A 55,728-nucleotide genomic window follows, 5' to 3' on the forward strand; every position below is an offset into this window, starting at 1 on the left:
GACCCGGTCCCGGACAACGTGCGGCGGGTCGTCGCGTACGTCACCGGCAGGAGCTGACCGCCGCCCGCCCCGCTGGACCGTGGGTGGTACGGCTCGCCCGACGCGGCGGCCAATTCGCTGGCGCCCGGGGATCGCGGCGGGGCACGATGCGGGGATGAGCGCAGCGCCCGAGGGGTTCAGCTATCGCGTGCGCAAGAGCGGCGACGTCGAGCTGCTGCACCACGGCCGTCCCGCGGGTGTGCTGCGCGGGGCGGCCGCGACCAGGTTCCTCGTCGACATCGACACCACCGACCCGCAGCAGCTGATGGCCCGCCTCACCGGCAACTACAAGCACGGCAACGAACGCACCGCCAGGCGCCACCCGCGCAATCGTTGAGCCGTCGGCACCCGGCCCGACTACGAGTTGCCGGTCAACACCTTGCCGGTCACCGGGTCGGCCCGGTGCCACTTCCCGGCGTCCGGGCCGCTGAGCATCATGGTGTTGATCCCGCCGATGTAGAGCACCTGAAACGGGCCGCCGCCGCCGGTGACCTTGAACGGCTGGCCCTTGTCGTCGACCTTCACGACCACGGGCTTGTCGCCGTCCTGGACGGTCATCTCGAGCGTGAACTGGCAGTACCGGGTGCTCGCCATGGCGGCGATGTCGAAGGTGAACTGCTCGCCGAGTTTCAGCGACACGGTGTGCGACCCGAAATAGTCCTCGCCTTCCTTGTCGTTCTCCACGTATTTCGGGGCGGTCTGCGGTTTCTCCAGGTCGAAGATGAGCTTTGTCGTGCTCTCGCCGCCGCTGCCGGAGGTGGTGAACAGGGTGCCGGACAGCGCGGCGCCGCACTGCACGACCGGTCTGATGTCGACGATGCGGACCTGCCCGTCGCGGCGGCCCACGACAATGAACTGGAATTCGGTCTTACCCGGGTCGACCGCGTGCCGGTCCGCGAACCACGCCTCGTATTCCGGTGAGCTGATCCTCCTGGAGTTCAGGTCGTCCAGCTCCGCCGGTGTCAGCACTTTGGCATCCGCGAACACGTGCCCGTCGCCGGCGGTATAGGCGTGAACGCGCCGGGCCGGCGTGATTTTCACGGGATCGCCGGATTCCGCGGCGGTCGCCCCGTTCTGGACCACGACGGTCGGCGTCGCGCCCTGACCGCCCTTGTCGGGCCCGTCGTCCTGCGGCGGCACCACCAGTGCGATGATCACGCCCAGCACACCCGCGATACTGCCGACCCCTCCCCACCACGGGGCGGAGTGCCACGAGACGACCCTGCGCATGAATGACGGGCCGACCGCCGTTTCGTCATCGGCCGGCGGCGCCGTTTCCTCATCAGCCGGTGGCACCGGCGGCGTTTCTTCATCGGTTGGTGGCGTGTGCTCGTCGCTGTCGGACACCGCGCCAGTCTCGCACGCGCCGAACGGGCCGAATAGTGCGCTCGGCGCGCGACGAGGCCATCAATTTCCGCCCGTTCAGTCATCGACGGCACCATTATGCTCTGGTCGGCGATTTCCGGGTGACGGCGACGGGGGTTGATAATGAACCGACGTAGACGAATCATGCTCATCATACAGGCGGTCGTCATTATCGCCTCGCTCGTCACAATTACCGCTGTCGTGCGCAACCGGACATCAGGACCGGATTCCAGGTCGGCCGCGCCCACCGCCACCGCGGCCGCCGCCGCGGCGCCGTCACCGTTCGCGCCCGCCACGTCGCCGGCGGGCGCCGTCGATCCGGCCGCCACCGCCGCGCCGCGGACCTACGGCACGATCACCATCACCGACCAGGTGCTGACCGGCGATCCGCGCCTGCACATCGCGGTGCACTACCCGGCGGTCTCAGGACTGCCCGACGCCGCGCGCCAGGACCGGGTCAACGCGCAGCTGCGCGCCCCCGCCGACCGCGCCCTGTCCGGCTTCGCCGCCGACTTCGGCCAGTACCCACCTGAGGCCGGTGACAACGGCTTCGCCACCGTCGCCAACCACGTCGCCGCCACCGGCAAGCTGCTGTCGGTCCGCTTCGACACCAGTATGCGGTTCCCCGGCGCCCGCTCCGTCAACGGCGGCGTCACCGCCGTCACCGTCCGCCTCGACACCGGCGACCCGATCCCGGCCTCCGCCATGTTCACCCCTGCCGCCAAGGACGACACCGGCGCGAAGGTCCTGGCGCTCGCCCTCAGGAACCACTTCATGACCGCCGGCTGCGCCGACAACCCGGGCTTCGGCGACAAGGCCGTCGCCGAGAACATCGCCGACGCCCTGCGGGACAAGCCCGGCGCCGCCGTGCTGGTGGTCCCGAACGGCCTGTGGTTCAGCTTCGGCCCCGGCTCGATCGCCGCCGACGTCTGCGGCATCATCACCGGTCTGCTGCTGTTCACCGACCTCACCCAGTTCGTCGACCCGGCCCTGGTCGCGCTCGCCGGCGCCTACTGACCGCCACCGTCCGCCGTCGCCCGGCTGAACCGCCTGAGCCGCGCCCGCAGCCCGGCCACGGACACGGCGGCCGGCGCGGCGAGCAGCCCCGCGGCCACCGCGCACAGCAGCCGGGTCCCGGTGGTGTGGCCCAGCGCCGCGCCCGGCAGGAACGGCACCACCGCCGCCGCGCCGCCGGTGACGACCGCGCCGACCGTCCAGAACAGCGCCGGGCGGCGCCGCACCACCGGCGGGTCGCCGTGCCACGCGCGCAGCAGCCGCCGCCGGCCGATGACCGTGACGGTGCCGAGCAGCCCCGCGAAGCCCAGCACGTGCATCACGTACACCGACGGCGGCACCACCGTCTCGAGCCGGTCCAGCGCCAGGTGACTGGCCGCGCCCAGCAACGCCGAGGTCAGCACGACGACGGGGTGCGGCCGGTGCCGTCCCAGCGCCCCGTAGTCGGTGAGCGCGAACGGCCCGCCGGCCGGCAGGTGCGCGGCCACCACCGGCGTCACCCGTCGCACCAGCCACGCCGCCGCCAGGGTCACCGGCAGGCACCACAGCACGAGTCCCGCGACCTGATGCGACAGCGGCCAGACCGGCAGCCCCGAGCCGTCCAGCGTGTACGCGAGGTCCGGCGCCATCGCCCCGATGACCAGCGCGATCTCGTCGAACCAGCGGGGCCGCCACAGCTTCAGCGGCAGCACGGCGGCAGGGTGGGTCGGAAACGTCAGCGGCACGTCCGTGACGGTAGTGACACCCTGTGCGCACCCCGTGCCGCTGTTGTGGAGATTCCGCGTCGGCCGGCGCAACCAGCGCACCCGCGACGTGCAGGACGCGCACGGGATCATGGCAGGCGGGGTGTCACATCCAGGGCGGTGGCGGTGCTCTGTAGGTGTGGAACAGGATGTCAAGCTCGCAGGGGACGTCGTGGCGGTGGTGCCGGCCGCCGGGTGGCGACGGGTGGCCGGGCGGGCCGAACGGAAGGACGCCGTGGCTGTGCGTGCCGACCTCGAAGCGGTGTTCCGCGCCGCGTACCCCCGGGTCGTGGCGGTCGCCGCGCGGGTGCTCGGTTCACGGGACCAGGCCGAGGACGTGGCGCAGGAGGTGTTCCTGACGTTCGGGCGGTCGTCGGTACCGGCGGAGGAGGCCACCGGCTGGTTGTCCGTGGCCGCGGCACACACGGCGCTGAACCAGCTGCGGTCGGGGCGGCGGCGGGTGGCCCGGGAGGAGGCGGTCGGCGGCGGCGAGGCGGTCAGCCCCGACGTGGCCGACGCCGTGGTCGCCCTCGACGAGCGGCGGCGGGTGCGGGCCGCGCTGGCCCGGCTGCCCCGCCGGCAGGCGGTCGCCCTGGTGCTGCGGCACAGCGGCCTGAGCTACGCGGAGGTCGCCGCGGCCCTCGAACTTTCCCCCGGCAGCGTCGGCACGGTCGTGCGGCGCGCCGAGTCAGCCCTACGCAAGGAGTTGCACCGTCATGCGTCATCCGACTGACGGCACGCTGCGCCGGCTCGTGGACGAGCCGGCGGGGGTCGCCGACACCGATCGTGAGCACGTCGCCGGCTGCCCGGTGTGCCTGACCGGGCTGGACGCCGCGCGCCAGGACGCGGCGGCCGCCGGGGCGGCGCTGTGGCTGGACGCCGGGGACGTCGACGTCGACGCGGCCTGGCGGCGCCTGTCCGCCGCCGACGGCGCGCCGCGGCGCACCGTGCAGGTCGCCCCGCGCCGGCGGTGGCGGGTCGCGCTGCGCAGCCCGGTGGTCGCCGCCGTGGCCGCCGTCGCGCTGCTGACCGGGGCGACCGCCGCGGCCGCTACGGACTGGCTGGAGATCTTCCGGACCGACCGGATCGCCCCCGTCACCGTCACGCAGGCCGATCTGGTCGCGATGCCCGATCTGTCCGCGTACGGGGACCTCACCGTGACCAACGGTCCCGCGGTGCGTACCGTGGCCGACGCCGCGGCGGCGCAGGAGGCCACCGGCCTGACGGTGCCGCGGGTCGGCAAGCTGCCGCGCGGCGTGCGCGGGGAACCGACCTACAAGGTCGGCAACCGGGCCGACGCCGTGTTCACGTTCTCCGCGCGCAAGGCGGCGCAGACCGCCGCCGCGGCCGGCAAGGCGCTGCCGCCACCGCCCGCGGGGCTGGACGGCAGCCAGTTCCGGCTCAGCGCCGGGCCGGGCCTGGCCGCCATGTGGCCCGGTGGCAGCGGCGCGCCGGTGATGGCGGTCGCCCGGGTCGTCGCCCCGACCGCGTACTCCAACGGCGTCGCGTTCGACACGGCCCGCGACTACCTGCTGTCGCTGCCGGGCCTGCCCGAGCCGGTCGCGGCGCAACTGCGGGCGTTCTCCGGCAACGGCATGACCCTGCCGATGATCGTGCGGTCCGGGCAGAAGACGGCGTCGGCCGACGTCGGCGGCAGGCCCGCCACGGTCCTCACCACCCGCGACGGTGTCATGTCGGGCGTGGTGTGGGTCGACGACGGCGTCGTCACCGCGGTCGCCGGTGCGCTGAGCGCCGAGGAGGTCCTCGGCGTCGCCCGCGGGCTGCGGTGGGACCGGTGAGCGCCGGGGCACTGAGCGGCGGCGCGCCGTCGCCGGCCGAGCTGCCCGAGTCACCCGCCGTGTGGTGCTCCGGCCTGCGGAAACGGTACCGGCGGCAGACGGCCGTCGACGACGTCTCCTTCACCGTGCGGCGGGGCGAGGTGCTGGGCCTGCTCGGGCCGAACGGCGCCGGCAAGACCAGCACGATCAAGATCCTGCTGGGGCTGGTCCGGGCCGACGCGGGGGAGGTCCTGCTGCTCGGCCGGCCGGCCCGGGACCCGCTCGCCCGCGCCCGGGTCGGGTACCTGCCGGAGCTGTTCCGGTACCAGCCGTGGCTCACCGCCGCCGAGGTGCTGGCCCTGCACGTACGGCTGGCCGGCGCCACGGTGCCGGACCCGCAACGGCGTGAGTGCCTGGCCACGGTCGGGCTCGCCGACCGCGCCGGCGACCGGGTCGGCGGCTTCTCCAAGGGCATGCAGCAGCGGCTCGGGCTGGCGGTCGCGCTGGTCGCCCGCCCCGAGCTGGTCGTGCTGGACGAGCCGACCAGCGCCCTGGACCCGCTCGGCCGCGCCGACGTGCGGGACCTGCTGCTCGGCCTGAAGGAGCGCAACGTCGCGGTGCTGCTCAACTCGCACCTCATCGGCGAGGTCGAGCGGGTCTGCGACCGCGTCGTCATCCTCGACAAAGGGCGGGTCGCCGCCGCCGGTACCCTCGGTGAACTGCTCGGCGGCCGGGAGCTGCGGCTGCGGCTGGGCGGGGTGGGCGAGGCGGCCACGGCACGGCTGGCGTCGGCCGGCACGCTGCACCGCAGCGGCGACACGTTCACCGTCACGCTGCCCGCCGACCACGACGCCGACCTGGTGCCGCGGCTGGTCGCCGATCTCGTCGCGGCAGGTGTACGGGTGCACGCCGTCGAACCCTCCCGGGTCAGCCTGGAGCAGCGGCTGCTGGACATCCTGCGGGCGTCCTCGGAAGGGGCGACCCGATGACCGTGCTCACCGTCGCCGCGCTCACGCTGCAGGAGGCGTCGCGCCGGAGGGTGCTGCGCGCGCTCGCCGTCATGACCGTCGTGCTGCTCGGGCTGAGCGCGTGGGGGTTCTCCCGCATCGACGCCACGTTCGGCGGCATGACCAGCGGCGAGTCGCGCATCGCCGCCGCGACCGTGCTCAACCTGGTCATGTTCGGGCTGAGCCTGATCTCCGCGCTCGGCAGCGCGTTCCTGGCCGGGCCGACCGTCGCCGGCGAGATCGAGTCCGGCATCGCCCTGGCGATCCTGACCCGCCCGGTGCGCCGCTCCTCGGTGCTCGTCGGCAAGTGGCTGGGCCTCGTCGGGTTCGGCACCGGCTTCGTCGCCGTCGCCGGGCTCGCCCAGCTGCTCATCGTGCGCGTCACCGTCGGGTACTGGCCGCCGCAGCCGGTGACCGGCCTGGCCCTGCTCGCGGCCCAGGCGGTCGCGCTGCTGACCCTCGGCCTGCTGCTGTCCACGGTGATCTCGCCGATGGCCTCGGGCATCGTGTCCGTCGGCCTCTTCGGCGCCACCTGGATCGCCGGTGTCGTCGGCGCGGTCGGGCAGGCCCTCGGCAACCCGAGCCTGACCCAGGTCGGCACCGTGTCCAGGATGCTGCTGCCGACGGACGGGCTGTGGCGTGGCGCCATGCACGCCTTCCAGGACCCGACGCTGATCACCCAGTTCAGTGAGGCGTTCGAGGGGCACCCGTTCCTGAGCCAGACGGGTCTGACCGCCGCGTACGTCGCGTGGGCGGGCGTGTGGGTCGCCGTCGTGCTCGGCCTGGCGGCGGCCGCGTTCCACCGCCGGGACGTGTGAGGTGGTCCCGGACGGCTCTGCCGCGTCAGCGGTCGTCCCGGACGGCTCTGCCGCGTCAGCGGTCGTCCCGGACGGCTCTGCCGCGTCAGCGGTCGTCCCGGCGCAGCCGCTGGATCAGCGGAAATTGTCAGACCCCTCCTTTACAGTGGCCCGGTGCATGTCGCAGACAGTCATGACCTGATCAAGGTCCACGGGGCCCGTGAGAACAATCTGAAGGACGTGAGCGTCGACATCCCGAAGCGGCGCCTGACGGTGTTCACCGGGGTGTCTGGATCCGGCAAGAGCTCGCTCGTGTTCGGCACCATCGCGGCCGAGTCGCAGCGGCTCATCAACGAGACGTATAGCGCGTTCGTGCAGGGGTTCATGCCGAGCCAGTCGCGGCCGGACGTCGACCTGCTGGAAGGGCTGACCACGGCGATCATCGTCGACCAGGAGCGGATGGGGGCCAACTCGCGCTCCACGGTCGGCACGGCGACCGACGCCAACGCGATGCTGCGCATCGTGTTCAGCCGGCTCGGGGTGCCCAGCGCCGGGCCGTCGTTCCACTACAGCTTCAACGTGCCGGCCGGTGCGTGCCCGAAGTGCGAGGGCATGGGCACCGCCAACGACATCGACCTCGACGAGCTGTTTGACCGGGACAAGTCGCTCGCCGAGGGCGCCATCACCATCCCGGGTTACAGCGTCGACGGCTGGCTGGTGCGGATCTTCGCCGCGTCCGGGTTCGTCGACGCCGACAAGCCGATCCGTGACTACACCGAGCAGGAGCTGCACGACTTCCTGTACAAGGAGCCGGTGAAGGTCAAGGTCGAGAACATCAACATGACCTATGAGGGGCTCGTCCCCCGCGTGCAGAAGTCGTTCCTGCAGAAGGACAAGGAGGCGCTGCAGCCGCACATCCGCGCGTTCGTCGACCGGGCGGTCACGTTCACCGCGTGCCCCGAGTGCGGCGGCACCCGGCTCAACAAGGCGGCTCTGGAGTCCCGCATCGACGGCGTCAACATCGCAGACGCGTGCGCGATGCAGATCAGCGACCTCGCCGACTGGGTGCGCGGCATCAAGGACCCGGCGGTGGCCCCGCTGCTGGCCACGCTGCAGCAGACGCTGGACTCGTTCGTCGAGATCGGCCTGGGGTATCTGTCGCTGGACCGCCCGTCGGGCACGCTGTCCGGCGGCGAGGCGCAGCGCACCAAGATGATCCGGCACCTCGGGTCGAGCCTGACCGACGTGTCGTACATCTTCGACGAGCCGACGGTCGGGCTGCACCCGCACGACATCCAGCGGATGAACGGGCTGCTGGTCCGGCTGCGCGACAAGGGCAACACGGTCCTCGTCGTCGAGCACAAGCCGGAGACGATCGCGATCGCCGACCACGTGGTGGACCTCGGCCCGGGCGCGGGCGGTGCCGGCGGCACCGTCTGCTTCGAGGGCACCGTCGAAGGGCTGCGGGCCAGCGGCACGCTGACCGGCCGCCACCTGGACTACCGGGCGTCGCTCAAGACCGACCCGCGCACGCCGACCGGCACCCTGCCGATCCGCAACGCGACCCGGCACAACCTGCGCGACGTCAGCGTCGACGTGCCGCTCGGCGTGCTGTGCGTGGTGACCGGTGTGGCGGGCTCGGGCAAGAGCTCGCTCATCCACGGTTCGGTGCCGAAGGGCGCCGGGGTCGTCTCCGTCGACCAGACCGCGATCCGCGGCTCGCGGCGCAGCAACCCGGCCACCTACACCGGCCTGCTGGACCCGATCCGCACCGCGTTCGCCAAGGCCAACGGCGTGAAGCCGGCGCTGTTCAGCGCCAACTCGGCCGGCGCCTGCCCCAACTGCAACGGCAACGGCGTCATCTACACCGACCTGGCGATGATGGCCGGCGTCGCCACCGTCTGCGAGGAGTGCGAGGGCAAGCGGTTCCAGGCCGCCGTGCTGGAGTACAAGCTCGGCGGCAAGGACATCAGCGAGGTGCTCGCGATGTCGGTGACCGAGGCGGAGGCGTTCTTCGCCGCGGGCCACGCCAAGTCGCCGGGCGCGCACGCCATCCTGCACCGCATGGCCGACGTGGGCCTCGGCTACCTGACGCTCGGCCAGCCGCTCACCACGCTGTCCGGCGGCGAGCGGCAGCGGCTGAAACTGGCGATCCACATGGCCGAGAAGGGCGGCGTCTACGTGCTGGACGAGCCGACGACCGGCCTGCACCTCGCCGACGTGGAGCAGCTGCTCAAGCTCCTCGACCGCCTCGTCGACTCGGGCAAGTCGGTCATCGTCATCGAGCACCACCTGGCCGTGATGGCCCGCGCCGACTGGATCATCGATCTCGGCCCGGGCGCCGGCCACGACGGCGGCCGGCTGGTCTTCGAGGGCACCCCGGCGGCCCTGGTCGCCGCCCGTTCGACCCTCACCGGCGAGCACCTCGCCAAGTACGTGGAGGCCTGACGGACGGCCCATCCGCACCAGTGTCCTGTTTCGCCGGTCACGGCCGGGCGCGGCCGACGATCCGTCGGCGGTCCGCCGTGGCCGGTGGGACCGGTGCGGACCGGCGGTGATCGACGGGGCGTCGGCGTCCCGCTGTCCCGTCGGGGTGTCCGTCGTAGCACGCGGAAGGGCTCCGGCGCCGAGCGGCCATGCCGGGTGCCAGCGGTGCCTGACCGAGGTTCCACCACCGATCGCCTCGCCCTGCTACAGATTGCGCAGCAGCTGATGTTCATCGACATCTACCTTTTCTCGCTGCCCTCCGACGTGGATCGGGACGACATCGAGGACGAGCTGCAGGCGACAGACGGATTCGACGTGGTCGGGGCCGGCACCGGAGCGGACTTCGTCAACCTTGACGTCGAGGTCGACGACGCTGTTCCGCGGGAGCGGGCCCTTGCCACGGTCGCCGGGATCCTCCGGAGGCTCGGTTCGCACGCCGGAGCGCACGTCAGGGTGTCGGACACCGGTGAGCGCATCGCGGTGGACGACATCACGGAGCTCACCCGTGGCGGCCACGGACCAGCCGTTGGTTCGCAGTGAACTTGATCCGGTTGCCGTCTGGAAGCAGCTGCGGATCAACTTGAGTGCGGCATGCTGGGCGGGTTCCATCTCGGTGGTTCTGATCTTTTCTCGGAGTCCGGTCGTGTCTTGGCTCGGTTGAGCGCGAAGTACGCGGTTCGGTCGGGTTCGGGTCCGTGTTCCTCCCACCAGTAGCCCGGCCGGAAGGGGATGCCGACCCAGCGGCAGAGGGGTGGCCTCGTTTGAGCAGTTCTCGGGGTGCTGGGTGGTCGAGGATGCGGGCGGCTTGCAGCAGGAAGTGCATGGGTGCGGTGATGATCGGCTTCGTAGGGATTTCGGCGGCGTCGTCCGGCCAGGTGAAGGTGCTGAGCAGGTCGGCCAGGGCGACGGTTTCGGGGTAGCGGACGATGGCGTCGGTGTCGGGCCGGTCGAGGCGTTCAGCACGGGCCCGCCAGCGCACGGTGATTGACTCGGGGTTGCTGCGGCGGGTGTCGGCGTAGGGTCGCCAGTCGCGGGTGAGCCGGGTCGCATGCCGCCTTCCCCCTCGCTCGGCTCAGCGGTGGCCCGGTGCGGTCGTGTCGTACAGGTCTCGGCAGAGCGTGTCGCCGACCCACCGCACCCATTCAGGTTCGGCCCAGCCCGCACTGATGACCAGGCTGCGATAACACTCGGGTCCGGTCAGGAAGAAGAGGAGGTCGGCCGCCCGGTCCCGGCGCACATCGGGCGCCAGCGGCGTCTTCTGGGACAGGGCGTCGACGAGTGCGGTCATGTCGGCGCGTCGGCGGGTCTCGGAGTTCTGGTAAACGGCGCCGGCCGGGTCCTGCGAGACGGCGTGGTAGACGGGGATCATCGGCGCCACCCGGGCCAGCATGGCCGCGACCCCGGCGACGATCTTGCGCAACGCCGAGGGGGCGTCCGGCTCCCGCATCGCGTCGATGTGCCATTGCTGCAGCGGCGGGGGAGTCGGGTCGTCGCCGAGGATCGTCCATTCGTGGACAGCCTGCAGCAGGTGGTCCTTGGTGCGGAAGTTGAAGTAGACCGTCTGCACGGCGACGCCGGCCCGCTCCGCGATGGTCTCCATGGTGGTGGCGCGGAGGCCGAACTCGCAGAACAGCGCGTAGGCGTGGCGGACGATGCGCGCGCGGGTCGCCTGACCTCTGGCGCTGCTTTTCGAGACCTGGCCCTTGACGGATGGCACGAACCAGACTCTACTTACCCTGACACTAGTGGTGACCACTAGTCATAACCACTAGCCAGGACCATTAGTGTTCACTACTGGCCATGCGAAGCTGCGCACGATAGGGGACGACGATGAAGTGGGCGAGCCGGGTAGCGGTCGCCGGTGCGGTTGTTCAGATCGTGTACGGGCTGCTGGCGTGCGTCTTCCGGTACCCGACGATCACCGACCGGCCGTTCGAGTTGCTCTGGGCGCTGGTGAACCTTGCGATGATCGCCAACATCGCGGTGTGGCTGGCGACGAGGGTGGCCTCGCCGGTTCTCGCCGCCATCGGCGGTGGGCTGGCCGTCGTCGGTCACCTTCTGCGCGCGGGCATCTCGCTGTTCCTGGCGTTCCAGCCGGACGCCGAGGTCGACACGCCGATCGTCGCCACCGTCATGCTCATGTTCCTCGGCATGGCCCTGATCGGCATCGCCACGGTGCGGGCCAAGCGGCTCACCGGCCGACCGGCGTGGGCGCCACTGCTCGTCCTGGCCGGCGGTATCGTCGCCGCGCCGTTCTACTCGTTCGACAAAGTGGTGCACTTCATCCTGCTCGGTCTGCTCTGGGGTAGCACCTGGCTGTACCTGGCAGCAGTCGGCCGGCGAAACCTCAACTCCCGTGGCCACCGGCAGGCGGCGGTCGGCGCTGCCGCTCCGGCGGCCTCGGAGGTGGGCTGAATGCGGCAGCGCACGATGGGCGTGCTGTTGCTGATGTCCGGGGTGAGTTTCATTGCCGGAGTCGTCAATCCGCCGTTGCTGCCGACGTGGGGCGCCCCGGTCCGCGAGGCCATCGGCGTGGCGTCGGCCCATCGCGTGGCATGGTTGACCTCGACCTGGCTGATCACGCTCGCGATCGTGGCGGCCGTCGCCGCGGTCGAACTCCTCGCCCGGGTCGTGGAGTGCGACGCTGCGCGGCTTGGCCGGTCGCTGTACCTGGTCGGCGCCGCCCTCGCCCTCGCCTCGACAAGCTTCGACCTGGCAGTCACCAGCACGCTGCTCGATGCGCGGGAACTTCCGGACTGGTACCTCGGCACCCAACAGTGGGCGGCCGGGCTCTCCACGGCCTACTTCGCGCTCCTGGCTCCGGCCGCGCTGGCCGCCTTCGGCGTCGCCGTTCTTCGTACCAGAATGTTGCCCGCCTGGAACGCGTGGGTGCTGCTCGTCGCGGCCGCGCTGCTGCTCGGCCAGTATGCGGCGTTCCGCGACGCCCTGCCGGCGCCGCAGTTCCTGGCCTTCATCGCCGTCGGGGGCGCGGCCGCGATCCGAGGTCCGCGCAGCGCGTCGCGCCGGCCGTCAGTGCAATGACTGGAGACGAGCGGCTCTTGCCCGCGACCTGCGGCCAGGTCAGGGGCAACTGCTGCCAGCTGTCACACACACACTCCGGACCGGTTCCCAGGCGGTCCACTGAGGACGGTGCGGGACCGCGCCGGGTCCGGTGGGCCGGGGTGCACAGGTCGGCGGTGACCGCCCGGCGCCCGGGACCAGGCCGCGAACCGGGCCGGCGGCCCGGCGTGCCGATCGGCCGGGTCGCCGGGCTCGTCGCGGGTGACGTCGTGCCCGTACGGGACGAGGACGTCACCGCCTCGGTCGCGCCGAGCCCATCCGGTGTGGCTGCCAAGGGCGGTATGGGGACGGTGACGTACGCGCCAGCAGGTCGTCCGGTGTGGTGGGCTGCGGCACGACGACCGCCGTGGCGGGGCAAGGCGCGGCCGTACGGGACCGCCGGGGCGCCGGTCACGCGCTCCAGCGGGACTCCGGGAGTGTGCGGCGAGCGGCGCACGGGTACAGACGCCGCATGATTCCGGATCGACGCACGGGAGTGTTGCGGGCACTGCCCTGGTCGCTGCGGTACGCCGCCGCGGCCGCCGGGTGTGCCCTGGTGATCGCCGCCGCGGTGTACCTGATGCTGCGCCTGGCGGTGCTGGTGGCGCCGCTGACGCTGGCGGTGGTCGTCGCGCTGCTGCTGACCGCGCTGCTGCAGCCGGTGACGGCGCTGGTGGGCCGGCTCGGCGCGCCGCGGGCGGTCGGGGCGCTCGCCGGCATTCTGGTGCTGCTGGTGGTGCTGATCGTGCCGGCGCTGCTGATGTGGCAGGCGGTCGCGCAGCAGGCCGGGGAGCTGCCCGACGAGCTGGGGCAGGGCTGGCAGCGCACCCGCGACTGGCTCGCCGGCGCGTTCGGGGTGAGCGAGCGCCGCCTCGACACGGCCGTCCAGCAGGGCGGCGAGCGGCTCCGCTCGGCGGTCGCGCCGAACGCGGCCGCGTACGCGATGAGCGCCGTCGAGGCGTTCGGCGCCGCGCTGCTGTCGCTGGTCCTGGTGTTCTTCCTGCTCAAGGACGGCCCGTCGATCGTCGGCTGGTCGCGGGGGCTGCTGCCGGAGCACAGCCGCGACCGGTGGAGCGAGGCCGCGGCCAACGGCTGGCGTGCACTGGCCCGCTACGCGCGTGGCACCGTCGCGGTCGCCGCCATCGACGCCGTCGGCATCGGCGCGGCGCTGCTGGTGATCGGGGTGCCGCTCGCGCTGCCGCTGACCGTGCTGACGTTCGTGGCGGCGTTCGTGCCGGTCCTCGGCGCGACCGTGGCCGGTGCCGTGGCGACGCTCGTCGCGCTCGCCGCCGGCGGGCCGGTCGACGCGCTGCTCGTGCTCGCCGCCGTCATCGTCGTGCAGCAGGTCGAGGGCAACGTCCTCGAGCCGCTCATCATGGGCCGGGCGCTGCGGCTGCACCCGGCGGTGGTGCTGGTCGCGGTGACCGCCGGCGCCCTCACCGGCGGCGTCGCGGGCGCCATGGTGTCCGTCCCGCTCACCGCCGTCGTGTACCAGGTGACCCGCACCGCGCTGCGCGACCGCGGCGAGCCGGCACCGGCCGCGGAGCCCGCACCGGCGGCGGAACCCGCGGGCTGAGGCGACGCGGTAGGGTGTCGGGCCGTGGGCGAAGGCTGGCTGGAGGACACCCGGATCTCCTACGACACGGTGGCGCTCAGCTACACCGAGCTGCTGCGCGACACGCTGGCCGGGCTGCCGTTCCTGCGGGCCGCCCTCGCCCTCTTCGCCGACCTGGTGGCCGGCGCGGGCGGCGGGCCGGTCGCGGACGTCGGGTGCGGGCCGGGGCATGTCACCGCGCACCTGCGCGGGCTCGGCGTCGACGTGTTCGGCATCGACCTGTCCCCGGGGATGGTCGACGTCGCGCGGCGGGAGCACCCCGGCATCCGCTTCGAGGTGGGCTCGATGACCGCCCTGGACCTGCCCGAGGCGTCGCTCGGCGGGCTGCTCGGCTTTTGGTCGCTGGTGCACGTGCCCGACGCCGACATCCCGGCGGTCCTGGAAGGGTTCCGTCGAGTGCTGCGGCCCGGCGCCCCGCTGCTGCTCGGTTTCCACGCCGGCGACGGGGTGAGGCTGAAGACCGAGGGCTACGGCGGGCATCTGATGCGGGTGCACGTGTACCGGCGCCCGCCGGAGCGGGTCGCGGCCTGGCTGCGCGACGCCGGGTGCGACGTCGACGCGCAACTGGTGCTCGACCCGGACGGCGACGCCCCCGGGGCGGTGCTGTTCGCCCGCCGCCCGGCGTGACGGCGGAGGTTCGGGCGGGTACGCGCGGCGCACCGGCGGGCGTGATCCGGCGGGATTCTTGCCCCGATCCGGTTTCCCGCGCCGCAGGTGAGGTAACCCGGTGGGTGTGGGTGACGGGTATTCGTTCGTGGTGGTGGCCAACCGGCTGCCGGTGGACCGCACGACCGGCGAGGACGGCGGGCAGCAGTGGACGCGCAGCCCCGGCGGGCTGGTGAGCGCTCTGGCGCCGATCGCCCGGACGTCCGGCGGGGCGTGGGTCGGCTGGACCGGCGCCGCCGACGACGACACCGGCCCGCAGGAGGTCGACGGGATCCAGCTGCGGCCGGTGCCGCTCAGCGCCCAGGACGTCGACCAGTACTACGAGGGCCAGTCGAACTCGACCATCTGGCCGCTGTTCCACGACCTCGTCGAGCAGCCGGTGCACCGGCGGGAGTGGCGGCAGGCGTACGAGGCCGTGAACCGCCGCTTCGCCGAGGCCACCGCCGAGGTCGCCGCCGACGGGGCCACTGTGTGGGTGCACGACTACCAGCTGCTGCTCGTCCCGGCGATGCTGCGGTCGCTGCGGCCGGACCTGCGCATCGGGTTCTTCCTGCACATCCCGTTCCCGCCGGTGGAGCTGTTCATGCAGCTGCCGCGGCGGGCGGAGCTGCTGCGCGGGCTGCTCGGCGCGGACCTGGTCGGGTTCCAGCGGCCGCTCGCCGCGCAGAACTTCCTGCAGCTCGCCGGTCGCCTGCTCGGCCTGCAGCCGCACGACGACCGGGTCTGCTACGAGGGCCGCACCGTCGTGGCCCGGGCCTTCCCGATCTCGATCGACGTCGGCGAGATCGACCGCCTCGCCGCCGACCCGGACGTGCAGCTGGAGTCGGAGCGGCTGCGCGCCGACCTCGGCGACAACCGGCGGCTCCTGCTCGGCGTCGACCGGCTCGACTACACCAAGGGCATCGAGCAGCGCGTGGAGGCGTTCGGCGAGCTGCTCGCCGAGGGTGCCGTGTCCAACGACGAGGTCGTCCTGGTGCAGGTCGCCACCCCGAGCCGCATGCGGGTCGCGCAGTACCAGCAGCTGCGCGAACGCGTCGAACGCGAGGTCGGCCGGATCAACGGCGAGTACGGCGCCGTGGGCCGGGTGCCGGTGCACTACCTGTTCCAGTCGCGCTCGCCGGAGGAGCTGGTCGCGCTGTATCTCGCCACCGACGTCATGCTGGTCACCCCGCTGCGCGACGGCATGAACCTGGTGGCGAAGGAGTTCGTCGCCGCCCGCCGCGACGAGCTGGGCGCGCTGGTGCTCAGCGAGTTCACCGGCGCCGCCGCCGAGCTGGACGACGCGTTCCTGGTCAACCCGCACGACGTCGAGGACCTCAAGCGCGGCATGGTCGCCGCCCTCGACGCGCCGCCGGACGAGCGCGCGGTGCGGATGCGGCGGATGCGCGCCCGCGTCCACGGCCACGACGTCGACCGCTGGGCACGGCAGTTCCTCGCCACCCTCGACGACCCGGACCGCGCCGAGACCTGACCCGCCCGCGCCGTGCGCCGCCGCGCGCCGAGACGTGACCTGCGCCGCGCCGAGACGTTTCCCGCCCGGCGCGGCCTGGCCGCTCGTCAGCCGTCCAGGGTGACGCGGTCGGGGCCGGTGTGGCGCAGCTCGGCGGACAGGTCGCTCAGGGTGGCGTTCGTCCAGCACACGGCGTTCAGGTACAGCGACGCCAGGGCCGCCGGGTCGGTCGCGGCGGGCGGCAGGGCGCGCGGGCCGGCCCCGCCCCCGGGTGCCGTGTACGCCCGGACCGCGGCGAGCACCGCGCCGAGCGGGCCGCCGCCGGTGAGGAGCGCTTCGGTGAGGGTCGCGTCCAGCGGTACCCCGGTGAGCACCCGGTCAGCGGGCTCGTCGAACAGGTCGGCGACGGCGGACAGCAGCCCGCCGATGTACGCCGGCTCGCCCGGCAGCCCGCCGGCCTCGGCCAGCAGCTGGCAGCAGCGGGCCCGGATCAGCAGGTCGCTGAGCTGTTCGGGGTCGGCCTCGGTGAGGTCCGCGACCAGCATCAGCGTCACCCACTGCCGCAGCCGGGTCAGGCCGAGCGCGACGATCGTGTCGCGGATCGACGACACCGTGCGGTTGAGGCCGAACGAGGCCGCGTTCGTGGCCCGCAGCAGCCGCATGCTCAGCCCCGCGTCCTGGCCGACGAGGCCGACCAGTTCGTCGAGGTCGACGTCCTCGGTGCTGAGCGCGGCCATGACCCGCAGGCGGGTGAGGCGGGACGGGGCCAGCGCGACCGTCGAGCTGACGTGCGGGCGGCCCAGGATGTGGCCCTGGAAGAACTCGAAGCCCAGCGACATCGCGAGGTCGAGGGCCTCGGGGGTCTCCAGGCGCTCCGCGATGAGCTGCAGGTGGGGGTGCAGCCGGCAGTTGACGACGGTGGCGCGGACGGCGGCCTCGTCGGCGTGCAGCATGTCGATCTTCACGTAGGTGGCGACCTCGAGCAGCCGCTCGTGGCTGCTGCCGAAGACGAAGTCGTCCAGGGCGATGGTGTAGCCCTGCTCGGCCAGCGCCCGTACGCCGGCGAGGACCTCCTCGTCGACGTCGGTGGTCTCCAGCACCTCGAGGACCGCCTGGCTGCAGTCGAACGGCAGCGGCAACCGGCCGGTGAGGAAGTCCCGGGTGAGGTTGATGAAGCACACCCGCCCGCCGCACACCTCCGCCAGCCCGAACTCGGTGAACGCGGCGACCAGCACCCGGGCGGTGGCGTGCGCGTCGCGGCGGGACGCGGTCGAGGCGGTCGCACCGGCCCGGAACAGCAGCTCGTGCGCGATCACCGCGCCGTCGCGGTCGTAGATCGGCTGGCGCCCGACGTGGACCACGTGATCGTCGTCAGGCCCTCCCGTTTCCTGGCTCACGTTGTCATGGTCGCCGAAAAGTCCCACGATTGCCGCAAAACGGTGGAATGCGGACTCCGGTGGGTCGCGCTCCTCCGGCGTGTCGCGGCCGGCGCGCGGCCGGGCGCGTCGCCGGGCTCGCTGGGCTCACCGGCCGGGCGCACGCCTTTCCGGTGGTCCTGAAAACCATTCGCCCCACGCTCCGGCGAATTCGTCGCCGCCCGCCGTCACAATGTGGCGCCGGGTCCCGTCAATGCAGTGAGGAATGCATTTCGGACCATCCGGCAGGACCACGGCACAGGCCCTGCCGCGACGACCCGGCCCTGCATGCGACGGCTGACCGGCACCGGTGTGACCGGTCGTTCCACCATGCCTTCGTCAGCGTGCGCGGTCGACGCCGGCGCGGTCCGGCACGACGACCGAGCCCGGTCCGCCGGGCTCCCGACAGTGGAGTGAGCACGCATGGCAACGGAAACAACCACCGTTGAACGACCCGCCGGACGTCCCCCGTCCCCATCGAGCAACGCCAATCGATACACGCGTCTCGTCGCCGGGCGCCGCAGCAAATGGGTGGTATTCGCGGTCTGGCTGATCCTCATCATGGTCGGCGGTTCGCTGGCCGCCGACTTCGGTTCGGTGCAGAACAACGAGACCCAGACGTGGCTGCCGGCCGACGCCGAGTCGACCAAGGCGATCAAGATCGCGGAGTCGCAGTTCGCCGACAAGAACATCATGATCGCCGACGTCGTGTACGTGCGCGACGGCGGCCTCACCGACGCGGACCTCGCCGCCATCGACGGTGACCGCACCGCCCTGGCCGGGCTCGCCGTCGGTGACATCTCCAAGGTCACGGTGTCCGACGACCGCAAGGCCGCGTTCATCCTGGTGCCGCTGCGCTCCTCGCAGAGCGACAACACGGTGCTCGGCGACGCGGTGGCGAAGGTCCGCACCGAGGTCGAGGGCGGCGCGCCGGCCGGGCTCGACGTGCGCATCACCGGCGCCGCCGGCAACGTCGCGGACTACATCGACGTGTACTCCGGCATGGACGCCACGCTGCTGCTCGTGACGCTCGCGGTGGTGGCGGTGTTCCTGCTGGTCATCTACCGCAGTCCGACGCTGTGGCTGGTCCCGCTGCTGGCGGTCGGGCTGTCCAGCCAGGTCGCGACGGGTCTGGTGTACCTGCTGGGCAAGCACGCCGGGCTGCTGGTCAACGGGCAGAGCTCGTACGTGCTCACCGTCCTCATGCTCGGCGTCGGCACCGACTACGCGCTGCTGCTGATCGCCCGGTACCGCGAGGAGCTGCACCGGCACGAGGACCGGCACGAGGCGATGGCCCTGGCGCTGCAGCGCTGCCTGCCGGCCATCGCGGCGTCGGCCGGCACGGTCGTCATCGCCACCCTGTGCCTGGTCTTCGGCAGCATGAACTCGACCCGTGGCCTCGGCCCCGTCGTGGCGATCGGCGTCGCCGTGGTGTTCCTCGCCATGACCTCGCTGCTGCCGGCGCTGCTGGTCATTTTCGGTCGCTGGCTGTTCTGGCCGTTCGCCCCGCGGCACACCGCCGGGTACGAGGCCGCCGACATCGAGAAGGACCACGGCGTCTGGGCGCGCTTCTCCGCGTTCGTCGGGCGCTGGCCCCGGCTCATCTGGATCGCCACCGCGCTCGTGCTCGTCGGGCTCGCGTTCGGTACCTCGGCGATCAAAACCGGCCAGACGCAGGCCGAGCAGTTCACCAAGACCGTCGACTCGGTCCGCGGTCAGGAGCTGCTCGGGCAGCACTTCCCGTCGGGCACCTCGGCGCCGGCGGACGTCTACGTGCCGTCCGCCGCGGCGGACGCCGCGACCGGGATCGCCAAGGGCGTGGCCGGGGTGACATCCGTCAACACCGTCGCCACCGCCGGCGGCTGGACCCACCTGGCCGCCGTGCTCAACGACGCGCCCGACACCGCGGCGGCCCGCGCGACCGTGCAGCGGCTGCGGGCGGCGCTCGACGGCGGCCCCGCCGAGGTGCGCCAGGCGGTCGTCGGCGGCCAGAGCGCCGTGGCGCTGGACACCTCCGAGGCCCAGTGGTCCGAGGTGAAGCTGCTCGTCCCGCTGATCCTCGGCGTGGTGCTGCTGATGCTGGTGCTGCTGCTGCGGGCGGTCGTCGCGCCGGTGCTGCTGCTGGTGTCGGTCGTGCTGTCCTACGCGGCCGCGGTCGGCGCGTCGGCGCTGCTCTTCCGGGCGCTGGACCACCCGAACGTCGACCGGGGTCTGTTCCTCTTCGGCTTCCTGTTCCTGGTCGCGCTCGGTGTCGACTACACCATCTTCCTCATGACCCGGGCCCGCGAGGAGGTGCAGCGGCGCGGCCACCGGGCCGGCATCCTGACCAGCCTCACCGTGACCGGCGGCGTCATCACCTCCGCCGGGCTCGTGCTGGCCGCGACGTTCTGCGTCCTCGCCGTGATCCCGACGGTGCAGTCGCTGCAGCAGGGTCTGCTGGTCGCCGTCGGCGTCCTGCTCGACACGTTCCTGGTCCGCAGCCTGCTCATCCCGGCGCTGTCGCTCGAGGTCGGCCCGCGGATCTGGCTGCCGGGCCGTCCCGCCGCGGAGACCGTCGAACCGCTGCCGGCGCAGGCCGGCGTGCGGAGCTGACCGCCGGCGAACAGGACAGACCGGGCCGTTCAGGTGCGCATCCCCCGTTGGGCGCCTGGACGGCCCGGTCGCCGTGCCGTGCCGGGGGACGGGGTGCGGGCCGTCACGACCGCCGCCGGGCCGAGGTCACCAGGCGGTCGGCGAGCGCGACGACGCGGTCACGCAGCTCGTCCGGGCGCTCGATGACGAACGGCAGGTCGAGCGCGGCGAGCACCCCGGGCAGCCAGTCCAGCCGCTCCGCCCGCAGCTCCACCCGCTGCCAACCCTCATCCGGACCGTCCCGGATCTCGGCGACGCCGGCCGGGAGCCGCTCGCGGATCCGCTCGGCGGTGCCCTGGATCCGCAGCGTCACCTCGTGCCGGTACGGGACCCGCGCCAGCGCGGCCAGCAGGCGCCGCGCGGGGTCGGGTCCGCCGGGCGGTGGGAACGAGCCGGGCAGCGTCCTCGCGCCGGCGATGCGGTCGAGCCGGAACGCCCGCTCCTCGCCGGTGCGCGGATCGGTGCCGATGACATACCACCGGCCCGCGTGGTGCACCAGCCCGGACGGGTGCAGCTCGCGGACGCTGCCGCGGCCCGCGCCCGAGGTGTAGCCGATCGAGATCGGGCGGCGGTGGTGGACCGCGTCGGCGACGGTGAGCAGGACACCGGCCTGCGGCGCGGGGACGTCGCCGGGCGCGGCGGTGAAGGCGAGGGCTTCGCGCACCGCGTCGAGCCGCTGCGCGAGCCGCGGCGGCAGGACGCGACGGATCTTCGCGGCGGCCGTCTCGCTCGCCGTCCCCATGGCCGTCGCCGACCCGGCGCGCCGGCCGGCGATCAGGCCGAGGAGCACGGCCAGTGCCTCGTCGTCGCTGAGCATGAGCGGTGGCAGGCGGTAGCCGGCGGCGAGCCGGTAGCCGCCATACCGGCCGCGTACCGACTCGACCGGCACGCCGAGGTCGATCAGGTGCGCCACGTAGCGCCGCACCGTGCGCGGGTCGACACCGAGGCGGTCGGCGAGCTCGGCCATCGTCCGGACGCCGCCGGACTGCAGCAGCTCGAGCAGCGTGAGCACCTGCGCCGTCGGGCGTGCCATGGAGCGAATCGTATCGGGATACTGGACCGTTGCTGTCCGGTATCCGCCGTAGCGTGCGTCCCGACCGGCACCACCGCACCGAGCAGGGAGCACCGCCATGGACTTCGTCTCGACCCGCCTGATCACCGCCGACATCGACCGCCTCGTCGGCTTCTACGAGGCGGTCACGGGCATACGGGCGGTCTGGGCCAGCGCGGACTTCGCCGAGCTGCGCACCGCGCACGGCACCCTGGCGATCGGCAGCACCGGCACGGTCGCGCTGTTCGCGCCCGGTGCGGCCCACCCGGCGGACAACCGCACCGCGATCATCGAGTTCCTGGTGGACGACGTGGACGCGCGCTACGAGCAGCTGCGGGGCGTGGTGCAGGACGTGGTCACCGTCCCCACGACGATGCCCTGGGGCAACCGGGCGCTGCTGTTGCGCGACCCCGACGGCAACCTGGTCAACCTCTTCACCCCGGTGACCACCGAGGCGATCGCGAAGTTCAGCCGCTGACCCACCGGCGCTGACCGCCGGGCCGGCGGACGCCGGGCCGGACCCGCAGGGCGCCGGGCCGGCGGGCGGGTCCGCCGGTGAGCCATGGCCCACCGGCGGACGGGACCCGGCGACCCCGGCTCAGCTGACGGCGACCGCCGGCACCTTCGCCGCGCGGAGGCGACGGCGGCGGCCCGCGGTGGCGAGGGCGACCGTGAAGGCGACCGCGCCGATCAGGACGATCATGGTGCCGGAGGGGACCTCGGCGGCGTAGCTGAGGTACATGCCGATCGCGCCGGACAGGGCGCCGATGACGGTCGCGAGGACCAGGGTCGCGGCGAACGAGTCGGTCAGCATCCGCGCCGTCACGGGCGGGATCACGAGCATCGCGGCGACCAGTGTGACGCCGACCACGTTGAGCGTGGAGAGGATGTTCAGCGACAGCACCACCATGAGCATGATGTCGGTGGCCAGCACGCTGACCCCGCTGACCGCGGCGACATCCGGGTCGAAGGTGGCGAACAGCAGCGAGCGGTACCCGAAGAACACCATCGCGACGGTGAGCGCCGCCACGGCGTACAGCATGAAGATCTGGCCCTGGGAGATGCCCAGGATGCTGCCGAAGAGGGCGCTCTCGAAGCTGGGGCCGGTCGCGCCGAACCGGGTCAGCAGCGCGATGCCCAGCGCGAAGGACGCGGTGGTGACGACGCCGATCGCCGCGTCGGCGCCGATGCGGTGCCGCCGGGTCACCGTGATGATGGCGAGGGCCGACATGACGCCCCACACGCCGGCGCCCCACAGGAAGAACTCGGCGCTGATGAGCTGGCTGGCGGCGAACCCGCCGAAGATCGAGTGGGACAGGCCGTGGCCGATGTAGCTCATGCCGCGCAGGGTGATGTAGACGCCGGTCAGGCCGAGCAGCGCCCCGGAGAGGGTGGCGACGAGCAGCCCCTTCTGGAAGAACGCGTACTGCAGCGGGTGGACGACCGCGTCCAGGAATGCGTTCATGGTCAGCCCGCCGTCGCCAGGGTGACCCGCGGGTCGACGACCAGCGGGAGGTCCAGGTGCCGCAGCACCTCCATGCGCGCGCCGTAGGTCTGCTCCAGCACGTCGGGGGTGATGACGTCACTGGGGCCGCCCTGGGCGATGATCGTGCCCTTCACACAGACCAGGTGCGGCAGGTGCGCCGCCATGCCGTTGAGGTCGTGCGTGGTGAGGATGATGGCGATGCCCTCCACGTGCAGGTCGGCGAGCAGGTGCAGGATGTCGTGGCGGGTGTTGGCGTCCACGCCCGAGGTCGGCTCGTCGAGCACGAGCAGGTGCGGGCGGCGGATCAGGGCCCGGGCCAGGAACATCCGCTGCTGCTGCCCGCCGGACAGCTCACGGATGTGCCGCCGCTGCAGGTGCCCGATGCCGAGCCGCTCCAGCAGGCGGCCGACCTCGGCGCGCTCCTCGCGGCTCGGCCAGGGCAGCGCCGAGCGGGTCGTGCGCCCCATCAGGACGCACTCGAAGACGGTCAGCGGGAAGTCCCAGTTCACCGTCTCCAGCTGCGGCACGTACGCGGTGCGCAGGCCGTCGCGGCGGTGCACCGCCCCGGCGGACGGCTTGACGGTGCCGAGCAGCAGGCGCAGCAGGGTCGTCTTGCCGGCGCCGGAGGGGCCGACCACGGCGCTGAACTGGTTGTCGTTGACCTCGAGGCTGACGTCGCGCAGCACGACGGTGCCGTCGTAGCCGGCGTCCACACGGTCGAGCCGCAGCAGGTTGCCGATGTGTGCGCTCATTGGGGGTAGACCGCCTTGTCTGCCGTGGTGCTCTGGGTCAGCGGCACCGCTTCGAGATTGGTCGTCGTGCCGCCGAGCCCCTTCACCATCGTGATGAAGTCGTACCGCATGAGCCCGAGCCACGAGTGGTTGTCCTGGCCCGGCTCGCCCGGCAGGTCGTCGTCGCGCAGGGTGTCCTCGTACCGGGCGCCGGTCGCCCGGCCGACCTCCTCGAGGACCTTCGACGGGAACACCTCGGAGCCGAAGATGGTGCGGACCTTCTCGGCCTTGATCTGCTCGATGAGCTCGGCGACCTCGCTGGGGGAGGGGTCCTCGAAGTTCTCCGGCTGCACCGCGCCGATGATCTTCCAACCGAAGGTACGGCCGAAGTACGCGTAGGCGTCGTGGTACGTCAGCAGCGCCCGCCCGCCGGCCGGGATGGTCTCCTGGTCGATGCGCAGCGCGTCGGCGAGCCGGTTCGCGGCCGCGCTGAACGCGGCGGTGTTGGCGCGGTAGTACTCGGCGTTGGCGGGGTCCCGCGCGGCGAGCGTGTCGCGGATCACCTCCGCGTACTTCACCGCGTACGTGGGGTCGGTCCACACGTGCGGGTTGGGCTTGCCGTCCTTCTCCGGGAAGGAGAAGTCGAAGATCCAGTCCTGCCGGGGCAGGATGCGGGTGCCGACCTCGACGATCTCGGCCTTGGCCCGCTTGTTCTGCTCGGCCAGCCGCTTCGTCGGGTCCTCCAGGCTCAGCCCGTTGATCAGGATGACGTCGGCCCGGCTGAGCGACTCGGCGATCTTCGGCGAGGGGTCGAAGGTGTGGCTGTTGGTGCCCTCGGGCACCACCCCCTCCACGGATGCCCGGTCGCCGGCGACCGCGGAGGTGATACTGGTTAGTGGCGCGACGGTGGTGACGACGCGGAGCTTGCCGGCGTCGGCCTCCGCCGAGCGGCTGCAGCCGTGCAGGGCGCCCGTCATGGCGCAGGCAAGCACTGATACGGCGAAGAACTTCGATCGCTGAAGTCTCATGGCGGTCACAGTAAAACCGTCACCCGGCTATTGCATAGCATTTGCAACAGCCGAACTTCTGCAATACATTGAAGTCCCTTACACGTGGACCAGCCTTGCCGTCCACCGTTATCGCCGTCGATGTTCGACTGTGACCGTTCCCTGGTTGAACACGCCGGATGTGGCCCCTGACCTGGGCAGAAAAGAATTCTGCCGGAGTGCGTCACAATCGCAGAGGTGTGTCCGTCATTACGGGTGACGCGCGATCGCGACCTGTCCGGCGCGGCGTTCCACCACCTGATCAGTGGGTGATGACGCCTGCATTCGGACCGTTCCGCCGTGCGAAGAATCGCGGCCGAGCGGCCCTGGGGCGGGACGGAGGAATGCCACGTCATGTGCGGCGGAAATGGTCGAAGTGCTGTGCCGGCGCCGTTCGAGCCGACGGTTCATGCGGGCTTCCCCCGGCACTGGCGCCCGGGCTGTCCGGCGCGGCGCGGCGGTCAGCCGTTGCCGCAGGGTGCATCGGGCACCGGTTCCCAGACCTGGGAGCCGGTGCCCGTTTTTCGTCCGCCGGTGCCGGGTCGCGGGGACCCGGGGGCGGTGACATCGAGGCAGTGGCGGCAACACAGCGCTGACGGAGAGGTGCACACGTGGAAACTGCAGTGACCAGCAGGGTGGTCCGGAGCGCCGGCAACGGTGCGGGCGGGGACGCGGCGACGGGCCGGCTGTCCGGCCGTGGCGCGTTCAGCGTGCCGGTGAAGGTGCAGATCGAGCAGCTGCTGCCGGCCGACTCGCCCCGCCTGGACGGCGAGAACGAGGCCCACGCGCGCATGCTCGCCGACTCGGAGTCCGAACTGCCGCCCATCCTCGTGCACCGCCCGACGATGCGGATCATCGACGGCATGCACCGGCTGCGGGCGGCCGTCCTGCGCGGGCGCGACACCGTCGACGTCCGGTTCTTCGACGGCCCGGCGAGCGCGGTCTTCGCCCTCGCGGTGGAGACCAACATCGCGCACGGCCTGCCGCTGTCCCTGCGCGACCGGGAGAGCGCCGCGGCACGGATCCTGGCGGAGCACCCGGAGTGCTCCGACCGGGCGATCGCGCGGGTCAGCGGCCTGTCGTCGAAGACGGTCGGCGCGATCCGCCGCCGGCAGGCGGGCAACGGCCCCCAGGTGACCGCGCGGATCGGCCACGACGGCCGGGTCCGCCCGCTCAACAGCGCCGACGGGCGGCGCACCGCGAGCGAGTACATCGCCGCGAAGCCCGACGCGTCGCTGCGGGAGATCGCCCGGGACGCCGGCATCTCCATCGCCACCGCCCGTGACGTCCGGGAGCGGATCAAGCGCGGCGACGACCCGATCCCGGCCGCCCAACGGCGCAACGCCCGGTCCGCCGCGCCCCCGGTCGCGGCTCCTGCCGTACCTCTGGTCGCGCCTCCGGCCGCACCCCCGGCCGCGCCGGCCGTCGCGGTCCCGGTTCCGGCCGCCCCTGCCCCTGCCCCGGCCCCGGTGACGTCGACGGTGACCCGCCTGCGGGTCCGCCGCGGCCAGTACGTGTCGAGCCTGGACCGCGCCAAGTCGGTGGTGGCGCAGCTGTGCAAGGACCCGTCGCTGCGCTTCAGCGAGTCGGGCCGCACGCTGCTGCGCTGGCTCGACTCCCGGGTCGCGGAGATGGAGGCCTGCGACCGCCTCTTCGACGCCGCGCCGGTGCACTCCTCCTACCTGCTCATCGAGTTCGCCCAGTGCTACGGCAACAACTGGCACGTGCTGGCGGACCAGCTCAAGACCCGCGTCGACGGCGCCGGTCCCGCCGCGACCAGCCCCTGACCGCCGCCGCGGCCGCGCCCGTCCACAGTGGACCACGGCGGCCGGCGACACCGCCACACCGCTTTTTGCACAACCGATTCCGCCGTGCGATTTACGGCGATGGATGGACACACCAGGGCGCGCGTACGTTGCGGATCCGAGCCGGATCGCAATGCCCGCCGTGGAGGACGTGTCCGATGGCTGATGACGACGAGGCCCGCGCGGCCGCCGCGCGACAGGCCGACCTTGCCGCGTTCGCCGAGTCCTGGCAGCTGCTGGGGCTCGCCGCGGTCGTGCACCTCTGGCCGCCCATGCCGTGGGTCCGCCGTGGTGCGCCGGAGCCGGGGAAGGCCGGCGCGGGCCGCCGCACCAGGGGCCGCGCCGGCCGCCACGCGAAGGCCAGCGGTGGCGGCTGGTGGCGGTGCGCCTGCGGCACCAGGCGCTGGCAGCTGCGCCGGACGGTCCGCGCGGTGCGCGCCGCCGTGGTGAGCGGCCTGGTGTGGTTCGGGCTGAGCACCGGCGCGGGGCTCAACGCCGACGCCCTCGCCGGCGTCGGGCGCTGGTGCGAGGGCATGCGGGAGATCCCCGTGCCGTGCTGCCCGCGCGCGCTGGACGAGCTGGGACCGGCCGGCAGCCCCGGCTGACCCGTCCACGCATCGAAACCGGTGCGCTCGCGCTTGACGAAGTCCCGTCGGTTCGGCATCGTCATTCATGCGTGAGCACTGACAATTGATGTCACTGACAAATTGTCCACCGGACGGACGGGCGGAGCATGCTGATGGCCGACGATCTCACCGCTGTGTTCGACACCCCCGTCGACCAGGTCCCTGACCTCGACGAGCTGGTGCGCGCCACGATGGCGTGGCACTTCTCGCCCGCCACCGGCAGCCCGTACTGGGTCGGCAGGCTCGGCGACCTCGGCTTCGACCCCCTCGCCGACGTGAAGGGCTTCGCCGACCTGCACCTGTTCGACACGGTCACGGTCGACTGGGCCCGGATCCCCGCCGGCCGGCTCATCCCCGCCGGCTGCCGCGGCGAACGCTTCGGCGTCTACGAGTCCGGTGGCGCCACCGGCGCGCCGAAGCGCGTGGTGGACGCCACCTCGCGCCGGCGCAACGTGGAGTTCCAGAGCCTGCTGCTGGACGAGGTCGGCTTCCCGCGCGGCGAGGGCAGCTGGCTGCACGTCGGGCCGACCGGCCCGCACGTGATGGCGAAGAACGTCACGCACCTGGCCGGGCTGCGCGGCTTCCTGTGCCACTACGTCGACCTCGACCCGCGCTGGGTGCGCCGCTGCGTCAGCCAGGGCCGGCAGGACCTCTTCGACCTGTACGTCGAGCACCTCGCCGACCAGGTGCAGGACGTGCTCGCCAGCCAGGACGTGCGCGCCATGTCGTGCACCCCGCGGATCATCGAGCGCCTGATCGCCCGCCCGGAGCTGTACGACCTGCTGCGCGCCAAGCTGCGCGGGCTGATCTGGGGCGGCACGAGCGCCTCCCCGGAGACCCTGCGGCTGTTCCAGGAGGAGGTCTTCCCCGACGCCGTCGTCATGGGCGCCTACGGCAACACCATGATGGGCGTCGCGCCGCAGCGGCCGCCGGTCGACGGTGACACCTACCGGTGCGTGTTCCGCCCGTTCCACCCGTACACGATGGTCGAGGTCATCGACCCGGCCGACCCGACCAGGCAGGTCGCGCCCGGCGAGGCGGGCCAGGTCAAGATCACCACGCTGACCCGGGACCTGTTCGTGCCGCCGACGCCGGAGCGCGACACCGCGGTCCGCCTCGCCCCCGTCGACGGCTACCCGGGCATCGAGCTCGCCGACGTCAAGCCGCGCGAGGCCATCGCCAACACGATCGTCGAAGGGGTGTACTGATGACCCTGCACCGGATCCCGCTCGTGCGCGCCGGTGTGCCGGCCACCTCCGCGGAGACCGCGCGGCTGGACGCCGTGGACGGCACGCCGCTGGCGCTGGTCGACCAGGCGCCGCCGCTGCTGGCCACGCTGACCGTCGCGGACCTGCGCCGGCGCGGCCCGTCCGGCACCGCGCCGGACGCGGAGGTGTTCCGCCGCGCCGGCGAGCTGTTCGCCACCGCCGAGCTCGACGGCATCGGCCCCGAGCAGTACTGCGAGCTGCAGGCCCGCAGCGCCGGCATCCCGATCTCCACGGCCCGCCGGTCGCTGGCCGACATCCGCGAGGTCTGCACCCACATGGGCGAGCGGGTCGAGGCGGAGCGGCCGCCCGGCGCCGGCAGCGACGTCGAGGCGGGCCGCATCGAGGCCGTCTGGGCGCGCCGCGGCGACGTGCTGGCCGTCATCGCCCCCGGCAACAACCCCGGCGTGCACGTGCAGTGGATCCAGGGCCTCGCCCTGGGCTACCAGCTGGTGATCCGGCCGGGGAGCAAGGACCCGTTCACGCCGGCCCGGCTCGTCGCCGCGCTGCTGGCCGCCGGGGTCGAGCCGGCCCAGCTGTCGCTGCTGCCGGGCGGCCACGCCACGGCCGACGCGCTGGTCAGGGCCGCCGACCTGAGCCTGGTGTTCGGCAGCGACGACGCCGTGCGGGCCTACGCCGGCGACCGGACCGTGATCCCGCGCGGCCCGGGCCTGTCGAAGCTGCTGCAGCTCGGCGAGCTGACCGAGCAGGCCCTCGACACGATCTGCACCTCCGTCGGCTACGACGCCGGCATGCGGTGCACCAACGCGAGTGCGGTCTTCACCGACGGCGACCCGATGGCGGTCGGCGCGGCGATCGCGGCGCGGCTGGCCCGGCTCGTGCCCGGACCGCCGCTGTCGCCCGAGGCGCAGCTGCCGGTCATGCCGATCGCGCGGGCCACCGCGATGCGCGCCCACCTCGACGCGCGGCGGGCCGGCGCGGTCGACGTGGCCGCGCCGCTGTACCCGGACGGCCCGGTCGCCGACCTGGGCGACGGCTCCGCGGCGATGCGCCCGGCGGTGCTGGTCTGCGACCGGCCCGACCACCCCGGCGCGGCGATCGAGCTGCCGTTCCCCTGCGTGTGGGTGCTGCCGTGGGACCCGACGGAGGGCTTCGCGCCGCTGCGCAACACGCTCGCCCTGACCATCCTCGGCGGTGACCGCAAGCTCGCCGTCGAGGCGCTGCGGGAGCCGACGATCCGCAAGGTGCTCCTGGGGCCCCTGCCGACGTTCTCCGCCGGCACCACCAGCCCGCACGACGGGTTCCTCGGGCACGAACTGATGGAGGCACGCGGCTACGGGGTCGCGGCCGAATGACCACCCCCGCAGAAGGAGGAGCTCAGATGAGTCGGACCATCGTTGTGACCGGTGGTGGCGTGGGCATCGGCCGCGCCGTCGCCGCCGCGTTCGCCGCCGACGGCGACCGGGTCTTCATCACCGGCCGGCGCGAGGGCGTGCTGAAGGAGACCGCGGCGCAGCTCGGCGCCAACGTCGAGCCCGTCGTGTGCGACGCCACCGACGTCGACCAGATCGAGGCCCTGCGCGAGCGGCTGCCCGAGGTGGTCGACGTCCTGGTGAACAACGTCGGCGGGACCGCGAACCTGCACCCGGACCTCAGCGGCGACCTGCGCGCCCTGGTCGAGCACTGGAAGGCCAACCTGGACTCCAACCTCATGGCCGCCGTGCTCACCACCACGGTGGTGGAGCCGCTGCTGCCGGAGGGCGGAGCGGTGATCCACATCGGGTCGTTCGCCACCGACCGCGGCCAGGGTTCCTACGGCGCGGCCAAGGCGGCCCTCGCCTCCTGGAACCTGCACCTCGCGCGGCGGCTCGGCCCGCGGGGCATCACCACCAACGTGGTGTCGCCCGGCTACATCGCCGAGACCGAGTTCTTCGGCGCGCACCTCACGCCGGAGTTCCACCAGGCGCGCACCGCCGAGACCCTGCTCGGACGGGCCGGCGTCCCCGAGGACGTCGCCGGCGTGGTGCACTTCCTGGCCACCCCCGGCGCCCGGCACATCACCGCGCAGGTGCTGCACGTCAACGGCGGGGCGCTCACCACCAGGTGACGGCGGCGCCCCGCATGCCGGTACGCCGGCGGCCGACATATGATCAGGTCAGGTGATAGTCGATAGTGGGGTCGAACGTGGCGAGGCCGAAGATCGCATCCAGTGCAGTGCCCGCCGACGCCGACGAGGTCGGCGCCGACGCCCCGCGTGCCCAGCAGCTGTCCTCCGCCGTGTCGATGTGGCAGGCGTTCCTGCTGCGCAAGGCGACCCAGAAGGTCACCGCGATGGCCGAGGCGGCCCTCGGGCCGCACGGCCTGACCATGCGGCACTTCGGGGTGCTCAGCGCGGTGGAGGCCGAGCCGGGGCTCAACCAGCGGGTCCTCGGTGAGGGGCTGCGCATCGACCGCTCCACCGTCGTGGCCCTCGCCGACGACCTCGAGCGGGCCGACCTGCTCGAGCGTCGCCGGGGCGTGGACCGCCGCACCTTCTCGCTGCACCTGACCGAGCACGGCACCGAGCGGCTGGCCTACTTCAAGCAGCTCGTGGCCGACGTGCACACCGAGTTTCTGGCGCCGCTGTCGCCGGCGGAGCAGGCCATGCTGCGCGATCTGCTGTTCAAGATCGCCTCGACCTGATCCGCCGGCCGCGGGTCACCTGCCGGCCAGCAGTGGCGGCGGGGTGTCCGAGCCCTGGGACCAGGGCTTGATGTCCAGCACCGGAGTGCCGTCGACGAGGTCGACCCCCTCGAAGCGGATCACGTTGCCGGTGACGTCCAGCAGCTTGACCAGGCTGAGCCCCAGCCGGTTGGGCCGGTTGGGCGTCCTGGTGGCGAACACGCCGCGGGTCTGTCCCGTGCCCTCCAGGCCGCGCGGGACCACGCGCATCTCGTAGGCCTCCTCGTCGGTCTGGGCGTGCAGCCAGGTCAGCAGCCACGCATACCGGTGGCGGGCCAGGCCGTCGAGCCCTTCGACGAACCGCTCGTCCAGCACGACCCGGCCGGGCTCGTCAGGATTCTCGGTGGCCTGCGGGGGAGTGACCTCCGGCCGGTCGTAACCGGTGCGCACGACACCGATCGGGTGCAGCCGCACGTCGGTGCGGTCGGGATCCACGAACTGCTGTGCCACGTCTGTCCTCTCCGGCCTGCGACGGCGGGCCTGCCAGGCAACGGTATCGGGCGGTGCCGGGCCGTTGACCCGGTATCACCACTGCCGCATACTCTAATACGTCAGTAACGCTGACGATTCATTGTACTGATTATTCACTCCAGCGCCGAATACTTGCCGCCAGGGGGTCGAACGTGAGATCCAGTCCACCGCTGAGCGAACCGCCCGCCATCGCCGCGATCGGCGCCTGGCTGCCGCCGGGGCGCGAGGACGCCGCCGGCGCCGTCGCGGCCGGCCGGCTCGACACCGAGACCGCCGAGCGGCTCGGCTACGACCGGCTCGCGGTCAGCGACGAGCACGCCGGCCCCGAGATGGCCGTGCTCGCCGCCGGCAAGGCGCTGGCCGAGGCGGGCTGGTCCGGCGCCGACCTCGACCTGGTCGTGCACTCCTGGATCTACCACCAGGGCCACGACTTCTGGTCCCCGCCGCACTACGTGGCGAGCCAGGTCGGCGCCCACGACGCGCTCGCCGTCGGCGTCCAGCAGACCTCCAACGGCTGCGTCGCGGCGCTCGAGGTCGCGCTGAGCCGGTTGGCCGCCGACCCGGGGGTGCGCCGCTGCCTGGTGACCACCGGCGACCGGTTCGCCGGGCCGGCGTTCGACCGGTGGTTCGGCGACATCGACGTGGCCTACGGCGACGCCGGCACGGCCCTGCTGCTGGACCGCTCCGGCGGCCCCTACCGGCTGCTGTCCGTCGCGTCGGTCTGCGTCCCGCGGTACGAGGTGCTCTACCGCGGCGACGACCCGTTCAGCCCGGCACCGCGCACCCCGCGCGACCGGGTCGACGCCCGGCGTACCAAGATGGTGTTCCGCGCCGGCGGTGGCTGGCTGCAGTTCGTCGGGACGCTGCGCAACGCCGTGCAACGGGCGGTCCGCGAGGCGCTCGCCGACGCCGACCTCACCCTCGACGACCCGCGCGTGCGCTACCTGTACATGCCGCGCATCGGCACCGGCGCCATCACCCAGTTCTACGGCCCGGCGGCCGCCGACATCGGCCTGCGGCACGCCGAGATCGTCGTGGCCGGCCGCGACACCGGCCACCTCGGCGCCGGCGACCCGGCCGCCAACCTCGCCGACCTGGACGCCGGGCAGCTGCTCGCCCCCGGCGAGGTCGCCCTGCTGCTCAGTGCCGGCAACGGCTACACCTGGTCGTGCGTCGCCGTGCGGCGCGACTGACCCACGACGTCCACATCAGACGGTCCATACAGGACATCGCGCGACACGGAGGAAGCATGGCACAGGGAATCGACGTCCTGGTGCTCGGTGCCGGCGTCGCCGGGCTCACCACCGCGGTCTGCCTCGCCGAGGCGGGCTGTCGGGTGCGGGTCCGCACCGGCGAGGCGCCGCGGGACACCACCTCGGCCGTCGCCGGCGCCATCATCGGCGGGCCGCTCTTCGCCGACCCGGTCGAGGCGGCCGCCAAGTGGCAGCCCCTGGACACCAACCTCGCCTGGCACCGCACCGGTCTCGCCGAGTTCGGGGCCCTCGCCGCCGTCCCCGGCACCGGCGTGCGCACCGCCCGGGGCAGGATGGTCAGCCGGCACGGTGCCGACGACCAGCCCTGGATGCACAGCCTGCCCGGGTACGCGCCGTGCACCGAGCAGGAGCACGCCGGCTTCCCGGTGGCGTTCCGGATGTCGGTGCCGCTGGTCGACATGCCGCGCTACCTCGGGTACCTGACGGACCGCCTGCTCGCGGCCGGCGGCGAGGTACTGGTCACGCCGGTCGGCTCGCTCGACGAGGCCGCGGCCGAGGCGCCCGTGGTCGTCAACTGCACCGGCGTCGGCGCGCGGACGCTCGCCGGGGACCCGGCGGTCTTCCCGGTGCGCGGCCAGCACGTCGTGGTGGAGAACCCGGGCCTGGAGGAGTTCTTCTTCGAGCGCAGCCCCGGCGCCACCTCCACCAGCTTCCTGCCGCACGGCGACCGGCTGCTGCTCGGCGGCACCGCCGACCGTGACGCGTGGAGCCGCACGCCGGACCCGGCGCAGACCGAGCAGATCGTGCGCCGCTGCGCCGAGGTCGAGCCGCGCATCGCCGGCGCGCGGATCCTCGGCGTGCACGCCGGGCTGCGGGCCACCAGGCCGCGGACCCGGCTCGAGGAGGAGCGCCGCGGCGACACCCGGGTCATCCACAACTACGGCCACGGCAGCGTCGCCGTCGCCATGTCGTGGGGCTGCGCCCGGGACGTCCAGCGGCTCGTCGAGCACGCCCCCGCCCGCCCCGCGGCGGTCTCATAGAGCGCCCGAACGGGCATGAAGGAGGAACTCGTGTCGGTCATCGACAGTGCACTGACCACGGCCGGCCCGGCGGTCGCGGCCGCCGGCACGGGAGGGCTCGGCCTGCCCGTGCTGTCCCCGCCGGAGACGGCGCTGCTGCGCAGGCTCGACGGGGTGTTCGAAGGCTGGGGGACGCAGGCCGGCGCCCAGTCGATGATCATGCCGCCGCTGCTGCCGGTCGCGTCGCTGGCCCGGCTGGACTTCTACGACAACTTCCCGCACCAGGCGGTGGTCGCCGCCGCCCTCGACCTGAGCAAGGGCCGGCCGGGGGCGGACGGCCCGCCGGCCGAGTTCGCCGGCGCCGCCCTGGAGCCAGCGCGGCTGGCCCTGCCGTCGGCCGCCTGCTTCGCGGTGTACCTGTCGATGGAGGGCGCCCGGCTGGCCCAGGACACCACCGTCACCGTGCTGGGCCGCTGCTTCCGCCGGGAGGAGCACTACGAGCAGCTGCGCCGGCTGCTGGGCTTCCACATGCGCGAGGTGGTGGCACTGGGCTCCCGCGAGTTCGTCACCGGGCACCTGGCCCGCTTCGAGGGCCACGTCGCGGCCTTCCTCACCGCGCTGGGCCTGCCGTTCACCAAGGAGGCGGCGACCGACCCGTTCTACGACCGGGGCGGCCAGCGGGCGCTGCTGCAGCGGCTCTCGCCGGTCAAGCACGAGTTCGTGGTCGACGGGCTCGCCATCGCCTCGCTCAACGTGCACCGCAACTTCTTCGGCGAGCGCTGCGACATCCGCCACGGCGACGCCGCCGAGCCGGTGTTCACCGGCTGCGCCGCGTTCGGCCTGGAGCGGTGGCTGTCGGTGCTGCACCGGCGGTTCGGCGACTGGGGCACCGCCCTGGCGGCCGTCGAGGCGGCGGCCGCCGGTGGCGCGGCCGGGGCGCGGTGACGCCGTGACCGACGCACTCGAGCACGTCACCGCCTGGCTGCTGGCCCGGCACCCCGACCTGAGCGGGATCGACCCGGACGACGACCTGATCGAGAGCCGGCTCATCGACTCGCTGGGGTTCCTGGAGTTCCTCGCCCTCATCGAGCGGCTCACCGGCCGCCCGGTCGACGTCGAGGCGACCGGCATCGACTGCTTCCGCTCACTGTCCAACCTGGACCGGGCGTTCTTCGCCGCCTGAGCACGGCACACAAGAGGCCCGCACCGTCCGGTGCGGGCCTCTTGTCGTCCGTTGCCTCAGCGGTGCACGGCCTGCGTGACCATCTGCTCGATCTCCCGCGCGCAGCCCCACGACATGCCGATACCGGCGCCGCCGTGGCCGTAGTTGTGGATGACCCGGGCGTCGCCGATCGTCTCCTCCTCCAGCCGGGCCTGCGGCCGAGCCGGGCGCAGGCCGACCTCGACGCTCAGCACGGGCGCGCCGGCGATGCGCGGCTCGATCGCGATGCAGCGGCTCAGGATCGCCTCCGTCTGCGCCGGATCCGGCTCCAGGCTCCAGTTCCCGGGGCCGATCGTGCCGCCCAGGACCAGGCGCTTGAGGTGCGGGATGAAGCTGGTGATCTCCGCGGCCTTGGTGCGCTCGTAGAAGAACTCGGTGAGGCCCGGGTTCTCCACCACCACGTGCTGGCCGCGGACCGGCTTGAGCTGCGGGTCGCCGGTGAGGCGCTGCGCGCCGACGCCCGTGCAGTTGACGACCAGCGGCGCCGTCGCGGCCGCCGCCTCCAGCGACTCGACCGTCCCCAGCCGGACCACGCCGCCGGCGATCTCCAGCCGGCCCGCCAGGTACTGCAGGTATCGCGGCATGTCCACGACGGGCGAGCTCATCCAGAACGCCATCGGGTAGCCGGCGCGCTCGGCCTCGTCGCACTCGGCGAAGTCCGGCATCTGGCGCGCCCACCCGGGGGTGGTGTCCTCGTCGCGGCTGACCGTGCGGCCGCGGGCGATGCGCACCCCGGTGCGCGGGTCCGCGGCGAGGTCCGTGAACTCCCGCAGCGTGGCGCGCAGCCACCGCGACTCGTCGTCCTGCGGGTCGTCGGTGACCGGTCCGGCGATCATCGCGCCGGCGACCGCGGACGTGGTGTCCTGCGGCGACTCGCCGGCCTGGACCCGGACCGGCACGCCGGCCTCGGCCAGGCACACGGCGGTGGTCAGCCCCATCACACCCGCGCCCACGACCAGTACGTCACCGTGCTGTGCCACCATGTTCCTCCTTGATCCGCGGTGGATGCCCGCGTAGTCCGACAGTGTTGCGACGCTCGGAAGATATCGCTGTTCGGCGATCTATTCTGCCCGCACGGCGATACACGACCAGGTGAATCCGCCGCCCACACTGAGCAGCAGGGCCACCTCACCCGGGGCGAGCCGCTGGCCCGCGTGCAGGTCGGCGAGGTTGGCCAGGGAGTCGCCGCCGCCGAGGTGGCCGGTGTCCCGGCCGAGGTTGAGCACCTCGGTGTGGCGCAGCCCGAGCTCGGCGACCGGCTCGTCGAAGGACTCGGCCAGCCCGCTCAGGCCGATGCGGGGCAGCGTCAGGTACCGCACCCGCGGGTCGTCGGCGGTCAGCCCCGCCTCGGCGAGCGCGGTGCGGACCACGCGCTTGACCGCCTGCCGCAGCCGGGCCTCGAAGGCGGGCCCGGCGCCGGTGGACATGAAGGCGCGCTTGGTGCCCCGCACGTCCACCCGGTCGGCGTGCTCGCGGGCGGCCGGGCTGAACAGGTCGTCGCCGCGGTGCATGGCCTCGTACCGGGTGGCGCCGTCGGACACGATCGACAGCAGCCGGTACGGCCCCTCCTCACGGTCCAGCACGAGCGCGGTGCCGGCGTCGCCGTACGCGGTGTCGTAGTCGCCGCACCACCGGTCGAAGCCGGGCTCGGCGAACCGGTCCGCGGTCGTCACCAGGCACCGGCGCAGCGACGGGTCCGCGACGAGCCGCGACGCCGCGACCTCGAGGGCCGCGGCGCCGCCGTTGCACATCTGCTGGACGCCGACGGCGAGGGCGTCGTGGGCGCCGACCTGGCTCGCCACGTAGTGCGGCGGGGACCAGAAGTCGTGGCCCTGGTGGTAGGTCCAGGAGTGCACGACGAGGCCCAGGTCGGCGCCGGACCAGCCGGCCTCGGCGAGGGCCTTGCCGGCGGCCAGGACCGCCATCTCCGGCGCGGCGTGCTCGGCGCTCACCGCGAGGTGCCGGTAGCCGAGCCGCTCGGCGGTCTCGGCGTCGAGCCGGCCCTCCGCGACGGCTCGGGCGGCGTCGTCGCGCTGCGGCGGCAGCCAGGCGCTGATCGCCGCGATCGCCGGCGGCGGGGAGAATCGCATCGTCGCCCTCCTCGGGTGTGGTGGCTGTTATGCCGACGCGTCCTGCTGGTAGGCGGTCGGGTTGTAGCTGCCGGGCTCGATCAGCGGGTACACCTCGAACTGCAGGTGCGGGCCGACCGGGCTGTCGTAGAGCACGGACATGAGCTCCTCGTGCGAGCCGACCTCGTAGACGTTGAGCCCGGCGGAGGCCCCGACGAGGATCCACCGGTGCTTGAGCACGCCCTTGTCGAGCAGGTCCTTGGTGTACGCGAAGCCGTCGCTGAGCCGGACCTGGAACTCGTCGGCGGTGATACCGACCGGTGCCTTCCTGGCGATCACGGCGAACAGGGCCATGGTTCCTCCTCGGATGAGTTCGTCAGTACTGCGGTTTATCAGTGTTACTGACTGTCTAGTGCGACCGCTTCCGTGTCAAGGGTCGCGGGGCCGTCCGTCGCGGTGGACCGGGCGAACCGGGCCCGGGCCAGCGCGCCCACCACGGTCACCGGCAGGGTCACCGCGGCGGCGATCGCGAACAGCGTGCCGAAGTCGCCGGCGTTGGCCAGCCCGGTGACCGCCGCGGTGCCGACCGCGGCGCCGGTGAACACGGCGCACGCGACCAGCGACGCCACCGTGCCGAGGGTGCCGGGGGCGGCCACCTCGACGCCCCACGTCTGGATCGTGGACTGGCCCAGCGACAGCGCCATGCCGGCCAGGACACTCGCGGCGAGGATGCCGCCGAGGCTCTGGCTGTACGCGGCGACGGCGAAGCCGGCGAACAGCAGGGTGCCGCCGATGGCGAACATCGCGGCCTGGCTGACCCGGGTCTCGATGAGTCCGACCAGCGCGCCGCCGGCCAGCGCGGCCAGCCCGTAGGAGCCGGTGACCACGCCGGCGACCACCACGCTGCGCCCGTCGGCCTGCAGGGCGGCGTTGAAGAAGTTGAAGAAGCCCAGCATCGCCGCGCCCTCGACGAACGTGAACACCAGCAGGAACCGGAACCACCCGCCGCGCGACACGGCCCCGATGCGCCGCAGCGCGCCGGGCCCGCCGGCGGCCACCGTGACGGTCTCCGGCAGCCGGCCGTAGAGCAGGGCGAGGACCGGGGCGGCCAGGCCGACGAGCAACACCGCGGGCCGCCAGCTGACCAGGTCGGTGAGCAGGCCGGCGAGGATGGTGGCCAGGCCGCCGCCGACGGCGCCGCTGGCCAGCAGCCCCGCCATCGCGCGCTGGCGCTGCTGGGGCGCGACCCGGTCGCCGATGTAGGCGAGCGTCAGCGGGATCATCGCCGCGCCGAACGCGCCCGCCACCGCCCGGCCCGCGATCACGACCGCCACGTTCGGCGCGGCGGCGGCGATCAGGTTGCCGGCGCCGAGGCCGAGCAGCGCGATGCGCATGACCTTGACCCGCCCGACGGTGTCGGAGAGGCTGCCGTGCACCGGTTGCATCGCGCCGAACAGCAGCAGGTACGCGGTGAGCGCGAACGTGACGGTGCCGAGCCCCACGCCGAAGTCCTCGGCGATCGGCAGCAGCAGCGGGTTGATCACGACCAGGTCGAAGTCGATGAGGAAGAAGCCGGCGAACAGCACGGCCAGGCCGGTGCTTCCGGCGCTAGATTTGGGCATCGGGATCCTTATCCGGCAGGGCTGGGATGCCGCCCGCTCACGACGGGGCGCCGACGACCGTGAGATCTGTCGGCACACTGATTGTCCGGAGCGCCAACGTTACGATCAGTATGGTCTGGGCGATACGCACCGTCAAGGACGGCGGGTGCGGCCCGTCGAGGCCGCACCCGCCGTCGGGAGGCCCGGCGCTCAGGGCGCCGGGCGAGGTCTGCAGCGGACCCCGCGTCCCGTCCCGCCGGTACGGCGGGCATCCCGCGCGGGTGGGACGGCGTCGGGGTGGGACGGTGCCGCGCACCACGCCGCCGGACGCGGGTGTGGGTCCAGGGGCCGGTCAGTGGTCATGGGCGCGGCCGGGGCGGTGGCGGCCGGCCGCCGGAGGTCGCCGGCGCCGCGGGTCCGGCAGCCGACCGGCGTGAACCGGCGCGGCCGCGGGACCCGCGGCCGGTGCCCCCACGTGGTGTCGGGGCGGCGGCCAGGGGAGCGGCGACATCGAGGATCCTGATCGCGCCCACCGCCGGGGCGCCCGCGCTCAGTGGTGGTGCGGGTGCGGGTGGGCGCCGGCGTGCGCATGTCCGTTGTCCTGCGGCGACTGCGGGTGGGCGTGCGCGTGGGCGTGCGCCCGCGGGTGGGCGTGGTCGTGCCCGTGGTGGCCGTGGTCCGGCGGCAGGACACCGCCGTGCGCGGCGAGGTGGCACGCGGGGCAGACCATCCGCCCCCGGTGGTTGTGCAGCGTCGCGACACTCGTCTGGTCGCCGCAGTCCTCGCACGCCTCGGTCGGCCGGACCGCCTTCACCGTCGGCACGTCACCGGTGATCTCCTCGACCAGCAGCAGCTCCTCGACGGGTGCGGCGAGGATCCGCGCGGTGCGCGCCTGCTGCGCCACGGTGAACGCCGCCCGCTCCTGCGGGCTGGCCACCCCGGCCTCGATCTTCTCCGCGAGGGCCCAGGTCGCCTCGTCGCGGTAGGCGTCGCCGCCCGGCCGGGCCGAGACCCGGATGCCGACGGCGTCGCCGCGCCGCCAGAACGTGAACACGTTCTTGCCGTTGTCCTGGTGGACCAGGTTGCGCTTGCCGTACGTACAGCCGGTCAGCACCTGCACGGCGTCGATCGCGCACGCGTCGGTCTCGCTGATCGCCACCACCTCGTTGCCGGTGTCGTGCCGGCCGAACCGCGCCAGCGCGACCTCGGCGATGCGGGCACCGACGCTCGCGCCGGGGCATTCGTGTCCGTGGAACCGGACGATCTCCGGATACCGGTCGTTGAGTGTGGTCACAGTGCTGCGCTCCTCAGTTCGGGTAGGAGGCGAACGTTCGCCTCGCGTCGGTTGTCGCCTTCGTAGAAGGCCCGCAGGGTCGGCTGGTGCAGGTCGACCGCCGAGACGATGAAGACCCACTGGCCGGTGCCGTCGGCCAGGACGCGGTCCAGTGCGGTGCAGGTGTCCCGCCGCGGGTCGTGCGGCCAGGGCACCCGGTGGGTGTGGTAGTTGCCGAACATCGTCCAGTCGTGCTCGTCGCACAGCCGGGAGAAGGCGAGCAGCTCCTGTGGGTGCGCGATCCAGCCCCGCTGCTCGTTCGGCGTCTGCGACGGGATCGCGTGGGCGTCGACGATCTCGTCCATGTCGGCGGCGTGCTGGCCGTCGTGGCGCAGGTTCAGCAGCAGCGGCGCGACGGCCGTCACCTCGAACGCGGCGCCCCGGGGCCGGCCGGCCAGCATGCCGAACGCCTTGCGCTCGGCGGTCTCGCCCGTGACGTAGTAGCTGGTGAGCTTGCGCACCACGTGGCTCATCACCGTCGCGTACAACGAGCGGGGCATGAGGATCTCGGTGAGCAGGTCCAGTCCCTGTGCCGTGCCGCTCGGCTGGGTCGCGAGCGACATCAGTCAGCACCCGCCCCGGGCTGGCCGAGCCACTCCTGCGCCCGGGCCACCACCTGCCGGGTCAGCGCGGCGGACTGGCCGAGGTACGCGCCCGGGTCGAAGATCCGCTCCAGCTCGGCGTCGTCGAGCAGCTCGCCGGCCTCGTGCGTGCGGACCAGCTGGCGCAGCGGCACACCGTCCTGCCGGGACGCCTGGCTCAGCTCGTACACGTGCTCGTGCGCGGTCTGCTTGCCGACGTGCCGGCCCAGCGCCAGCATCAGCCCCTCCGTGGCCAGCTGCTCGGACACGGCGTCGGCGTTGGCGCGCATCCGGTCGGCGTGCACGACCAGGCCGTCCAGGACCGACCGGACGATCTCCGCGGCGGCGAGCGTGTAGTGCGACACGTCCGGCACGCAGACCCACTCGGTGCGCAGCGACCGCGAGTCGCGCTCGTTGTCCCCGGCCATCGCGAACATCGCGGTCGGCATCAGCCCCGCGGTGAGCCGGGCCATGACGACGGCCTGCTCGCACGCCTCCGGGTTGCGCTTGTGCGGCATCGTGCTGCTGCCGACCTTGCCGTGCTGCCAGCCCTCCTCGACCTCGCCGAACTCGGGCCGCGACAGCAGGCGCAGCTCGTCGGCGATGCGGCCCATGGTGCCGGCGACCATGGCGAGCGTCGCGGCGTACTCGGCGATGCGGTCCCGCGCGACGTGCCAGCCGACCAGGGGCGCGCTGAGGCCGAGCCGGTCGGCGAAGCCCTGCAGCAGCGGCAGCGCCTGGTCGCCGAAGCCGGCCATGGTGCCGACCCCGCCGAACAGCTGCGCCGCCTGGACCCGCGGCCGCATCTGCGCGATGCGCTGCGTGTGGCGCAGGATCTCGTCGATCCAGCTGGCGATCTTCACGCCGAAGGAGATCGGCAGCGCCGGCTGGGCGTGGGTGCGCCCGAGGGCGACGGTGACGTCGTGCTCCTGCGCCAGCTGCACGAGCCGGGTCAGCGTGCCGCGCAGCACCGTGTCGAGCTCGTCGAGCACGTCGCGCATCTCCAGCGACTGCCCGGTGTCCTGGATGTCCTGCGTCGTCGCGCCGTGGTGGATGTACTCACCGGCGTCGCCGGCCGCGGCCTGCAGGACCCGCAGCAGCCCGACGAGGGAGTGCCCGGTCCGGCGGATCTCCAGCCGGACCGCGTCGAGGTCCAGCAGCTCGACCTGGGCGGTGGCGGCGATCTGCTTCGCCGCGTCGACCGGGATGATGCCCAGGTCGGCCTGCGTCAGGGCGAGCGCGGCCTCGATGTCCAGCCAGCGTTGGAACCGGCATCGGTCACAGAAGATGCGTTTGGTGGCGGTCGTGCTGTACCGGTGGCCGTAGAACGCCGAGTCGACGATGTGGCTGCGCTCGTGCCGGCACGGATCGGTGGTGACGCTCATCGGGCTTCTCCTGTCTGTTCGGCGGTGCGACGGTGCGCGGCGGCGGCGACGCGGTTGCCCCGCGGCGGGCGGCGCGCGGTGAGGTACGGGCTGTGCCCGTAGGGCCGGTGGTCCGGTGACACCCGGGCCGCGGCCGCGATGTTCGCCGCCACCCGGCCGGTCGGCAGGCCTGTGCGGCGGGCGTGCTCGACGATGTCGGACACCAGCTCGGTGACGAGGTTGCCGACGAGGTCCAGGACCTCGGCCGGGGACGGGGTGACCGCCGGGCCGAACAGCGCCTCCATCGAGGCGGACCCGCCGACGCCGCCGATGAAGTCCGGGATGACCAGCACGCCCCGCTCGTGCAGGATCTGCTCCGCCGCCGCGCTCAGGCCGCAGTTGGCGCCGACCACGACGACGGGCACGGGCAGCGCCGCGGCCTGCTGGCCGGTCATCGCGTCCGCGCCGGCGGCCAGCACCAGCACGTCCACGGGCAGGTCGAACAGCGCCTGTGCGGGCTTGCCGCGGGCGGTCGCGAGCAGGGCGGGCACCGGCAGCGACTGATCGGTCGCCAGCATCCGCCGCACGTCCAGGCCGCCGGGCTGCACGGCGCAGCCGTGCTCGTCGGCGACCGCGCTCACCGTCGCGCCCGCCTCGGCGAGCGACTCGGCCGCGGCCCGGCCGAGGTTGCCGAAGCCCTGCAGGCCGACGCGCAGGCCGCGGGCCGGCCGGCCGTCCGCGCGGGCCGCGGCGAGCGCGGCGTGGGCGAGCGCGTGCCCGGCCCGGCGCTGCCCGACGGTGCGGGTCCGGACCGGGGCGTCCAGGATGGCCATGCGCCGCTGGAACTCCTCGTCGGTCAGCTCCTGCGCCGTGCGCACCGCGTACTTCACCGACGGGATGCCCACCTCGGCCGCGAGCCGTTCGAGCCGCTCGAAGCGGGTCCCCATGTCGCAGCCCATGCTGTACCGCAGCCGCAGCTCGTGCCCCAGCCAGGCCAGGAAGCGGCGCAGCACCGCGTCGGCGTCGGCGGCGCGCGGGTCGTGGTCGATGCCGCACTTCGCGCCGTCGACGTTCGTGCCGAGAACCCGCTGCTTGAGGGTCATCCGCGCGGCCAGGGACCGCAGCGTGTCGACGGTGAGGCCGGGCTGCATACGGCAGCCGCCGGCGGCCAGCCGGCAGTCGGCCCGGTCGTACACGAGAAACCCGGAGCATCCGTTGATCGGGTCGGTGTAGTGCAGCACGTTGCTCAAGGGATCCTCCGAATCGGAGAACAATGCGCGAAACGCATCGCAGAATGTGAATCTGATGACAGCGCGAAGCCACGTCGAGGCGCAGTTCAGCCGACGTGAGCGAGGTGGTGGGGAGGTGGAAGGGCTGCCCGTCCAGGACGAACCATACGCACGAGGCGTTCGTTTGTCGTCAATTCGTGGACGTGTATCGGCGGCAATGTCCGCGCACCCGCGGAGGCGCTCGACGCGGGGCGGTGTTCAACGGTGGAGTCTCCACGGTTGAACGCGGAGGGCGGCGCGGCGGCCGAGAGGGGCGCCGGGGGATCCGGCGCCGGACATGGTGCGGCCGGACGGCCGTGGTGCCTGGCCGTCCGGCCGCAGGTGTGGACCCGGCGGGGGCTGTCCCGGTGACTACGCCGGCTGCAGCAGGCCGATGACGTTGCCGTCGGCGTCGGTGAGCGTGGCGATGAGCTTGCCGCCGCCGACGTCCTTGACGTCCTCGGTGACCGTCGCGCCGGCCGCCTTGAGGGCGTCGACGCGCCCGTGGATGTCGCTGACGTGCCAGTAGCTGACCGGGCCGGTCATGCCCTTGTTGTGGCCGTTGGGGTCCAGGCCCAGGTCCTGGCCCTTGGCGTCGAACTGCACGTAGTAGGGCTGGTCCATGATCGGGTCCGCCTCGAGCAGCGCGGAGAACACCGCTTTCGCCTTTTCGAGGTCCCGGACCGGGTAGATCACGGTCTTGATGCCTTCGGACATGCCGTCGCTCCTTGCGTACGTGTCACATGTGCAGTGACAGATCGGTCAACAGATACGACAGGTCGAGATGGGAGAATGTGACCGATGAATCACGACGAATGGTTGGCGGAGCACTTCGAGAGCCACCGGCCGCAGCTGCTGTCAGCCGCCCGCCGCCTGCTCGGATCGGGCAGCGACGCCGACGACGCCATCCAGGACGCGTGGATCCGCATCAGTCGCGCCGACACCAGTGGTGTGGAGAATCCGGCCGGATGGATGACCACGGTCGTGGCACGCGTCTGCTTCGACATGCTCCGGGCGCGTCGGTCGTGGCAGTACGTGCCGGGCGGCGACCCGGAGCCGGTCGCGGACCCCAACGAGGCCGACCCGGAGCAGCGGGCCGTCGAGGCCGACCTGGTCGGCGTGGCGCTGCTGGTGGTGCTGGAGACCCTCACCCCGCCGGAGCGCCTCGCGTTCGTCCTGCACGACGTGTTCGGGCTGCCGTTCAACGAGGTCGCCCCGATCGTCGGGCGGTCACCGGCCGCGACGCGGCAGCTGGCCAGCCGGGCCCGGCGGCGGGTGCGCGGGGCCGAGCACGAGGCGCCGGCCGACCCGATGCGGCGCGCCGCGGTGGTGCAGGCCTTCCTGGCCGCGTCCCGCGCCGGGGACTTCCAGGCGCTGCTGGACCTGCTCGACCCGATGGCCGAGGCGCGCAGCGACGCCGCCGCCGTCAGCATGGGCTCGCTGGACCGGGTGCACGGCGCGGACGCCGTCGCCGAGTTCTTCTCCGGCCGGGCCAGGGCCGCCAAGGCCGCCCTCATCGACGGCCACGCCGGCGCCGTGTGGTCCTATGGCGACACGCTCAAGGTCGCCTTCCTGTTCACCGTCGACGACGACCGGATCGTCGACATCGAGCTGGTGGCGGACCCGGCCCGGCTGTCCGCGTTCGACGTGGAGCTGGTCGAGGCCTGATCGGGCCGTGATCGAGGTCCGGCCGGGCACCGGTCGGGCCGGCGCCGGGCGTACCGGCGCGAAAAACCGTCGTGACCTGCACCGACAGCCGATCCGTGCGGCCCGTGCGGCCCGGGCGCGGCACCGTGCCCAGCGCCGGGAGCCGCCGCCCGCCCCGGTCCCGTCACATCAGGCCCCTCCCATCAGTCAATACAGGAGGAGCAGCGAAATTCGGGCGGAGCGCCCAACGGTGCGAAGGAGAACGACGATGAAGATGAGCAGCATCTCGGGCGTGGTCTGCTACGTCAAAGATCTTGATGAGACGGCGGCCTTCTACGAGAAGCTCGGCTTCCGGCTCAAGCGCGAGGCGAACCAGCTCACGGCATACGTGAACTGGTTCTGGATCATCTTCCGCGAGGAGGACGCGGAGCAGCGGCCCGGCGGCGACAGCGAGGCCTACCGCGCCAACCGCGGCTCCGGCACCTACCTCTACATCAAGGTCGAGGACATCCAGGAGTTCTACGAGGGGGTCCAGGCGCTGGGCCTGAAGCCCACCACCGAGCCGACGAAGAAGTCCGGCATGCTGGAGTTCGAGCTGCCCGACCCGGACGGTTACAACCTCGTATTCTTCTGGAAGAAGTAGCCGCCCGTGCCGTGTGGACGCCGCCGGTTCGCCGCGACGACAGTCGTGGCCGGCGGCGTCTGGCGTACCTGGCGTCCTTCTCCGGGCCACACCGCCGGCGACGTCGTCCCGGTCCGCGATCCGCCGTGGTGCCCAGTGGCCGCCCGGACGCCCGTGCCGCACACACGGGCCCGGGCCGGTGCGGGGCACCGCACCGACCCCGCACCGGCACGGCCGCGGCGCGGCCCGGGTGCCCGGCGTGGATCGCGGCGGGCGCCCCCGCCGGCCCGCCAACGCAGGACATGGAGGCGACGGTTCATGAATCCCCGTATGAAGCATCCGGCCGCCCTGGTGCCGGGTGCGCTCGACGCGCTGTACGCCCTGGGCGTCGCGACCCGCAACTGCGGCCTGCCCCCGCGGCTGATCGGGCTCGTCCAGCTGCGCGCGAGCCAGATCAACGGCTGCGTCGTGACCATGGACAGTCATCCGAAGCTGCTGCAGGCCGGCGGCGAGATGCAGGAGCGGCTCGACGCGGTGGCCGGCTGGCGCTCGACGGGGCTCTTCACCCCGGCCGAGCGGTCCGCGCTGGCGCTGACCGAGGCGGTCACCAGGCTCGCCGACACCGACGACCCGGTGCCCGACGAGATCTGGGCCGAGGCGACCCGCCACTACGACCAGGTCAACCTCGCCGGCCTGCTGCTGGCCATCTCCACCATCACGCTGTGGAACCAGCTGAACGTGGCGACCCGGCAGGTCGCCGGCGTCTGGGACTGAAACCGGCGGTGCCCCCGGCCGGCAGGCCGGGGGCACCGCGGTGGCGGGTCCGTCAGATCCGGAAGCGCCAGACCTGGCCGCTGCTGTCGACGCCGGGCAGACCCAGGCCGGTCTCCGGCGCGGTGGAGTACGCCGCGACGTAGAGCGTGTCACCGCTGATCGCCAGGCCCGCCGGGAACGGCACGCTGAGGTCGGTGCGGGTCCCGTCGCGGCCGATCTTCGTGACCTTGCCGGCGAAGAGCTGGCTGGCGTAGAGGTTGCCGTGCCGGTCGATCGCGACGCCGGTGACGCCGGTCAGGTCCCCCCACGTCTGCAGGACCTGCCCGGTGCGGCCGTCGAGCTTGAAGACCCGGCCGCTGTTCGGGCTGAAGTTGCCCAGGGCGCTGACGTAGATCGCGCCGCCGCGGTCCACGGTCAGGCCGGTCGGCACCGGGTCGCAGCCGGTGGTGCCGTTGTCGTTGGGCTTGCCCGCGCACAGCCCGTCCTGGATGTTCGGCAGCACCGCGAACGTGCTCAGCCGGCCGTCGCGCCACTGCAGCACGTCATTGGCGGCGGCGTCGGCGATGAGCATGCGGCCCGGCAGCTCCAGCAGCGCGTACGGGTTCGACTCCGGCAGCTGGCCGTCGGGGTCCCGGGCGTACTCGTAGGCGGCGATGTCGGCCACGATCCGCGGCTTGCCCAGCAGCCGCGACTGCAGCAGGGTGCCGTAGGTCGTCTTGTCGATCGAGTCCGGCACCGCGATGTGCGGCTCGTCGACGACCGCGACCTGGATGTCCAGCAGGTTGCCGGCCACGGCCTGCGAGCCGGTGGCCGAGGCGCCCTTGGGGTTGGCGCCCGACAGCAGGCCCGTCAGGACCCGGATCGGCGTGCCGTCCTGCTGCGCCCACGGGAACGGCACCCAGCTGACCGAGCCGGTGTAGCCGATGCAGGTCTCGTTGGTGGTCTCCCCGCCGGGCGAGGAGACGCACTGGGTGCCGCCGCGGCCGGCCTCGGCGACGAGCAGGCCGCCGACGTCGGTGACGGAGATCTGCCGCGGGTTGTTCAGTCCGTGCACCACGACCGTCGGGCCGGCCGGGGTGGTCTCGGCGGCGGCCGCGGGGCCGGCCGGCAGCAGTGCGGCGGTGAGGGCGGTGACGCCCAGGCCGGCGAGGGTGAGCTTGGTGCGTCGTTGCATGTCGTCTCCAAAGGCGTGTCGGGACGGTCCCGGCGATGCCCGCCGGGACCGGATGTGCTCGAAGGGTGGGCCGGCGGGTGACGGCGGCGGTCGGTGCGGTGGTCCGGTGCGGTGGTCAGGTGCGGTGGTCAGGTGCGGTGGGTCGGTGCGGTGGGTCGGTGCGGTGGGTCGGGTGGCGGCTCAGCGCAGGGCGGGTTCGCGGGACAGGTTCAGCCGCCACGACACGCCGAAGCGGTCGGTCACCCAGGCGAAGCGGGCGCTGAAGCCGTACGTGCCGGGCGCCATGAGGACCTCGCCGCCCTCGGCCAGGGCGGTGAACATCCGGTCGATCTCCTGCTCGCTGTGGCACTGCACGTACATCGCCATGGCCGGGTTGAACGCGAGCGCCTCCCAGTTGGCGTGGTCGTTGCCGCGGGCGCCGGCCGGCGGCATGTTGATGCACATGACCTGCTGGCCGCCGAGGGAGAACAGCGCGTGCTGCAGGGTGCCCTCGACCCAGCCCGGCTCGCCCTCGCGGGCCCGGATCACCTTGATCACGTGGGAGTCCTCGAACACCGACAGGTACAGGTTCATGGCCTCCTCGGCGTCGCGCCGGAACGCCAGGAAGGTGGTGATCTTCTGCGGCGGTACGGCAACGGCGGCCGGCTGCGCGGGCGCGGGCGCGGCGGGCACCTCGACGGCCTCGGCGGCCTCGGCGGCGGGCGCGCCGAACCAGCGGCCCAGCGCCGCCTGGACCGGCTGCGTGCTGCGCGAGGTCCACACCACGTGCCCGTCCGGGCGCAGCAGGACCGCGGCGGGCAGCTCGGCACCCGTGGCGCCCCAGCGGCCGGTGACGATGTCGACCCGGTCGCCCCAGCCGGCCGCGGCGGTCGCCGGCGACCCGTCGTCGCCGGTGACGACGAGGACGCCGCGGCCGCGGCGCAGCAGCTCGAACACCCGGGTCGGCCGGCCGTCGGCGGTGACCAGGGGGTTGTCGGCCAGGCGCAGGCCGGCCAGGGGATCGTCGTCACCGACCTCGTAGCGCACGTCCAGGCCGGAGACCATGCCGGCGAGCAGCCGCGCCGGCTCGGGCAGCGCGACGACCTCGCCGAGCACCTGGCGCAGCGGGTCCATCTCGGTGGCGGCCAGGTAGAGCAGGCCCTGGGCGCGGGTGTTGCGCAGCAGCCGCTGCCCGACCGGGTGCCGCTCGGTGTGGTAGGTGTCCAGCAGCTCCGGCGGCGCCCAGCCGGCGACCGTGGCGGCCAGCTTCCAGCCCAGGTTCACCGCGTCCTGGACGCCGACGCTGAGGCCCTGGGCGCCGGCGGGCAGGTGGATGTGCGCGCTGTCGCCGACGAGCAGCACCCGGCCCTTGCGGTACTGCTCCGCCTGGCGGGCCGAGTCGGTGAAGGAGCTGATCCAGCGGGCCCGGCCGTGGTGGATCGACTCGCCGGTCAGCTTCAGCCAGGTGTCGGCGAGCTCCTCGAACGTCGGGGTGGGGCCGTCCGGCGGCGGCGCGATGTCCTCGTGGATGGTGATGCGGTCGACGCCGTCGTCGAGCCGGGCGGCCATGACCATGCCGTTGGTGACCCGCTCGCCGATGTACCGGGGGCGCACGTCGGCGCCGATGATGTCGGCCAGGTACATGCCCCGGGTCGGCGCGGTGCCGGGGAAGTCGATGCCGGCGAGGCGCCGGATGAGGCTCCTGCCGCCGTCGCAGCCGACCAGGTACAGGCTGCGGTGCTGGAACCGGCCGAGCGGGCCGTCGACGGTCACCGTGACGCCCTCGTCGTCCTCGGTGTAGCCCAGGACCGTGTAGCCCCGGCGGATGCGGGCACCGAGCTCGTTCGCCCGCTCCTCCAGGCCGCGCTCGACGCGGTACTGCGGCACCGCACGCACGCCGAAGTGGTTCTCGGTGAGCTTGGTGAAGTCGATGCGGACGCCACCGAAGTGGCCCTGCTCGCCCGGCTCGATCTTGCCGAAGCGGGTCAGCACGCCCCGCGCGTCGAAGACCTCGGCGGCGCGGGCGGTGAAGCCGATGCCGCGCGACTCGATGGCCGGCGCGGGCCGCTGCTCGAAGATGACCACGTCGATGCCGTGCAGCCGCAGCTCCGCGCCGAGCATGAGTCCGACCGGGCCGGCGCCCGCGATGACAATGGCACTGTCCATTGTGTACTCCTGTCGTTGGTCAGGGAACTCGGGGGGTCGGCGCGGGCGCGGCGCCGGCGCGGTCGGTCAGCTCGACCAGCGACCACACGTCGTCGGTGGACGGCCGCCAGTCCTCGTCGACGTAGATGCAGTCGACCGGGCAGACCACGACGCACGCCGGGCATCCCGAGCACAGCTCCGGGACGATGACGACGTCGAGGCCGCGGTCGAAGATGGCACCGAACTCCGGTGGGCAGTGCCGCAGGCAGGTGTCGCAGGTGATGCACTCGGTCGTCTCGATCCGGCGGGGCGGTTTCCGCCAGGAGGCGAGGCGTGACTGCTGGGCGATGCGCTCGGATCTCGGCGCCTGGTTCCTGGGTGGGATCTCGCTCGGCCAGGGCATGTTCACTCCCGCTCTCACAGCCGGGCCGGCTGTGGCGTCGTGGTGGCGCCGATGAGTCTGGCAGCGTCCCGAGCATGCGGGAAAGCGTTCAAAGAGCGGCCGTCGAACGCTCAGAAGTCCATTGTGGACACAAAAAAGTCGGCCGCCGTCACGGTTTTGGCCGGACGGCGGCGCGAGAGGTGAGAGGGGCCGTGCCGGGCGGCGGGACAGCCTCGACGCCGGGAGCTGCCACGCGTCGGGGCGTGGCGGGCCGCGGCGGAGGGGTGCCGTCGCCAGGACGGGATCCGCTTCGACTGCAGCGGTGCGTGCGTGGATCTGGTGCCGGACGGGACCGTGCCCGGGTCAGGGAATCCAGCCCTGTGAGTGGGCGATACGAGCCGCGTCCACCCGGTTGCGGGCGTTGAGCTTGATGACGATGGTGGTGAGGTAGTTGCGCACGGTGCCGACGGACAGGCGCAGCTTCTCGGCGATCTCGTCGGCGCCGGCGCCGTCCGCGATCTGGCGCAGCACCTGGGTCTCTCGTGCCGAAAGCGGGTTCTCGCCCACCTCGTAGGCGGAGATGGCCAGATGGGGGTCCATGACCCGCACGCCGGCGGCCACTTCACGGATGGCCTCGGCGAGTCGGGTCGACGGTGCGGCCTTGAGTAGGAAACCCGACACCGCCACCGTGAGCGCTCTCCGCACGGTGGCCGGACGGTCGTCGGTGGTGAGGATGAGGGTTTTGCACGAGGGCAGTTCCTGGCGCAGCCGCGCCGCGGCCGTTAGGCCGTCCAGGCCGGGCAGGTCGATGTCAATGATGGCGACGTCGGGCCGGCAGATCCTGGCTCTCGGAAGAATGTAATCACCGCGGTCGACTTCGGCGACCACGCACAGATCGGATTCTTGTTCGATCAACGCCACGAATGCTCCGCGTACCATGTGGAGATCCCCGGCGACGAGGACCCTCACGATGTCCACGGGACGATCCAGGGGGTCGCGGTCCGGTCGTCGAGCGCCGGCCGTAACCGGCTGGGAGACACCGTACGCGGCCGCGCGACTGGCGCGGTCCCCGGTCGATGGAAGCCCCCACGCGATCGACGGCGATACGTACCCAATCCCTCCATCATTGACCCCTCCATTGAAGATTGGCAATGAATCCGCCCATGTAGGGCGTCTTATCTGGTTTCGCGGCAACCGCTTCGCGGGGCCCGTGCCATGAGGAAAGTACCGACCGGTTCGGGACGTCGAACGTGACGAATACTAGTTGATGCCTGTCACTATGGCGAGCACCTGCAATGTGTCCGGCCGGGTAATTGAGTAGTCCGCCGGCCGCCGCGGGACCGCCCGAATCCGTCCGGACCCGGACCGGTCACGTGCAATTCACGTCGGTCAAAAACGCCCATTAAGCCTGCATACATCGACAAATGCACTGAACAGCTCTTTACTGGCACCGCCGCGCTCCGCGTGCCACTGCACGCCCACGGCGAAGTCCTGGCCGGCCACCTCGATGGCCTCGATGACACCGTCCGCGGCCCACGCCGACGGCTCGATGCCGAAGCCGACCTTGTCGATGCCCTGGTGGTGGTGGCACGGCACAGTGAGCTCGTCGACGCCGAGCAGCTGGCCGAGCCGGCTGGACGGGTCCAGGACGATCGGCTCGTCGCCGTAGCCGTTGCCGGCCGGCAGGTGCCGGTCGTGCCCGACCAGCTCGGGCAGGTGCTGGTGCAGGGTGCCGCCGCGCAGCACGTTGAGCAGCTGGGCGCCCCGGCAGATGCCCAGCACCGGCGTGCCGGCGTTCAGCGCGGCCTCCAGCAGCGCCAGCTCCGCCAGGTCCCGGTCGGGGTTGATGCCGCGGGAGCTGGGGTGCCGGTCGGCCGCGTAGAGCGCCGGGTCGACGTCCGGGCCGGGCAGCAGGAGCAGCCCGTCGAGGCGCCGTACCACCGACTCGATCCCCGGCAGCGGCGGCAGCAGGACCGGCCGCCCGCCGGCCGCGGCCACGCCGTCGACGAACTGGCTGGCGGCGAACGTGGCGGTGATGTCGAAGACCGCGACGTGGATCGGCCCGCTGTGCGCGCTGATGCCGATCACCGGGGCGGACCCGGCGGTGCGCGCCGGTGCCGGGCCGGTGCCCGGCTGGTTCAGGACAACCATGGGGAATCCTCTCGGAGGCGACCGCCCGGCGGTGCCGGTCGGGGGAGGGCAGGGTCCCGCCCCGCCACCGCGCCCGGCCGGGTGGCCGGACGGGATGGCGGGGCGGGTGCGGTGCGCCGGACGCGATCCGGCTCAGGCGGCGGCGGACCGGGTGTGGATGACCCGGTAGCCGTTCCAGTCGCTCGCCGTGACCAGCTTCGCCAGGGTGGCGTGGCTGTCGCGGCGGCGCGGGGACTGGTGCTCGGGGTCGGTCCCGCGGAACGTCAGGTACGCCGCGCGGCTGGCCCACTGCGAGTAGCTCAGCACGAACGAGCCGTCCATACCCTGCGCCCGGTCGCCCTGCAGCGCCGTCTGCGAGCGGAAGCCGGGCGTCTCGACGAGCCAGTCCTGCGCCTCGGCGAGGACCGCGACGACCTCGTCGCGGTGCTCGGGGGCGACCCGCATGACCTCGATGACCGTGTAGTCGTCGCGGTCGGGCGAGATCTCCGTGACGGCACCCTGCTCCGGGTGGCGCAGGGTGAAGGCGACCTCGGTCTGCAGCAGCCGGATCGCGGTGGTCATCTCACCGAACAGCGGCAGGGTGCGGTGCTTGAACTCGTCGCCGGCGTACCGGGCGGCGAGGTCGACACCGCTGCGCCACTGGATGAAGTTCGCCGTGCCGGGCTTCTCGATACCGGCGTGCACGGTGCTGGAGATCCACCCCGGGAACGCGGCGGTGTCGACGATCTCGCGCATCGCGCCGATGAGGCGCTCCTGCTTCTCCTCGGTGTCGGTGCTGAACAGGTTGACGACGGTGAGGTAGCCGTTGTCGGGGTCGATCACGGGCATGACAGCTCCTGTCTCGCTACGGGTGACGGATGGTTCAGGCAGTGGTGAGGGCGGAGGCGAGGGCGGCGGTGAGGGCGAGCGTCCGGGCGGCGCCGAACCAGCGGCCCAGGCCGGCCTTGAGCGACTCGGCGCCGGCGTTGTGCGCGCCGACCCAGCAGACGTAGCCGTCGGGGCGCACCAGGACGGCCGGCAGGCCGGCCAGGCCGCCGTCGGCGTCGGGGTCGGCCGCGGCGGTGACCACGTCGACCCGGTCGGCCCAGCCCGCGGCGGCGTCGCGCAGCCACACGCTGTCGGCGAGGTCGAGCAGGACCGCGCGGCCGCCGTGCAGGTGCTCGTACGTCGTGCTCGAGGTCCCCGCCCGGTCGTGCAGCGGCACGTTCGGCAGCCGGCGGCCCAGCAGCGGGTGCTCGCCGGTGCCGACGTCGTGGCGGATGTCCAGGCCGGTGACCATGCCGGCGAGCGCGCGCTGCGCCTGCTCGCTGGTCATCAGCTCGGCGAACACCTCCCGCAGCGGGTCCATCTGCGGTCCGGACAGGTAGAGGGTGCGCTGCGCCAGGGTGTTGGCGATGACCCGCGCCGCGACGGGCCGCCGCTCGGTCTCGTACGTGTCGAGCAGGTCCGCCGGCGCGTGGCCGTGCACCGCGGCGGCCAGCTTCCAGCCGAGGTTCACCGCGTCCTGGATGCCCGCGCTCATGCCCTGCCCGCCGATCGGCAGGTGGATGTGCGCCGCGTCGCCGGCCAGGAACACCCGGCCCTTGCGGTACTGCGCGGCGAGCCGGCTCGCGTCGGTGAACCAGCTGACCCACGCCGGCCGGCCGCCGTGGATGTCCTCGCCGGTGAGGCGCTGCCAGGCGTCGGCGACGTCGGTGAAGGTCGGCGCCTCGGCGCTGTGGCGCAGGCCCGCGCTGTGCTCGTACACCACGACCCGCTGCAGCTGCGGGCCCAGCGGCAGCACCATCACCATGCCGCCGGGGACCCGCTCGCCGGAGAAGCGGGGACGCAGCCCGAGGCCGGCGACGTCGGCGAGCCACATCTCCAGGGTCGCCTCGTTGCCGGGGAAGTCGATGCCGGTCAGGCGCCGCACCGTGCTGCGGGCGCCGTCGCAGCCCACGACGTACCGGGCGCGGAACTGCACCGGCCGCTCCGGGGTGTCGGCGGTGACGGTCACGCCGTCCTCGTCCTGCTCGACGGCGACCACGGTGTGCTGGCGGCGCAGGTCCGCGCCCAGGCCGGTGGCGTGCCCGGCGAGGATGGTCTCGGTGCGCGACTGCGGGATGCCGCGGGCGCCGTACGAGCCGCCGGGCAGGACCCGGAAGTCCAGCGGCAGCCCGCCGAAGTGACCGACCGGGATCGTGTCCACCCCGCCGAAGCGGGGCAGCAGGCCGCGCTGGTCGAACTCCTCGATGGTCCGGGCGGAGAAGCCCAGTGCGCGCGACTGGCGGGTCGGCTCCGCGTGCTGTTCCAGGACGGTCACCGCGACGTTCGCCAGCCGCAGCTCCGCGGCCAGCATGAGACCGCTCGGCCCGCCGCCGACAATGACGACCTCCGATTCCGTTGCTTTCATCCCCTGCTCTCCCATCGTTGAGTGGCCACAAATGTAGCGACCGGAAAGTGGTGCACAACGGCGGTCGGCGCTGCAGTTGAACGGGCTGTACGGGCGCCTCGGCCGACGGCGATAGTGGCGGCATGAATCGACGCGAAACGCAGGCCGCCGTGGCCGATCTGTTCGGCCGTTATCTGATGACGCTGGACACCGTCAAACTGGATTCAGAATGGGCTTCGTGGATGTTCACGCCGGACGTCGCGATCGAATTTCCGATGAGCCGGCACGAGGGAATCGAGGGGGTCGCCGATTATCACGCGCAGTCGCTGGCGCCGTTCGCGGGCACCCAGCACCTGAGCTCGCCGCCGGTCGTCGACCCCGATGGTGACACCGGCGCGCGGTTCCGCGCGCACGTGGTGTCGATCCACGTGTACGCCGCCGGGACGGCGCCGGGCCGGTTCAGCGCCGGCACGATCGCCACCGGCGAGGCCCGGCTGACCCCGGCCGGCTGGCGGCTGCGGCGGCTGTCGCTGCAGGTCGTCTGGACCGAGGGGCACCCACCGGGCCGGGCCGCGTAGCCGGTGCCCGCCGGGACGGCCGGTGTTCGACTGCGAATCCAGCGTGGTCGAACACGGCCGGGCGGGTCATCCGGCCTCGTCGAGCCGGGTCCGCATCCGCTCCGCCGCGTCGGTGAGCCCCTCGGCGTAGCACTGCGCGAACTCGATCAGGGTGTACCAGCTGTGCGTCGGTGCCTGCGCGATGAGCTGGTCGCGCGCCTCGGTCTCCTGCACCCGGGCCAGGCACCAGCGAAGCAGCGCCCGTCCCGACTCGTTGAACCGCAGTGACGGGTCGCGGGTCAGCTGCTCCAGCAGCTCCCGCAGCCGGGCCTGGCTGCTGCCGCGGGGGCGCTCCCGCCGCGGCTCGGGCACCACGGTGCGCCGCCGCTGCCGCTCGGGCACCGGGTCGAGCCCGAGGCGCATCCGTTCGCGCACGTCGCGGGCGGTGCCCAGGGAGATGCCCGCGTCCCGGGCGATGGTGCGCAGCGACGCGTCGGGGTTGGCCGCGATGAACACGCTGGCCGAGCGGCGGCCCTCCGCCCCGCTGACCGGGCGCACCCGCCCGTCGCGGCCGAGCCGGCGCGCCGGCTGCATGGTGCCGTCGTCGATGCGCCGCCGGATCGCCGCGACCGCCTTCGCCGAGAGTCCCGCCGCCTTCGCGATGGCCCGGTCCGACCAGCCGGGATGCTCCACCAGGATGCGGGCCGCGGCGTGGTCGCGGTCCGAGCGCGACAGCGGCAGGCCGTGCCGGATGTTGGTCTCCACCGCGAGCACGAACACCTGCTCGGCGGGGCCGTCGAAGAAGCGCACCGCGATGCGGTCCTCGCCGCGCAGGGTGGCCGCCCGCAGCCGGTGCATGCCGTCGATGACCCGCATGGTGGCCCGGTGCACGAGGATCGGCGGCAGGTTGGCCTCCGACTCCGCCAGCACCTGGGCATGCGCCTCGCTCTCGCCCGCCAGTCGCGGCGAATCCGCCGGCAACAATTCTTCCAGCCGCACCAGCACCGGCGCGGAACTGGAGTCCA

General features: G+C 73.0%; 56 protein-coding genes (2 of these 56 running past the window's edge). 30 read left to right on the forward strand and 26 right to left on the reverse strand.

Translation table 11 applies throughout. From position 1 onward, the window contains the following. On the forward strand, positions 1-57 hold the 3' portion of the coding sequence (locus tag OP18_RS08270; RefSeq protein WP_033358163.1) for a P-loop nucleotide/nucleoside kinase family protein. The gene continues 459 nt to the left of window position 1, outside the view; 57 of the gene's 516 nt are visible here — the last part of the coding sequence; the start codon falls outside the window, past its left edge; the stop codon is at positions 55-57. 97 nt (positions 58-154) lie between these two features. After that, the gene (locus OP18_RS08275; protein WP_033358164.1) at positions 155-376 is read left to right on the forward strand and encodes a hypothetical protein; all 222 of its coding nucleotides are present in this window, start codon (positions 155-157) and stop codon (positions 374-376) included. Between the two features lie 20 nt (positions 377-396). On the opposite strand, the gene OP18_RS08280 is transcribed toward OP18_RS08275, so the two are convergent. Continuing rightward, positions 397-1,386, reverse strand: coding sequence for a hypothetical protein (locus OP18_RS08280; protein ID WP_156089362.1), 990 nt, complete (start codon positions 1,384-1,386; stop codon positions 397-399). Between the two features lie 162 nt (positions 1,387-1,548). Between OP18_RS08280 and OP18_RS08285 the strand changes: the two genes are divergently transcribed. Further along, complete coding sequence (locus OP18_RS08285; RefSeq protein ID WP_156089363.1) at positions 1,549-2,421, forward strand: hypothetical protein; 873 nt, start codon at positions 1,549-1,551, stop codon at positions 2,419-2,421. Here OP18_RS08285 and OP18_RS08290 read toward each other — a convergent pair. After that, positions 2,415-3,143 carry a DUF4184 family protein gene (locus OP18_RS08290; RefSeq protein ID WP_052386382.1) on the reverse strand — a complete coding sequence of 243 codons (729 nt, stop codon included), beginning with the start codon at positions 3,141-3,143 and terminating at the stop codon, positions 2,415-2,417. The two genes, OP18_RS08285 and OP18_RS08290, sit on opposite strands and share 7 nt — an antisense overlap. Before the next feature lie 157 nt (positions 3,144-3,300). Here OP18_RS08290 and OP18_RS08295 point away from each other — a divergent pair, with 157 nt between their 5' ends. From OP18_RS08295 to OP18_RS52165, 6 genes are all read left to right on the forward strand, one after another. Beyond that, positions 3,301-3,894 carry a sigma-70 family RNA polymerase sigma factor gene (locus OP18_RS08295; RefSeq protein ID WP_245635298.1) on the forward strand — a complete coding sequence of 198 codons (594 nt, stop codon included), beginning with the start codon at positions 3,301-3,303 and terminating at the stop codon, positions 3,892-3,894. Then, positions 3,878-4,960: a hypothetical protein gene (locus OP18_RS08300; protein WP_033358167.1), complete on the forward strand. Its 1,083-nt coding sequence runs from the start codon at positions 3,878-3,880 to the stop codon at positions 4,958-4,960. The genes OP18_RS08295 and OP18_RS08300 overlap by 17 nt, the downstream gene beginning before the upstream one ends. Continuing rightward, the gene (locus OP18_RS08305) at positions 4,957-5,928 is read left to right on the forward strand and encodes an ABC transporter ATP-binding protein (protein ID WP_245635299.1); all 972 of its coding nucleotides are present in this window, start codon (positions 4,957-4,959) and stop codon (positions 5,926-5,928) included. The genes OP18_RS08300 and OP18_RS08305 overlap by 4 nt, the downstream gene beginning before the upstream one ends. After that, entirely contained in the window at positions 5,925-6,764 is an 840-nt protein-coding gene (locus OP18_RS08310; RefSeq protein ID WP_033358168.1) for an ABC transporter permease, read from the forward strand. The genes OP18_RS08305 and OP18_RS08310 overlap by 4 nt, the downstream gene beginning before the upstream one ends. A gap of 153 nt (positions 6,765-6,917) precedes the next feature. Beyond that, a complete protein-coding gene (locus OP18_RS08315; protein ID WP_052386384.1) occupies positions 6,918-9,191 on the forward strand; it encodes an ATP-binding cassette domain-containing protein in 2,274 nt (757 codons plus the stop codon). A 264-nt stretch (positions 9,192-9,455) separates the two neighbouring features. Then, positions 9,456-9,770 (forward strand): hypothetical protein, encoded by a 315-nt coding sequence (locus OP18_RS52165; RefSeq protein WP_156089364.1) that lies wholly within the window; start codon positions 9,456-9,458, stop codon positions 9,768-9,770. 532 nt (positions 9,771-10,302) lie between these two features. On the opposite strand, the gene OP18_RS08325 is transcribed toward OP18_RS52165, so the two are convergent. Continuing rightward, positions 10,303-10,947, reverse strand: coding sequence for a TetR/AcrR family transcriptional regulator (locus OP18_RS08325; protein WP_033358170.1), 645 nt, complete (start codon positions 10,945-10,947; stop codon positions 10,303-10,305). Positions 10,948-11,060: 113 nt separating this feature from the next. Here OP18_RS08325 and OP18_RS08330 point away from each other — a divergent pair, with 113 nt between their 5' ends. The 5 genes from OP18_RS08330 (at position 11,061) to OP18_RS08350 (ending at position 16,042) form a co-directional block, all read left to right on the forward strand. Beyond that, entirely contained in the window at positions 11,061-11,645 is a 585-nt protein-coding gene (locus OP18_RS08330; protein WP_156089365.1) for a hypothetical protein, read from the forward strand. Continuing rightward, complete coding sequence (locus tag OP18_RS08335) at positions 11,646-12,272, forward strand: hypothetical protein (RefSeq protein ID WP_033358172.1); 627 nt, start codon at positions 11,646-11,648, stop codon at positions 12,270-12,272. A 490-nt stretch (positions 12,273-12,762) separates the two neighbouring features. After that, the gene (locus OP18_RS08340; RefSeq protein WP_063745451.1) at positions 12,763-13,866 is read left to right on the forward strand and encodes an AI-2E family transporter; all 1,104 of its coding nucleotides are present in this window, start codon (positions 12,763-12,765) and stop codon (positions 13,864-13,866) included. Positions 13,867-13,890: 24 nt separating this feature from the next. After that, positions 13,891-14,532, forward strand: a complete 642-nt coding sequence (locus OP18_RS08345; protein WP_033358173.1) for a class I SAM-dependent DNA methyltransferase — start codon at positions 13,891-13,893, stop codon at positions 14,530-14,532. 106 nt (positions 14,533-14,638) lie between these two features. Beyond that, entirely contained in the window at positions 14,639-16,042 is a 1,404-nt protein-coding gene (locus tag OP18_RS08350; RefSeq protein ID WP_033358174.1) for an alpha,alpha-trehalose-phosphate synthase (UDP-forming), read from the forward strand. Between the two features lie 86 nt (positions 16,043-16,128). Here OP18_RS08350 and OP18_RS08355 read toward each other — a convergent pair whose 3' ends face one another. Continuing rightward, positions 16,129-17,418 carry an EAL and HDOD domain-containing protein gene (locus OP18_RS08355; protein ID WP_245635300.1) on the reverse strand — a complete coding sequence of 430 codons (1,290 nt, stop codon included), beginning with the start codon at positions 17,416-17,418 and terminating at the stop codon, positions 16,129-16,131. 549 nt (positions 17,419-17,967) lie between these two features. Between OP18_RS08355 and OP18_RS08360 the strand changes: the two genes are divergently transcribed. After that, positions 17,968-20,028: an MMPL family transporter gene (locus OP18_RS08360; protein ID WP_052386388.1), complete on the forward strand. Its 2,061-nt coding sequence runs from the start codon at positions 17,968-17,970 to the stop codon at positions 20,026-20,028. Positions 20,029-20,131: 103 nt separating this feature from the next. Here OP18_RS08360 and OP18_RS08365 read toward each other — a convergent pair whose 3' ends face one another. After that, positions 20,132-21,100, reverse strand: coding sequence for a helix-turn-helix transcriptional regulator (locus OP18_RS08365; protein ID WP_033358175.1), 969 nt, complete (start codon positions 21,098-21,100; stop codon positions 20,132-20,134). 97 nt (positions 21,101-21,197) lie between these two features. Here OP18_RS08365 and OP18_RS08370 point away from each other — a divergent pair, with 97 nt between their 5' ends. After that, on the forward strand, positions 21,198-21,596 hold the full coding sequence (locus OP18_RS08370) for a VOC family protein (RefSeq protein WP_033358176.1): 399 nt from the start codon (positions 21,198-21,200) through the stop codon (positions 21,594-21,596). Positions 21,597-21,716: 120 nt separating this feature from the next. Here the strand turns inward: OP18_RS08370 and OP18_RS08375 are convergent, their stop codons facing one another. From OP18_RS08375 to OP18_RS08385, 3 genes are read right to left on the reverse strand one after another with little or no spacing between them, the layout of a single operon-like run. Continuing rightward, positions 21,717-22,583, reverse strand: coding sequence for a metal ABC transporter permease (locus OP18_RS08375; RefSeq protein ID WP_052386389.1), 867 nt, complete (start codon positions 22,581-22,583; stop codon positions 21,717-21,719). Between the two features lie 2 nt (positions 22,584-22,585). Continuing rightward, positions 22,586-23,356: a metal ABC transporter ATP-binding protein gene (locus tag OP18_RS08380; RefSeq protein ID WP_033358177.1), complete on the reverse strand. Its 771-nt coding sequence runs from the start codon at positions 23,354-23,356 to the stop codon at positions 22,586-22,588. Then, positions 23,353-24,363, reverse strand: a complete 1,011-nt coding sequence (locus tag OP18_RS08385) for a metal ABC transporter substrate-binding protein (RefSeq protein WP_033358272.1) — start codon at positions 24,361-24,363, stop codon at positions 23,353-23,355. The genes OP18_RS08380 and OP18_RS08385 overlap by 4 nt, the downstream gene beginning before the upstream one ends. Positions 24,364-24,992: 629 nt before the next feature. Between OP18_RS08385 and OP18_RS08390 the strand changes: the two genes are divergently transcribed. From OP18_RS08390 to OP18_RS08415, 6 genes are all read left to right on the forward strand, one after another. Continuing rightward, complete coding sequence (locus tag OP18_RS08390; protein WP_081970535.1) at positions 24,993-26,168, forward strand: ParB/RepB/Spo0J family partition protein; 1,176 nt, start codon at positions 24,993-24,995, stop codon at positions 26,166-26,168. 176 nt (positions 26,169-26,344) lie between these two features. Next, the gene (locus OP18_RS08395; RefSeq protein WP_033358178.1) at positions 26,345-26,791 is read left to right on the forward strand and encodes a hypothetical protein; all 447 of its coding nucleotides are present in this window, start codon (positions 26,345-26,347) and stop codon (positions 26,789-26,791) included. A gap of 134 nt (positions 26,792-26,925) precedes the next feature. Then, positions 26,926-28,020 (forward strand): acyl-CoA synthetase family protein, encoded by a 1,095-nt coding sequence (locus OP18_RS08400; protein WP_052386412.1) that lies wholly within the window; start codon positions 26,926-26,928, stop codon positions 28,018-28,020. Further along, a complete protein-coding gene (locus OP18_RS08405) occupies positions 28,020-29,393 on the forward strand; it encodes an aldehyde dehydrogenase family protein (RefSeq protein ID WP_033358179.1) in 1,374 nt (457 codons plus the stop codon). The genes OP18_RS08400 and OP18_RS08405 overlap by 1 nt, the downstream gene beginning before the upstream one ends. Before the next feature lie 26 nt (positions 29,394-29,419). Next, positions 29,420-30,145 (forward strand): SDR family NAD(P)-dependent oxidoreductase, encoded by a 726-nt coding sequence (locus tag OP18_RS08410; RefSeq protein WP_033358180.1) that lies wholly within the window; start codon positions 29,420-29,422, stop codon positions 30,143-30,145. 77 nt (positions 30,146-30,222) lie between these two features. Beyond that, on the forward strand, positions 30,223-30,720 hold the full coding sequence (locus OP18_RS08415) for a MarR family winged helix-turn-helix transcriptional regulator (protein ID WP_156089366.1): 498 nt from the start codon (positions 30,223-30,225) through the stop codon (positions 30,718-30,720). A 15-nt stretch (positions 30,721-30,735) separates the two neighbouring features. Here OP18_RS08415 and tsaA read toward each other — a convergent pair whose 3' ends face one another. Beyond that, a complete protein-coding gene (gene tsaA, locus OP18_RS08420; protein WP_052386392.1) occupies positions 30,736-31,209 on the reverse strand; it encodes a tRNA (N6-threonylcarbamoyladenosine(37)-N6)-methyltransferase TrmO in 474 nt (157 codons plus the stop codon). 173 nt (positions 31,210-31,382) lie between these two features. On the opposite strand from tsaA, the gene OP18_RS08425 reads away from it, so the two are divergent. The 4 genes from OP18_RS08425 to OP18_RS08440 are packed head-to-tail and all read left to right on the forward strand — an operon-like array spanning position 31,383 to position 34,646. Further along, complete coding sequence (locus OP18_RS08425; protein WP_081970537.1) at positions 31,383-32,423, forward strand: ketoacyl-ACP synthase III family protein; 1,041 nt, start codon at positions 31,383-31,385, stop codon at positions 32,421-32,423. A gap of 56 nt (positions 32,424-32,479) precedes the next feature. Continuing rightward, complete coding sequence (locus OP18_RS08430) at positions 32,480-33,484, forward strand: FAD-dependent oxidoreductase (RefSeq protein WP_033358181.1); 1,005 nt, start codon at positions 32,480-32,482, stop codon at positions 33,482-33,484. 30 nt (positions 33,485-33,514) lie between these two features. Then, complete coding sequence (locus tag OP18_RS08435; RefSeq protein WP_211273472.1) at positions 33,515-34,408, forward strand: class-II aminoacyl-tRNA synthetase family protein; 894 nt, start codon at positions 33,515-33,517, stop codon at positions 34,406-34,408. A 4-nt stretch (positions 34,409-34,412) separates the two neighbouring features. Then, positions 34,413-34,646 carry a hypothetical protein gene (locus OP18_RS08440; protein WP_033358279.1) on the forward strand — a complete coding sequence of 78 codons (234 nt, stop codon included), beginning with the start codon at positions 34,413-34,415 and terminating at the stop codon, positions 34,644-34,646. A 56-nt stretch (positions 34,647-34,702) separates the two neighbouring features. Here OP18_RS08440 and OP18_RS08445 read toward each other — a convergent pair whose 3' ends face one another. The 9 genes from OP18_RS08445 to OP18_RS08485 all read right to left on the reverse strand — a co-directional run bounded on the left by OP18_RS08445 (position 34,703) and on the right by OP18_RS08485 (position 43,618). After that, entirely contained in the window at positions 34,703-35,668 is a 966-nt protein-coding gene (locus tag OP18_RS08445) for an FAD-dependent oxidoreductase (RefSeq protein ID WP_033358182.1), read from the reverse strand. Between the two features lie 78 nt (positions 35,669-35,746). Next, on the reverse strand, positions 35,747-36,775 hold the full coding sequence (locus OP18_RS08450; protein ID WP_033358183.1) for a ketoacyl-ACP synthase III family protein: 1,029 nt from the start codon (positions 36,773-36,775) through the stop codon (positions 35,747-35,749). A 27-nt stretch (positions 36,776-36,802) separates the two neighbouring features. Then, positions 36,803-37,108, reverse strand: a complete 306-nt coding sequence (locus OP18_RS08455) for a muconolactone Delta-isomerase family protein (protein ID WP_033358184.1) — start codon at positions 37,106-37,108, stop codon at positions 36,803-36,805. A gap of 44 nt (positions 37,109-37,152) precedes the next feature. Then, positions 37,153-38,376 (reverse strand): MFS transporter, encoded by a 1,224-nt coding sequence (locus tag OP18_RS08460; RefSeq protein ID WP_081970539.1) that lies wholly within the window; start codon positions 38,374-38,376, stop codon positions 37,153-37,155. A 529-nt stretch (positions 38,377-38,905) separates the two neighbouring features. Then, positions 38,906-39,649, reverse strand: coding sequence for an FmdE family protein (locus tag OP18_RS58580; RefSeq protein ID WP_052386395.1), 744 nt, complete (start codon positions 39,647-39,649; stop codon positions 38,906-38,908). Then, entirely contained in the window at positions 39,646-40,251 is a 606-nt protein-coding gene (locus OP18_RS58585) for an MPN domain-containing protein (RefSeq protein WP_033358185.1), read from the reverse strand. The genes OP18_RS58580 and OP18_RS58585 overlap by 4 nt, the downstream gene beginning before the upstream one ends. Next, a complete protein-coding gene (locus OP18_RS08475) occupies positions 40,251-41,654 on the reverse strand; it encodes a class-II fumarase/aspartase family protein (protein ID WP_033358186.1) in 1,404 nt (467 codons plus the stop codon). Before OP18_RS08475 ends, OP18_RS58585 begins: the two co-directional genes overlap by 1 nt. Further along, on the reverse strand, positions 41,651-42,874 hold the full coding sequence (locus tag OP18_RS08480) for a Glu/Leu/Phe/Val dehydrogenase dimerization domain-containing protein (protein WP_245635305.1): 1,224 nt from the start codon (positions 42,872-42,874) through the stop codon (positions 41,651-41,653). The genes OP18_RS08475 and OP18_RS08480 overlap by 4 nt, the downstream gene beginning before the upstream one ends. A gap of 399 nt (positions 42,875-43,273) precedes the next feature. Then, complete coding sequence (locus OP18_RS08485) at positions 43,274-43,618, reverse strand: VOC family protein (RefSeq protein ID WP_033358187.1); 345 nt, start codon at positions 43,616-43,618, stop codon at positions 43,274-43,276. Between the two features lie 84 nt (positions 43,619-43,702). Here OP18_RS08485 and OP18_RS08490 point away from each other — a divergent pair, with 84 nt between their 5' ends. The 3 genes from OP18_RS08490 (at position 43,703) to OP18_RS08500 (ending at position 45,944) form a co-directional block, all read left to right on the forward strand. After that, positions 43,703-44,569, forward strand: a complete 867-nt coding sequence (locus OP18_RS08490; RefSeq protein WP_033358188.1) for a sigma-70 family RNA polymerase sigma factor — start codon at positions 43,703-43,705, stop codon at positions 44,567-44,569. 247 nt (positions 44,570-44,816) lie between these two features. Then, entirely contained in the window at positions 44,817-45,191 is a 375-nt protein-coding gene (locus OP18_RS58590) for a VOC family protein (RefSeq protein WP_033358189.1), read from the forward strand. A gap of 309 nt (positions 45,192-45,500) precedes the next feature. Next, positions 45,501-45,944 (forward strand): carboxymuconolactone decarboxylase family protein, encoded by a 444-nt coding sequence (locus tag OP18_RS08500; protein WP_211273473.1) that lies wholly within the window; start codon positions 45,501-45,503, stop codon positions 45,942-45,944. 52 nt (positions 45,945-45,996) lie between these two features. Here OP18_RS08500 and OP18_RS08505 read toward each other — a convergent pair whose 3' ends face one another. The 7 genes from OP18_RS08505 to OP18_RS08535 form a co-directional block, all read right to left on the reverse strand. Next, the gene (locus OP18_RS08505; protein ID WP_033358191.1) at positions 45,997-47,118 is read right to left on the reverse strand and encodes a ScyD/ScyE family protein; all 1,122 of its coding nucleotides are present in this window, start codon (positions 47,116-47,118) and stop codon (positions 45,997-45,999) included. 180 nt (positions 47,119-47,298) lie between these two features. Further along, positions 47,299-49,263 (reverse strand): FAD-dependent monooxygenase, encoded by a 1,965-nt coding sequence (locus tag OP18_RS08510; protein WP_063745453.1) that lies wholly within the window; start codon positions 49,261-49,263, stop codon positions 47,299-47,301. Positions 49,264-49,282: 19 nt separating this feature from the next. Next, the gene (locus tag OP18_RS08515; RefSeq protein WP_052386414.1) at positions 49,283-49,645 is read right to left on the reverse strand and encodes a 4Fe-4S dicluster-binding protein; all 363 of its coding nucleotides are present in this window, start codon (positions 49,643-49,645) and stop codon (positions 49,283-49,285) included. Between the two features lie 342 nt (positions 49,646-49,987). Then, positions 49,988-50,602, reverse strand: coding sequence for a response regulator transcription factor (locus tag OP18_RS08520; protein ID WP_281179454.1), 615 nt, complete (start codon positions 50,600-50,602; stop codon positions 49,988-49,990). 411 nt (positions 50,603-51,013) lie between these two features. Further along, a complete protein-coding gene (locus OP18_RS08525; protein ID WP_052386396.1) occupies positions 51,014-51,775 on the reverse strand; it encodes a gamma-glutamyl-gamma-aminobutyrate hydrolase family protein in 762 nt (253 codons plus the stop codon). 132 nt (positions 51,776-51,907) lie between these two features. Further along, positions 51,908-52,603, reverse strand: coding sequence for an antibiotic biosynthesis monooxygenase family protein (locus tag OP18_RS08530; protein WP_033358192.1), 696 nt, complete (start codon positions 52,601-52,603; stop codon positions 51,908-51,910). Positions 52,604-52,637: 34 nt separating this feature from the next. Further along, complete coding sequence (locus OP18_RS08535) at positions 52,638-54,167, reverse strand: FAD-dependent monooxygenase (RefSeq protein ID WP_052386397.1); 1,530 nt, start codon at positions 54,165-54,167, stop codon at positions 52,638-52,640. Positions 54,168-54,289: 122 nt separating this feature from the next. On the opposite strand from OP18_RS08535, the gene OP18_RS08540 reads away from it, so the two are divergent. Then, positions 54,290-54,724 carry a nuclear transport factor 2 family protein gene (locus OP18_RS08540; protein ID WP_033358193.1) on the forward strand — a complete coding sequence of 145 codons (435 nt, stop codon included), beginning with the start codon at positions 54,290-54,292 and terminating at the stop codon, positions 54,722-54,724. Positions 54,725-54,790: 66 nt separating this feature from the next. Here the strand turns inward: OP18_RS08540 and OP18_RS08545 are convergent, their stop codons facing one another. Further along, a protein-coding gene (locus tag OP18_RS08545; protein WP_033358194.1) for a ParB/RepB/Spo0J family partition protein crosses the window boundary here: on the reverse strand, positions 54,791-55,728 show its 3' portion. Its footprint extends 1 nt past the window's final position; only the last 938 of its 939 coding nucleotides appear in the window; the start codon is cut by the window's right edge — 2 of its three bases fall inside, at positions 55,727-55,728; the stop codon is at positions 54,791-54,793.

Source organism: Dactylosporangium aurantiacum (assembly GCF_000716715.1).
In the GTDB taxonomy this organism is placed as follows: domain Bacteria; phylum Actinomycetota; class Actinomycetes; order Mycobacteriales; family Micromonosporaceae; genus Dactylosporangium; species Dactylosporangium aurantiacum.

Excerpts from the sequence above, each read along its gene's own strand:
- OP18_RS08385 (WP_033358272.1), bottom strand. The coding sequence starts at position 24,363 with ATGAGACTTCAGCGATCGAAGTTCTTCGCCGTATCAGTGCTTGCCTGC.
- OP18_RS08395 (WP_033358178.1), top strand. The coding sequence starts at position 26,345 with ATGGCTGATGACGACGAGGCCCGCGCGGCCGCCGCGCGACAGGCCGAC.
- OP18_RS08300 (WP_033358167.1), top strand. The coding sequence starts at position 3,878 with ATGCGTCATCCGACTGACGGCACGCTGCGCCGGCTCGTGGACGAGCCG.
- OP18_RS08310 (WP_033358168.1), top strand. The coding sequence starts at position 5,925 with ATGACCGTGCTCACCGTCGCCGCGCTCACGCTGCAGGAGGCGTCGCGC.
- OP18_RS52165 (WP_156089364.1), top strand. The coding sequence starts at position 9,456 with ATGTTCATCGACATCTACCTTTTCTCGCTGCCCTCCGACGTGGATCGG.
- OP18_RS08485 (WP_033358187.1), bottom strand. The coding sequence starts at position 43,618 with ATGTCCGAAGGCATCAAGACCGTGATCTACCCGGTCCGGGACCTCGAA.
- OP18_RS08460 (WP_081970539.1), bottom strand. The coding sequence starts at position 38,376 with ATGCCCAAATCTAGCGCCGGAAGCACCGGCCTGGCCGTGCTGTTCGCC.
- OP18_RS08400 (WP_052386412.1), top strand. The coding sequence starts at position 26,926 with ATGGCCGACGATCTCACCGCTGTGTTCGACACCCCCGTCGACCAGGTC.
- OP18_RS08490 (WP_033358188.1), top strand. The coding sequence starts at position 43,703 with ATGAATCACGACGAATGGTTGGCGGAGCACTTCGAGAGCCACCGGCCG.
- OP18_RS08285 (WP_156089363.1), top strand. The coding sequence starts at position 1,549 with ATGCTCATCATACAGGCGGTCGTCATTATCGCCTCGCTCGTCACAATT.
- OP18_RS08375 (WP_052386389.1), bottom strand. The coding sequence starts at position 22,583 with ATGAACGCATTCCTGGACGCGGTCGTCCACCCGCTGCAGTACGCGTTC.
- OP18_RS08405 (WP_033358179.1), top strand. The coding sequence starts at position 28,020 with ATGACCCTGCACCGGATCCCGCTCGTGCGCGCCGGTGTGCCGGCCACC.
- OP18_RS08445 (WP_033358182.1), bottom strand. The coding sequence starts at position 35,668 with ATGGTGGCACAGCACGGTGACGTACTGGTCGTGGGCGCGGGTGTGATG.
- OP18_RS08410 (WP_033358180.1), top strand. The coding sequence starts at position 29,420 with ATGAGTCGGACCATCGTTGTGACCGGTGGTGGCGTGGGCATCGGCCGC.
- OP18_RS08515 (WP_052386414.1), bottom strand. The coding sequence starts at position 49,645 with ATGCCCTGGCCGAGCGAGATCCCACCCAGGAACCAGGCGCCGAGATCC.
- OP18_RS08370 (WP_033358176.1), top strand. The coding sequence starts at position 21,198 with ATGGACTTCGTCTCGACCCGCCTGATCACCGCCGACATCGACCGCCTC.
- OP18_RS08335 (WP_033358172.1), top strand. The coding sequence starts at position 11,646 with ATGCGGCAGCGCACGATGGGCGTGCTGTTGCTGATGTCCGGGGTGAGT.
- OP18_RS08450 (WP_033358183.1), bottom strand. The coding sequence starts at position 36,775 with ATGCGATTCTCCCCGCCGCCGGCGATCGCGGCGATCAGCGCCTGGCTG.
- OP18_RS58590 (WP_033358189.1), top strand. The coding sequence starts at position 44,817 with ATGAAGATGAGCAGCATCTCGGGCGTGGTCTGCTACGTCAAAGATCTT.
- OP18_RS08430 (WP_033358181.1), top strand. The coding sequence starts at position 32,480 with ATGGCACAGGGAATCGACGTCCTGGTGCTCGGTGCCGGCGTCGCCGGG.
- OP18_RS08455 (WP_033358184.1), bottom strand. The coding sequence starts at position 37,108 with ATGGCCCTGTTCGCCGTGATCGCCAGGAAGGCACCGGTCGGTATCACC.
- OP18_RS08505 (WP_033358191.1), bottom strand. The coding sequence starts at position 47,118 with ATGCAACGACGCACCAAGCTCACCCTCGCCGGCCTGGGCGTCACCGCC.
- OP18_RS08525 (WP_052386396.1), bottom strand. The coding sequence starts at position 51,775 with ATGGTTGTCCTGAACCAGCCGGGCACCGGCCCGGCACCGGCGCGCACC.
- OP18_RS08380 (WP_033358177.1), bottom strand. The coding sequence starts at position 23,356 with ATGAGCGCACACATCGGCAACCTGCTGCGGCTCGACCGTGTGGACGCC.
- OP18_RS08330 (WP_156089365.1), top strand. The coding sequence starts at position 11,061 with ATGAAGTGGGCGAGCCGGGTAGCGGTCGCCGGTGCGGTTGTTCAGATC.
- OP18_RS08500 (WP_211273473.1), top strand. The coding sequence starts at position 45,501 with ATGAAGCATCCGGCCGCCCTGGTGCCGGGTGCGCTCGACGCGCTGTAC.
- OP18_RS08475 (WP_033358186.1), bottom strand. The coding sequence starts at position 41,654 with ATGAGCGTCACCACCGATCCGTGCCGGCACGAGCGCAGCCACATCGTC.
- OP18_RS08365 (WP_033358175.1), bottom strand. The coding sequence starts at position 21,100 with ATGGCACGCCCGACGGCGCAGGTGCTCACGCTGCTCGAGCTGCTGCAG.
- OP18_RS08530 (WP_033358192.1), bottom strand. The coding sequence starts at position 52,603 with ATGCCCGTGATCGACCCCGACAACGGCTACCTCACCGTCGTCAACCTG.
- OP18_RS08535 (WP_052386397.1), bottom strand. The coding sequence starts at position 54,167 with ATGAAAGCAACGGAATCGGAGGTCGTCATTGTCGGCGGCGGGCCGAGC.
- OP18_RS58585 (WP_033358185.1), bottom strand. The coding sequence starts at position 40,251 with ATGTCGCTCGCGACCCAGCCGAGCGGCACGGCACAGGGACTGGACCTG.
- OP18_RS08340 (WP_063745451.1), top strand. The coding sequence starts at position 12,763 with ATGATTCCGGATCGACGCACGGGAGTGTTGCGGGCACTGCCCTGGTCG.
- OP18_RS08510 (WP_063745453.1), bottom strand. The coding sequence starts at position 49,263 with ATGGACAGTGCCATTGTCATCGCGGGCGCCGGCCCGGTCGGACTCATG.
- OP18_RS08540 (WP_033358193.1), top strand. The coding sequence starts at position 54,290 with ATGAATCGACGCGAAACGCAGGCCGCCGTGGCCGATCTGTTCGGCCGT.
- OP18_RS08275 (WP_033358164.1), top strand. The coding sequence starts at position 155 with ATGAGCGCAGCGCCCGAGGGGTTCAGCTATCGCGTGCGCAAGAGCGGC.